The sequence below is a fragment of the Nitratireductor sp. XY-223 genome (assembly GCF_004959855.1).
GTDB lineage: Bacteria > Pseudomonadota > Alphaproteobacteria > Rhizobiales > Rhizobiaceae > Hoeflea_A.
The window spans coordinates 114517-171364 of the sequence record NZ_SPNT01000001.1 but is presented as its reverse complement, the minus strand read 5'-3'; the positions used below and the strand labels follow the sequence as shown (position 1 = coordinate 171364).

The 56848-nt window shown below is 62.7% G+C and carries 54 protein-coding genes and 1 other RNA gene (2 of these 55 running past the window's edge); 28 read left to right on the top strand and 27 right to left on the bottom strand.

The annotated features are described in order from the left end of the window. Positions 1-885: the 5' portion of a PhzF family phenazine biosynthesis protein gene (locus E4M07_RS00755; protein WP_136656378.1), read on the bottom strand. The gene continues 36 nt to the left of window position 1, outside the view; 885 of the gene's 921 nt are visible here — the first part of the coding sequence; its start codon is at positions 883-885; its stop codon lies beyond the left edge, outside the window. 135 nt (positions 886-1020) lie between these two features. Continuing rightward, positions 1021-2130, bottom strand: coding sequence for an endonuclease/exonuclease/phosphatase family protein (locus E4M07_RS00750; RefSeq protein WP_136656377.1), 1110 nt, complete (start codon positions 2128-2130; stop codon positions 1021-1023). A gap of 541 nt (positions 2131-2671) precedes the next feature. Here E4M07_RS00750 and E4M07_RS00745 point away from each other — a divergent pair. The 3 genes from E4M07_RS00745 to E4M07_RS00735 all read left to right on the top strand — a co-directional run bounded on the left by E4M07_RS00745 (position 2672) and on the right by E4M07_RS00735 (position 5082). Next, positions 2672-3112 carry a BA14K family protein gene (locus tag E4M07_RS00745; RefSeq protein ID WP_136656376.1) on the top strand — a complete coding sequence of 147 codons (441 nt, stop codon included), beginning with the start codon at positions 2672-2674 and terminating at the stop codon, positions 3110-3112. A 105-nt stretch (positions 3113-3217) separates the two neighbouring features. After that, positions 3218-4138, top strand: coding sequence for a hypothetical protein (locus E4M07_RS00740; protein WP_136656375.1), 921 nt, complete (start codon positions 3218-3220; stop codon positions 4136-4138). Continuing rightward, positions 4135-5082, top strand: a complete 948-nt coding sequence (locus E4M07_RS00735; RefSeq protein WP_136656374.1) for a hypothetical protein — start codon at positions 4135-4137, stop codon at positions 5080-5082. Before E4M07_RS00740 ends, E4M07_RS00735 begins: the two co-directional genes overlap by 4 nt. A gap of 72 nt (positions 5083-5154) precedes the next feature. Here E4M07_RS00735 and ilvC read toward each other — a convergent pair whose 3' ends face one another. The 3 genes from ilvC to E4M07_RS00720 all read right to left on the bottom strand — a co-directional run bounded on the left by ilvC (position 5155) and on the right by E4M07_RS00720 (position 7742). Continuing rightward, entirely contained in the window at positions 5155-6174 is a 1020-nt protein-coding gene (gene ilvC, locus E4M07_RS00730; protein WP_136656373.1) for a ketol-acid reductoisomerase, read from the bottom strand. A gap of 40 nt (positions 6175-6214) precedes the next feature. Further along, entirely contained in the window at positions 6215-6835 is a 621-nt protein-coding gene (locus E4M07_RS00725; RefSeq protein WP_136656372.1) for a TetR/AcrR family transcriptional regulator, read from the bottom strand. A 142-nt stretch (positions 6836-6977) separates the two neighbouring features. Beyond that, the gene (locus tag E4M07_RS00720) at positions 6978-7742 is read right to left on the bottom strand and encodes a pyridoxine 5'-phosphate synthase (RefSeq protein ID WP_136656371.1); all 765 of its coding nucleotides are present in this window, start codon (positions 7740-7742) and stop codon (positions 6978-6980) included. A 172-nt stretch (positions 7743-7914) separates the two neighbouring features. Here E4M07_RS00720 and E4M07_RS29000 point away from each other — a divergent pair, with 172 nt between their 5' ends. Continuing rightward, a complete protein-coding gene (locus tag E4M07_RS29000; protein WP_169054042.1) occupies positions 7915-8328 on the top strand; it encodes an STAS/SEC14 domain-containing protein in 414 nt (137 codons plus the stop codon). A gap of 26 nt (positions 8329-8354) precedes the next feature. On the opposite strand, the gene E4M07_RS00710 is transcribed toward E4M07_RS29000, so the two are convergent. The 9 genes from E4M07_RS00710 to E4M07_RS00670 all read right to left on the bottom strand — a co-directional run bounded on the left by E4M07_RS00710 (position 8355) and on the right by E4M07_RS00670 (position 16095). Further along, on the bottom strand, positions 8355-9482 hold the full coding sequence (locus tag E4M07_RS00710) for an ATP-dependent RecD-like DNA helicase (protein ID WP_136656369.1): 1128 nt from the start codon (positions 9480-9482) through the stop codon (positions 8355-8357). 48 nt (positions 9483-9530) lie between these two features. Then, positions 9531-10337: a thioesterase family protein gene (locus tag E4M07_RS00705; protein ID WP_169054041.1), complete on the bottom strand. Its 807-nt coding sequence runs from the start codon at positions 10335-10337 to the stop codon at positions 9531-9533. A 47-nt stretch (positions 10338-10384) separates the two neighbouring features. Next, the gene (locus tag E4M07_RS00700) at positions 10385-10747 is read right to left on the bottom strand and encodes a nitrile hydratase accessory protein (RefSeq protein WP_246660330.1); all 363 of its coding nucleotides are present in this window, start codon (positions 10745-10747) and stop codon (positions 10385-10387) included. Beyond that, entirely contained in the window at positions 10734-11393 is a 660-nt protein-coding gene (gene nthB / locus E4M07_RS00695; protein WP_136656366.1) for a nitrile hydratase subunit beta, read from the bottom strand. The genes E4M07_RS00700 and nthB overlap by 14 nt, the downstream gene beginning before the upstream one ends. Next, the gene (nthA, locus tag E4M07_RS00690) at positions 11390-12001 is read right to left on the bottom strand and encodes a nitrile hydratase subunit alpha (RefSeq protein ID WP_136656365.1); all 612 of its coding nucleotides are present in this window, start codon (positions 11999-12001) and stop codon (positions 11390-11392) included. Before nthA ends, nthB begins: the two co-directional genes overlap by 4 nt. 84 nt (positions 12002-12085) lie before the next feature. Next, entirely contained in the window at positions 12086-12679 is a 594-nt protein-coding gene (locus E4M07_RS00685; protein ID WP_136656364.1) for a LysE family translocator, read from the bottom strand. Positions 12680-12783: 104 nt separating this feature from the next. Beyond that, entirely contained in the window at positions 12784-13356 is a 573-nt protein-coding gene (gene ilvN, locus E4M07_RS00680; RefSeq protein WP_136656363.1) for an acetolactate synthase small subunit, read from the bottom strand. After that, a complete protein-coding gene (locus tag E4M07_RS00675) occupies positions 13353-14273 on the bottom strand; it encodes a DMT family transporter (RefSeq protein ID WP_136656362.1) in 921 nt (306 codons plus the stop codon). Before E4M07_RS00675 ends, ilvN begins: the two co-directional genes overlap by 4 nt. A 43-nt stretch (positions 14274-14316) precedes the next feature. Then, on the bottom strand, positions 14317-16095 hold the full coding sequence (locus tag E4M07_RS00670) for an acetolactate synthase 3 large subunit (RefSeq protein ID WP_136656361.1): 1779 nt from the start codon (positions 16093-16095) through the stop codon (positions 14317-14319). A gap of 407 nt (positions 16096-16502) precedes the next feature. Between E4M07_RS00670 and E4M07_RS00665 the strand changes: the two genes are divergently transcribed. Further along, the gene (locus E4M07_RS00665) at positions 16503-18407 is read left to right on the top strand and encodes an ATP-binding protein (RefSeq protein WP_246660329.1); all 1905 of its coding nucleotides are present in this window, start codon (positions 16503-16505) and stop codon (positions 18405-18407) included. Between the two features lie 51 nt (positions 18408-18458). On the opposite strand, the gene miaA is transcribed toward E4M07_RS00665, so the two are convergent. Then, positions 18459-19328 (bottom strand): tRNA (adenosine(37)-N6)-dimethylallyltransferase MiaA, encoded by an 870-nt coding sequence (miaA, locus tag E4M07_RS00660; RefSeq protein WP_136656359.1) that lies wholly within the window; start codon positions 19326-19328, stop codon positions 18459-18461. Between the two features lie 24 nt (positions 19329-19352). Here miaA and serB point away from each other — a divergent pair, with 24 nt between their 5' ends. The 3 genes from serB to E4M07_RS00645 all read left to right on the top strand — a co-directional run bounded on the left by serB (position 19353) and on the right by E4M07_RS00645 (position 22115). Continuing rightward, a complete protein-coding gene (serB, locus tag E4M07_RS00655) occupies positions 19353-20249 on the top strand; it encodes a phosphoserine phosphatase SerB (protein WP_136656358.1) in 897 nt (298 codons plus the stop codon). Further along, on the top strand, positions 20246-20809 hold the full coding sequence (locus E4M07_RS00650) for a GNAT family N-acetyltransferase (RefSeq protein WP_136656357.1): 564 nt from the start codon (positions 20246-20248) through the stop codon (positions 20807-20809). The genes serB and E4M07_RS00650 overlap by 4 nt, the downstream gene beginning before the upstream one ends. Before the next feature lie 355 nt (positions 20810-21164). Further along, positions 21165-22115, top strand: a complete 951-nt coding sequence (locus E4M07_RS00645) for a hypothetical protein (protein WP_136656356.1) — start codon at positions 21165-21167, stop codon at positions 22113-22115. A gap of 26 nt (positions 22116-22141) precedes the next feature. Here E4M07_RS00645 and E4M07_RS00640 read toward each other — a convergent pair whose 3' ends face one another. The 6 genes from E4M07_RS00640 to E4M07_RS00615 all read right to left on the bottom strand — a co-directional run bounded on the left by E4M07_RS00640 (position 22142) and on the right by E4M07_RS00615 (position 27446). Beyond that, entirely contained in the window at positions 22142-23611 is a 1470-nt protein-coding gene (locus E4M07_RS00640; RefSeq protein ID WP_136656355.1) for a DegQ family serine endoprotease, read from the bottom strand. Between the two features lie 106 nt (positions 23612-23717). Beyond that, a complete protein-coding gene (locus tag E4M07_RS00635; RefSeq protein ID WP_136656354.1) occupies positions 23718-23903 on the bottom strand; it encodes a DUF2065 domain-containing protein in 186 nt (61 codons plus the stop codon). 12 nt (positions 23904-23915) lie between these two features. Continuing rightward, positions 23916-24830, bottom strand: a complete 915-nt coding sequence (locus E4M07_RS00630) for a protease modulator HflC (protein WP_136656353.1) — start codon at positions 24828-24830, stop codon at positions 23916-23918. Next, positions 24830-25912, bottom strand: coding sequence for an FtsH protease activity modulator HflK (gene hflK, locus E4M07_RS00625; protein ID WP_136656352.1), 1083 nt, complete (start codon positions 25910-25912; stop codon positions 24830-24832). The genes E4M07_RS00630 and hflK overlap by 1 nt, the downstream gene beginning before the upstream one ends. Positions 25913-26121: 209 nt before the next feature. Continuing rightward, complete coding sequence (locus E4M07_RS00620; protein ID WP_136656351.1) at positions 26122-26655, bottom strand: dihydrofolate reductase; 534 nt, start codon at positions 26653-26655, stop codon at positions 26122-26124. Beyond that, complete coding sequence (locus E4M07_RS00615; protein ID WP_136656350.1) at positions 26652-27446, bottom strand: thymidylate synthase; 795 nt, start codon at positions 27444-27446, stop codon at positions 26652-26654. Before E4M07_RS00615 ends, E4M07_RS00620 begins: the two co-directional genes overlap by 4 nt. Positions 27447-27553: 107 nt before the next feature. On the opposite strand from E4M07_RS00615, the gene ssrA reads away from it, so the two are divergent. The 4 genes from ssrA to E4M07_RS00595 all read left to right on the top strand — a co-directional run bounded on the left by ssrA (position 27554) and on the right by E4M07_RS00595 (position 28993). Beyond that, positions 27554-27916: a transfer-messenger RNA gene (gene ssrA, locus E4M07_RS00610) on the top strand. A gap of 92 nt (positions 27917-28008) precedes the next feature. Beyond that, positions 28009-28572 carry an SspB family protein gene (locus tag E4M07_RS00605; RefSeq protein ID WP_246660328.1) on the top strand — a complete coding sequence of 188 codons (564 nt, stop codon included), beginning with the start codon at positions 28009-28011 and terminating at the stop codon, positions 28570-28572. Then, complete coding sequence (locus E4M07_RS00600) at positions 28572-28778, top strand: DUF4169 family protein (protein WP_136656348.1); 207 nt, start codon at positions 28572-28574, stop codon at positions 28776-28778. Before E4M07_RS00605 ends, E4M07_RS00600 begins: the two co-directional genes overlap by 1 nt. Then, a complete protein-coding gene (locus E4M07_RS00595) occupies positions 28775-28993 on the top strand; it encodes a ribbon-helix-helix domain-containing protein (protein WP_136656347.1) in 219 nt (72 codons plus the stop codon). The genes E4M07_RS00600 and E4M07_RS00595 overlap by 4 nt, the downstream gene beginning before the upstream one ends. A gap of 6 nt (positions 28994-28999) precedes the next feature. Here the strand turns inward: E4M07_RS00595 and E4M07_RS00590 are convergent, their stop codons facing one another. Together E4M07_RS00590 and E4M07_RS00585 are read right to left on the bottom strand one after the other, a co-directional pair. After that, positions 29000-32878, bottom strand: a complete 3879-nt coding sequence (locus tag E4M07_RS00590) for an AsmA-like C-terminal region-containing protein (protein ID WP_281404971.1) — start codon at positions 32876-32878, stop codon at positions 29000-29002. Between the two features lie 161 nt (positions 32879-33039). Next, the gene (locus tag E4M07_RS00585) at positions 33040-34452 is read right to left on the bottom strand and encodes an FAD-linked oxidase C-terminal domain-containing protein (protein WP_136656345.1); all 1413 of its coding nucleotides are present in this window, start codon (positions 34450-34452) and stop codon (positions 33040-33042) included. A gap of 120 nt (positions 34453-34572) precedes the next feature. On the opposite strand from E4M07_RS00585, the gene E4M07_RS00580 reads away from it, so the two are divergent. The 6 genes from E4M07_RS00580 (at position 34573) to E4M07_RS00555 (ending at position 43780) form a co-directional block, all read left to right on the top strand. Beyond that, positions 34573-35052 carry a thioesterase family protein gene (locus E4M07_RS00580; RefSeq protein ID WP_136656344.1) on the top strand — a complete coding sequence of 160 codons (480 nt, stop codon included), beginning with the start codon at positions 34573-34575 and terminating at the stop codon, positions 35050-35052. Between the two features lie 12 nt (positions 35053-35064). Then, entirely contained in the window at positions 35065-36702 is a 1638-nt protein-coding gene (locus E4M07_RS00575; RefSeq protein WP_136656343.1) for a chloride channel protein, read from the top strand. Between the two features lie 111 nt (positions 36703-36813). Beyond that, entirely contained in the window at positions 36814-37866 is a 1053-nt protein-coding gene (locus E4M07_RS00570) for a serine/threonine protein kinase (protein WP_136656342.1), read from the top strand. Between the two features lie 195 nt (positions 37867-38061). Next, positions 38062-40539 carry a UvrD-helicase domain-containing protein gene (locus tag E4M07_RS00565; RefSeq protein ID WP_136656341.1) on the top strand — a complete coding sequence of 826 codons (2478 nt, stop codon included), beginning with the start codon at positions 38062-38064 and terminating at the stop codon, positions 40537-40539. Positions 40540-40690: 151 nt separating this feature from the next. Then, positions 40691-42670 (top strand): bifunctional 2',3'-cyclic-nucleotide 2'-phosphodiesterase/3'-nucleotidase, encoded by a 1980-nt coding sequence (locus E4M07_RS00560; RefSeq protein WP_136656340.1) that lies wholly within the window; start codon positions 40691-40693, stop codon positions 42668-42670. Positions 42671-42799: 129 nt separating this feature from the next. Next, positions 42800-43780 carry an NAD(P)-dependent oxidoreductase gene (locus E4M07_RS00555; RefSeq protein WP_136656339.1) on the top strand — a complete coding sequence of 327 codons (981 nt, stop codon included), beginning with the start codon at positions 42800-42802 and terminating at the stop codon, positions 43778-43780. 12 nt (positions 43781-43792) lie between these two features. Here the strand turns inward: E4M07_RS00555 and E4M07_RS00550 are convergent, their stop codons facing one another. Then, the gene (locus E4M07_RS00550) at positions 43793-44095 is read right to left on the bottom strand and encodes a zf-HC2 domain-containing protein (RefSeq protein ID WP_136656338.1); all 303 of its coding nucleotides are present in this window, start codon (positions 44093-44095) and stop codon (positions 43793-43795) included. After that, a complete protein-coding gene (locus tag E4M07_RS00545) occupies positions 44092-44709 on the bottom strand; it encodes a sigma-70 family RNA polymerase sigma factor (RefSeq protein ID WP_136656337.1) in 618 nt (205 codons plus the stop codon). The genes E4M07_RS00550 and E4M07_RS00545 overlap by 4 nt, the downstream gene beginning before the upstream one ends. 164 nt (positions 44710-44873) lie before the next feature. On the opposite strand from E4M07_RS00545, the gene E4M07_RS00540 reads away from it, so the two are divergent. The 5 genes from E4M07_RS00540 to E4M07_RS00520 are packed head-to-tail and all read left to right on the top strand — an operon-like array spanning position 44874 to position 51344. Beyond that, positions 44874-46130 (top strand): cation:proton antiporter, encoded by a 1257-nt coding sequence (locus tag E4M07_RS00540; protein ID WP_136656336.1) that lies wholly within the window; start codon positions 44874-44876, stop codon positions 46128-46130. A 25-nt stretch (positions 46131-46155) separates the two neighbouring features. Further along, positions 46156-47766: a glutamate synthase-related protein gene (locus E4M07_RS00535; protein ID WP_136656335.1), complete on the top strand. Its 1611-nt coding sequence runs from the start codon at positions 46156-46158 to the stop codon at positions 47764-47766. Positions 47767-47788: 22 nt separating this feature from the next. Further along, positions 47789-49765 carry a thiamine pyrophosphate-dependent enzyme gene (locus E4M07_RS00530; RefSeq protein ID WP_136656334.1) on the top strand — a complete coding sequence of 659 codons (1977 nt, stop codon included), beginning with the start codon at positions 47789-47791 and terminating at the stop codon, positions 49763-49765. 36 nt (positions 49766-49801) lie between these two features. Next, positions 49802-50656, top strand: coding sequence for a hypothetical protein (locus tag E4M07_RS00525; protein WP_136656333.1), 855 nt, complete (start codon positions 49802-49804; stop codon positions 50654-50656). A 4-nt stretch (positions 50657-50660) separates the two neighbouring features. Then, entirely contained in the window at positions 50661-51344 is a 684-nt protein-coding gene (locus tag E4M07_RS00520; RefSeq protein WP_136656332.1) for a hypothetical protein, read from the top strand. Positions 51345-51350: 6 nt separating this feature from the next. Here the strand turns inward: E4M07_RS00520 and E4M07_RS00515 are convergent, their stop codons facing one another. Then, positions 51351-51842: a CreA family protein gene (locus E4M07_RS00515; RefSeq protein WP_136656331.1), complete on the bottom strand. Its 492-nt coding sequence runs from the start codon at positions 51840-51842 to the stop codon at positions 51351-51353. 207 nt (positions 51843-52049) lie between these two features. Here E4M07_RS00515 and ggt point away from each other — a divergent pair, with 207 nt between their 5' ends. The 5 genes from ggt (at position 52050) to E4M07_RS00495 (ending at position 56652) form a co-directional block, all read left to right on the top strand. Beyond that, positions 52050-53822, top strand: a complete 1773-nt coding sequence (gene ggt, locus E4M07_RS00510; RefSeq protein ID WP_136656330.1) for a gamma-glutamyltransferase — start codon at positions 52050-52052, stop codon at positions 53820-53822. A gap of 25 nt (positions 53823-53847) precedes the next feature. After that, positions 53848-54771 carry a DMT family transporter gene (locus tag E4M07_RS00505; RefSeq protein ID WP_169054040.1) on the top strand — a complete coding sequence of 308 codons (924 nt, stop codon included), beginning with the start codon at positions 53848-53850 and terminating at the stop codon, positions 54769-54771. Between the two features lie 67 nt (positions 54772-54838). Then, entirely contained in the window at positions 54839-54997 is a 159-nt protein-coding gene (locus tag E4M07_RS28995) for a hypothetical protein (RefSeq protein WP_169054039.1), read from the top strand. A gap of 127 nt (positions 54998-55124) precedes the next feature. After that, the gene (locus E4M07_RS00500; protein ID WP_136656328.1) at positions 55125-55724 is read left to right on the top strand and encodes an SCO family protein; all 600 of its coding nucleotides are present in this window, start codon (positions 55125-55127) and stop codon (positions 55722-55724) included. 52 nt (positions 55725-55776) lie between these two features. Continuing rightward, positions 55777-56652, top strand: coding sequence for a 50S ribosomal protein L11 methyltransferase (locus E4M07_RS00495; RefSeq protein ID WP_136656327.1), 876 nt, complete (start codon positions 55777-55779; stop codon positions 56650-56652). Between the two features lie 69 nt (positions 56653-56721). Here the strand turns inward: E4M07_RS00495 and E4M07_RS28990 are convergent, their stop codons facing one another. Next, on the bottom strand, positions 56722-56848 hold the 3' portion of the coding sequence (locus tag E4M07_RS28990; protein WP_169054038.1) for a hypothetical protein. Its footprint extends 47 nt past the window's final position; only the last 127 of its 174 coding nucleotides appear in the window; its start codon lies off the right edge, out of view; it ends in the stop codon at positions 56722-56724.

Here is a 56848-nt window from a genome sequence, read left to right as displayed (position 1 = left end):
GGCGTTGCCGCCGATGCGGCCCTGGACGATCTTGCCGCCGTCGACCTCGAGATGCAGGTGGATCTTCGACGGCCGGCCCATCTCTACGCCCTGCTCGATGAGGATCGCGTGGTGGCCGTCGAGCAGCTCGTCGAACTGGTGGATCGCGCCGGAAAAGGCCGCCGCGGCCGAGCCCGTTGCCGGGTCCTCGTTGATGCCGGCATGCGGCGCGAACATGCGAGCGTGGAAATGCGCCTCGTGTGCGACGCCGCCACGGCAGTAGACGAAGGCGTCGGCAAGCTGCCCGTCGGCGATCGGCGCAAGCTGCTCCCACTGGCTCGCCTCGCATCGCGCCTTGGCCGCGACGGAAAGATCGTGCACCGGCACCATCAGGAAGGGAACGCCCGCGTTCCAGAACGAGATGTGGTGGTTCTCGAAGCCGATCTCGTGCGGCTCGAGCTGCAGGGCGGCGGCGACGACGTCCTTGCTGATCTCCACGTCGATGCGCGAGGAGAGCCGCGGCAGGTCGAACTCGGCGAAGCTTGCCTCGCCACGCTGCAGCTTGGCCACCGTGCGCACCGGCCCGACCCGCTCTTCAAGCACGTTCATCAGGTCAATATCGACCTCGTTGCCGCCGGATTTCCGCTCCGCCAGCGCAATCGCCGCACCGACCGTCGGATGGCCGGCGAAGGGAAGCTCGCGGCCCGGCGTGAAGATGCGCAGGGCCGCGCCGTGCGCCGGGTTCTCCGCCGGCAGGATGAACACCGTCTCGGACAGGTTGAACTCGCCGGCAATCTGCTGCATCGCCTCGTCCGACAGGCCCTCCGCCTCAAACACCACCGCCAGCGGGTTCCCGGTCAGCGGATCGGAGGAAAAAACGTCGTAGATGGCGTATTGGCGCGGCATAAGGACACTCCGTCTTGATGCTCCGGGCAGCACAATGGCACAGCTGTTTCGGAGCGGACAATCGAATTTTCGGCCTATCAGGGCCACAATTAATTTTGCGTTGCAGAAATACGCGAATACTGGGTCCGGGTCGCTTCACACCATATCAAGCGTCATGGCAACAGGACAGTGATCGGATGCCTTGGGCCGGTCCCAGCCGGTGCGCGGGTAGCGCTCGGCCGCCTGGCCCTCCGGAAACAGCGTGCGGAACGGCTGGCCGGCGCGGATGATCTCCGGAACGCGGCTGGCATTGCGCTCGGCCAGCGACGGCGACAAAAGCAGGTAGTCGAGCTGGCACAGGTGCCGCTCCTGCGGCCCGCGCGTGTGGAACAGCGTCCAGCGGTCGAGCGCGGGCCGTCGCTGGACGACATTCTCGGCAAAGCCGTCGGCGGTAAAGACGTCGATGGCGCTTGTCTCCTCGACCACCGGCTCGAAAGTATAGCCGTTGAACCGGTCACCCGAAATGAGCACCCGTTCCTGGTAGTCGTTCATGTCGCCGCAGACGATCCAGCGCTTCGACGCGGTCTTGTCCTTTCCGAAGCGGTTCTCGATGAGCCGGCGCACGGCCGCCGCCTCGGCGCTGCGCACCGCCATCGTCGCCGTGCGCCCGTCCATGCCGTTGCGGGGCGAGCCCATCGACTTGAAATGGACGACATAGAGCGTCAGCGGACGCCCGCCGACCTTGACGTCGATTTCCAGGCAGTCCCGCCGGAATACGGAATCGTGCGGCTGGTTCGTTTCGGCGATCGCGTCGTTGAACAGGTCGAGATCCGCATAGGTCAGATGCGCGTGGCTGGTCATGTCCTGGAATTCGATCGGCTGGCCGTCGCGCGTCTCCTCGCGCATCATGACGGCAACATCGATGCCGCGCCCGTCATTGCCGTCGACCATGTATTTGTGAATGTACCCGCGACCGATCATCTTGAAGAGGTAGCCGTATTCGAACGCCTTGAGGGCGTCCAGATTGTCGACCTCCTGCAGGCACAGGATATCGGCGGCGCTGTCGGCGATCGCCAGCGCCGTCAGTTGCCGCGTGTCATCGGTATGGGCGATGGCGCGCGCCTGTTCGAGCTGCCTGTACTCTTCCTTTGTGCGGATCTCGTAAAGCTGCAGGCTGCGGTCCTGTCGCAGTTCGTTGCGGAAGCCGGAAAAATCGAACCGGTTCATCAGGTTCTCGACATTGAATGTGGCGATCCGCAGCGACATCGTGTGCCCGTTATGGCTGGTGGCTTCCGACCGTTCCTGTTTAGACCGTTTCTTGGCTAGCTTGAAGCATTTGATGGCGGAAAATCGGTTCACTCGGCTAGGCGCGTCGCGCAGTGCGATGTGGGGCATCGGGCAAGCGGCGCAACAACGCCGATGGGCCGATTTCCCCACCGTTGAAAGAGGAGAAGATGTTGAAAACCAACATTGAATGGGCCGGGCGATTTTGGCCCCTGGCGTCGTTGGCTTGCACTTGTGGTGGGTTGGCACCACGGCGCGCAACCCGCCTAGCCAGCGACCAAAATCGCCACGGTCAAATGATTCAATCTAGCCAAGAAACGGTCTTGAGCCTCAACACGGGCTTGTCACGCAGGCTTGATGCGACTGCAAGGAAGACCGGCAAGCCACTGAAATCCGGCCAATAAATCGCACGGTCCGTTAAGGATCACTGCAATTGTGATCGTCCGCGGCAACGTGAAACCTTGCCAGCGTGCCAAACATGACAAATAGTTAATGTCACGTTACCGACAACCGGGAGGCAGACATGTCACGATTGTTAAGAGGGCTTGCCGTCGCCATGATTGGCATGGGCGCACTCGCGATGGCTGTTCCGGACGCGGCGGCCGGCAAGAAATACCGCTACAAGAACAACGGTGCAAACTTTGCCGCCGGCGTGTTCACCGGCCTCGTGATCGGCGGCATTGTCGCAAACAGCGCCCGCCATGGCCGATACTACTGCTACAATGCCTATTGCAACGGCCGCTATTACAAGAGGCGCTACTATCCGAAACCCTATTACGGACCGCGCTATTACGGCCGCACCTACGGGCCGGTGCCCTACTACCGGCCGCAGCCGCGCCGCGTTTACGTGTCGCAGCCGCACATCAACTACTGCTATCGCAAGTACCGCTCCTACAGGGCCTATGACAATACGTTCCAGCCCTATCACGGTCCGCGCAAGCAGTGCCGGTCGCCTTACTATTGAGGGCATTGCAACCAACAAATCTGATTCAGTCACGGAGCGGCCGGCCGGCCGCTCTTTTGCATTGGCTCAACCACCCGGCGACACCCAAGGCCATGGTGCCGACCCATGAATAGGAAGTTCATCGTCTCGACGACCATCAACGGGCCGACGGAAGCCATCAGACGGTTCGATGCGCTGGCGGACTGGACGCTGATCGTTGTCGGCGACCATAAAACACCGCCGGACTACCACCTTGAGAGCGGCATTTACCTGTCGCCGGACGATCAGGAGAAATTGGCACCGGAGCTTTCCCGGCTGATCGGCTGGAACTGTATCCAGCGGCGGAACCTGGGCTTCGTGCTGGCGCTGGACGAAGGCGCCGATATCGTGGCCACCGTCGATGACGACAACATCCCTTACGATCACTGGGGGACCGGGCTTCTCGTCGGAAACACGGTCCCCATCAGGACCTACTTGACCGGCGATGGCTGTTTCGACCCCATCGGCGTCACGGAACACGCCCATCTGTGGCATCGCGGCTTCCCGCTCCAATTGCTCGCCGGCCGCGACTATACGCAATACGAGATCAGGGAAATCCGTGTCGATGTACAGGCGGACTTCTGGGACGGGGACCCGGATATCGATGCCGTCTGCCGCATGGAGCACGCACCGGACATTGCATTCGACGAACGCAGCTTCCCGTTCGCCGCCGATGCGACAAGCCCGTTTAACTCGCAGAACACGTTCCTGACAGCCGATGCGCTGAGGCGGTATTTCATGGTGCCCTTTGTCGGCAGGATGGACGACATCTGGGCGGCGTATCACCTGCAGTCGCTCGGCTATCGGGTCGCCTACGCGCGGTCTTCCGTGCGCCAGGAAAGAAACCCGCAGGATCTGACCCGCAACATGGTCGACGAGTTCATCGGCTATGAGCGCAATGCGGAGATGGTCGCCGCCATTGGCGCCGGAACCTATGATTTCCGGGACTTCTGGCCGGAGCAGGCCTGTCAGGCCTACGACGCCTATCTGCGGCGGGTGGATGCATGATTTCCATCATTATCGCCGGTCGAAACGACAATTACGGCGGCAATTTCGAGGAGCGCCTGTTTGCCACCACGCGCTACAATCTCGAGGCGCTGGAAGCGCGCGGGATAGAGGCGGAGCTCGTTTTCGTCGAGTGGAACCCCATACCCGGCAGGCCGCTGCTGTCGGAGGAGATCACGGCGGCCTTTCCCAACGCCCGCTGTATCATTGTCGAGCCGGCCATACACAAGCTTGTCAGCGGAAACCGCAACATCGAGCTGTTCGAGTACCACGCCAAAAATGCCGGTGCGGCGCGGGCGGCCGGGTCCTGGTTGTTGCTGACCAACCCCGACAACTATTTCGGAGACGATATTCTCGACTTTCTCCAGCGCGGCATGTACGACGCCAAGACCCTCTACCGGGCCGGCTGGATCGACGTCGAGGATGAGACCTTTGTCAATGACCCGCAACACAGCGACGCGCACGCTGACGACACCGAACCCTTCTGCTGCGCGTCCGGGGATTTCATCTTCTGCGCACGGTCCCTGTTTGAAGAGGTCGGCGGCTTTCGCGAGGATCTGACCTTCACCAACACCCACAAGGATTCCATCTTCTGCATGTCGGTCTTTGAGCGGACCGGCCGGACGCAAAAGATCGGCCACACCTATCACCTGCACCACGACCGGCCGGGCCAAAAAAAGCGGCGGGTGGAATTCGATTGGGGCCGGGTTGGCCGAACAAGGCAGGAAACATACGGCCTGGTGGACGGCAGCGTCATCGCGACGGCAGACCGGCGCATGACGGTATTGTCGCTGCCGGATCATCTGGCGCGCAAAGCGAAGAACCGCCGGCCGCCCGGTCCGAAGGTACCGAAGGCTTATCGGGCACCGCAACCACCGCTTCTTGTTCGGCAGGCACGGCGCCTGCGGCGGTTCATAAAGCGACGATACCGGAATTCGAAGGCCTGACCGGGCCGTATCGCAACACCCGATGGCCGGGAGGCAGACGGGGCGCCTTGCGCCCCGTCGGCTCGGTGAGGCTTAGTTGCGTTCCTTGTCGACCAGCGCGTTCGACTTGATCCACGGCATCATGCCGCGCAGCTTCTCGCCGACTTCCTCGATCTGGTGGGCGTCGTTGTTGCGGCGGATGCCCTTGAACCGCGCCGCACCGGCCCGGTATTCCTGCATCCACTCCGACGTGAATTTGCCGGTCTGGATATCAGTGAGGACACGCTTCATCTCGGCCTTGGTCTCGTCGGTGATGATGCGCGGACCCGAGACATACTCACCCCACTCGGCGGTGTTGGAAATCGAGTAGTTCATGTTGGCAATGCCGCCTTCGTAGATGAGGTCGACGATCAGCTTGACCTCGTGGAGGCACTCGAAATAGGCCATTTCGGGGGCGTGGCCCGCTTCGACCAGCGTCTCGAAACCGGCGCGGATCAGTTCGACCAGCCCGCCGCAAAGCACGACCTGCTCGCCGAACAGGTCCGTCTCGCACTCTTCCTTGAAGTTCGTCTCGATGATGCCGGAGCGGCCACCGCCGACACCGCACGCGTAGGACAGACCGAGGTCATGCGCGTTCCCGGAGGCGTCCTGGTGTACGGCGATGAGGCACGGAACCCCGCCGCCCTTCTGGTATTCGCCGCGCACCGTGTGGCCCGGTCCCTTCGGCGCAACCATCAGCACGTCGACCGTCGCCTTCGGCTCGATCAGGCCGAAATGGACGTTGAGGCCATGGGCGAAGGCGATCGCCGCGCCGTCGCGGATGTTACCGGCGATGTGCTCGCGGTAGATGTCGGCCTGCAGTTCGTCGGGCGTTGCCATCATCATCAGGTCTGCCCAGGCGGCCGCGTCGGCAACCGACTTGACCTCGAAACCGTCGGCTTCGGCCTTCTTGGCCGTTGCCGAGCCCTCGCGCAGGGCGATGGCAATATCGGGTACGCCCGAATCCTTCAGGTTGAGCGCATGGGCGCGGCCCTGGCTGCCGTAGCCGATTATGGCGACCTTCTTGGATTTGATGAGATTGAGATCGGCATCGCGATCATAGTAGACACGCATGACTGGTTCCTTTCCTAGGCACGTTCATTTCCATTGATTGTCAGGGCGTTTCGGCCCCCGTTCCGTAAAGCGTGAAAAACTGGTCGATGGCGGATTTCGCCTGAGCGCTGATGTCTGCTTCCTCTGGCAACAGAGTGTCGCCGAGAAGCTGGCGCACGTGGAAATCGCGGATCACCAGCCCGTATAGCGTCCTGAACGCCGCATCGCGGCTGTCGAAGCGAATGAAACCGCGTTGTCGCCCCGCCTCGAGCAGCACCCCTGCCCGCTGGCCGATCATGCGCCGGCCGCGTTCCAGCACCAGCCTCCCGAGATGGGCGTCGTCGCGGCTGGCCTGGCCGATGGCGAGGCGGTTGAGCGCCAGCGAAACGTCGCCGGACAGGACCGTCAGCAGGTCGCTGGCGAACTGTTCAAGGTGTTCGCGAAACGCCGCGGCCGTCTCCGGCAACGGCCCCGTCCCCGGCACCCGGACCTTGCTGGCCTGGTAGGTAATGATGGCGGCGAGCAGACCGTCGCGGTCGCCGAACCATTTGTAGAGGCTCTCCTTCGAGCAATTCGCCGCCCGCGCGATGCGGGCCGTCGTCAGCGCGCCGCCGCCGCCCTCGACCAGCAGGCGAAGTGCCGTTTCCAGCACCGCGTTCTGGCGGGGCGTGAACACCGCCAAGCTGTCTTTTTCCGCTTCTGTGAGCACTGTCTGGGCCACGTGTTTCGCTGCGTATCAGATGCGTACCGTACCGTACGGTTCGGCTTTTTATTGCAAAGCGACACTGCCGTCAAGGGGCCAATGGGGGATGGCTGAAGACAGGTTAGATATCGTGCCCGCAGGCGCTCAGGAAGCGTTTGACGGTTTCGGTCATGCCGTATTGCAGCGCGTCCGCGGTGAGGCCGTGCCCGATCGAAACCTCGAGCAGCGCCGGCATATGCTGCTTGAGCGCCGGAAGGTTCGCCACCGTCAGGTCGTGGCCGGCGTTGATGCCAAGCCCGAGCCCTTCGGCGGCTTCGGCGCTGCGCTGCAGATTTTCGAGCTCCACCGCCGCCGCCTTCGGATCATCGTAGCAGCCGCCGTAGGGACCGGTGTAGAACTCCACCCTGTCCGTGCCGGTCTCGGCTGCAGCGGCTAGCGCGTCCCTGTCGCCGTCTGCGTCGGCGAAAAGCGAAACGCGGATACCCTGTTTCTTCAACCGCGCCACGACCGGCTTGAGAAGTTCCCGGTTGCGCCTGAAATCCCAGCCGTGATCCGACGTCGCCTGGGCAGGATCGTCCGGCACCAGCGTTGCCTGGTCGGGCTGGTTGGCCTCGACGAGTTGCAGGAACGCTTCGGTGGGATACCCTTCGATATTGAATTCGGCCTGCGGAAATTCGTCGTCGATCAGGGCGCGGATTTCCGGAAGGTCGCTGCGCCTGATATGCCGCTCGTCCGGGCGCGGATGGACGGTCAGCCCGTGCGCGCCCGCGATGAGCGCCTGCGCGCCCAGCCCGGTTACGCTCGGCCACGGCAGGTCGCGCCGGTTGCGAAGCTGCGCAATGGCATTGAGGTTGACCGACAATTTGGTAACGGCGGGCTCCGTCATGCAGGATTTTCCGAAAAACTGTGTCCGTAAGCCGCAATACCTAACGCACGGCCGTCCGGCAATCACGAACCAATTTAAACAGTTAACGCCAAACCAGTGGAATCGTCCGATTGCATCGGTTGCCGGCCATGCCTACATGGGGAGCGTACTTCATCGCATTTTGGAGGCCGACATGACGTCCCCACTCAAGCATCCCGCCCTGACGCAGCTCAAGACCGAGCGTGACGACGTCTATGCCTTTGAAATCGACGGGCACCTCACGAAAGAGGAAATCGAGCGAGTCTATCAAACCCTCGAGGAGGCGTACGAAAAGCACGACAAGATCAGCCTGTTGATGCGCATCGGCCGCTACGACGGATTCGACTGGGACACGCTGCTCTCCGACACCGCCTATGTCGGCAAGCTCCATGCCTTCAGGCACATTCGGCGCTACGCCCTGGTCGGCGGACCGTCCTGGGCGGCGGGCGCGACCCGGTTCCTCAGCCCGTTGTTCCGCATGGAGGTCAGGCACTTCGAACTCGCGGACGAGACCGAGGCCTGGCAGTGGATCTATGGAAATCCCGAGACCGAACCGGCCAAGGATTAGGGCAGATCTCGAGCCGGGCAACCGGTTCAACGCACGATCGTCAGTTCCTCGGCGGCGCGCGTGATCGCGGTGTAAAGCCAGCGCTCGCGTGAATCGCGGAACGCATAGCTCTCGTCGAACAGCACGATCCTGTCCCATTGGGAACCCTGCGCCTTGTGCACCGTCAGCGCGTAGCCATAGTCGAAATCGTCGTAGCGCCGCCGCGTCTGCCACGGCACCTCGGCGTCCGGATCCTCGAAGGCCTGCTTCAGGAGCTTGATCTTCGCCGCGCCGCGATTCATGTCGTCGTCTTCGGGTTTCACAATCAGGTTGATACCCGGCTTGACGGTCTCGCGCGACGACGTCATGACCTGCCACAGCGAGCCGTTGAGCAGGCCCTTGGCCGGATCGTTGCGCAGGCACACCAGCTTGTCGCCGGCCTGCGGGTATTTCGCGTCGAAACCCTTGAGCTCGCGCAGGCGCTGGTTGTAGCGCCGCCGTGTGCGGTTGATGCCGAGCAGCACCTGGTCGGCGTCGAGGACGAGTTCGGTGGTAACGTCGGACTTGGTGATCACCCGCGCCGTCCCCCAGTCGCCGTAGCCGATGTCGATTCCCTCGCGAACCCGCATCGCCAGATCGATGATCGGATTGTCCCGCGCCTGCCTGTGAATATCGGTCAGGAGGTAGTCCGGCTCATGCTCGGTAAAGAACCCGCCGCCCGACACCGGCGGCAACTGCCCCGGATCGCCCAGCACCAGGATCGGCGTTCCGAAACTCATCAGGTCACGTCCCAGTTCCTCGTCGACCATGGAGCATTCGTCGACGATCACCAGGGACGCCTTGGCGATCGGGCTCTGCCGGTTGAGCGAGAACATGGGTGCGACCGAGGTCTTGCCGGTCTCTTCGTCCTCGACCGTTTCCTCCCCGCGCGGCCGGTAGATCAGCGAGTGGATCGTCTTGGCGTTGCTGGCGCCCTTGCTGCGCAGCACCTGTGCCGCCTTGCCGGTAAATGCCGCGAACTGGACATCGCCGTCCACCTGTTCGGCAAAGTGCCGCGCCAGCGTTGTCTTGCCGGTTCCGGCATAGCCGAACAGCCGGAACAGGGGGCTTTGCCCCTCCCCCAGCCACCGGGCGACGGCTTGCAGCGCTTCATCCTGCTGTCGCGAGAATTCCATGCCTTCAACTGGCAGGATTCGCCCGCTCAGAGCAAGAACAAACTGTGATCATGCTTCGCGGTCGTACCAGACCATCTGCTGCGAAGCGGCAACAAGATTGCCTTGCGTTGAATAGAAGCTGGTGTGCTGATCGAAAAAGCCGCCGACGGAACGTTCGCAGCGCGCATCGGCCAGCAGGTGATCGCCGCCAATCTCCTCCAGTTCCGCCATCGGCGCGTGGAAATAGATCGTCATGGTGATCGTCGAGATGTTGGACGGCCGGCCGGTGGCCAGGAACAGCCGCGGAAACGGACTGTCGCAGAGCGCCGTCAGCGAAACGTGGTCGAGCGGCCGCTGATCGGCCTCGCGCACCCAGGTCAGCGAATGCGCATCGGGTGTTATCTCGCCCATTTTGCCCTTGATCACACGCGTCTCGTAAAGATGCGCCCATTTGACCGGCAGCACCTCGGTGCGGAACCGCTCGACCGCCTGCGGCGGCGGGACATCCGGCATTTTCTGCGTTGAGAACACCAGCGTCTCGCGATGCGGGGCAAGGGTCACCATTGCGCGCGCGCACGGCGTTCCGTCGGGGTTTTCCATGTCAACGCGCCAGAATGCGGCCGTCCGCCCGGCGCGGTCGCAACGGCGTCTCAGGATGATCTCGCCCTCAGCCGGTGCTTTCATGAAATCGATCGTCAATGCGACCGGCTCGAACCGCGCGTCGCTGCGGTCGGCAATCACCGCCTTGATCATCAGCGCCGCGATCCAGCCGCCATAGGGTCCGATCAGGTTCCAGTAGCGCTGGTCCGTTTGGCTTTTGAAGACATCGTCGGAGATGCGTTCGAGGCCGAGCGTTTCGTCGAGCGTGTAGGTCATTTGCGTTCCTGGGTGATAGCTGGATCCCGATCGCCGATACCGGATCTTCAGGAGGTCAGCGGATCGTTTTCGAGGAGAATGGGTTTGCCGTGCGGCGTGGCATGGGCCGCGCGCGACCATGATTCGGCCAGCGCGTCGATGTCGGCGCCTTCCGCGATCTGTTTTTCGCCGATGAGCGTTTCCAGCGCGCGGAGCCAGCAGGCATAATAATCGCTGCCGTCATCCGCAACGCCCGGTCGCTTCAGTTCTGCCGACAGCGCCTGCGCCCACTCGCCCCATTCGAAGAGCCCGCGTTCATGCAGGCCGACCACAAGTGCGAACGCCTGTGCCTGCCAGGGTTCGGCGAAGGGTGACGGGTCGGCGATTTCAGGCGGCAGCGGCCGGTCCGCGCCGCGATCAGGCCCGCTCAAGATAGCTCTCCCATGCATCGATCGAAACGGTCAGCGACGGATCGCCCTGCGGCCCCCAAAGATCGTCGCCGGTAAGGACCACCCGGTAAAGCCATTGCGGGTTCTCGCCCCGGCCGTGGGCGTTGTCGTCCGGAAAGACATAGGCGCCGGCGACCTCCTCGACGACACCCGTCTTGCCCTTGGCATAGCCCGGAACGCGCGTGTGTCCGGATGGGTGGATATTGCGGACCGTCACCCTGTCGCCGACGGCAAAGTGCGGGTCCGCATCGACCGGCCGGTCGCAAGGGCCGCCGCGCGCCAATGTCGCCGGCACATCGGCAGCCACCAGAGGCGGTCTGTCCATCACCGCTTTTTTAAGCGCGTGGCCGGACTGAAGCTCCTCCGCCGTGACACATCCGTGCCGCACGAGGAGCGTTTCGAGCGCCTTGATCCAGATCTCGTAATAGCTCGACGCATAATAGTCGGCCGGATGCAGGCTCTCGCGGGCATGCCTGCTTTCGTCGATGTTCCAGAGCCTGAGTGCACCCGAGCACAATGTGACGCCGAGCACGCGCTTTTCCCAGTCGGCGTGAAAGACCGGTTCGTCCGTTTCCGGCGCGACCGGGCCGAAACCCATTTCTCCGCCGAGATCGTGCGGTCCGTTCATTCCGGTGCCTCCGCAAGACCGGTCCCGATCATTGAATCGCGGCTCACCAGTGCGGCCAGCGCGTCTTCATCGAGACCGTCGGTGCCCGCCGGACGCATCGGCACCACCAGATAGCGCAGTTCAGCGGTCGAATCCCACACCCGGATGTTGACGTCCTTGTCGAGGCGCACGCCGAACTCTTCCAGGACGCCGCGCGGATCCATGACGGCGCGCGAACGGTAAGGCGGCGACTTGTACCAGACCGGCGGCAGTCCGAGCACACTCCACGGATAGCAGGAACACAGGGTGCACACGACGAGATTATGCGTCTGCGGCGTGTTGAAGACCGCGTGCATGTGCTCGCCCTGCCGGCCCGTAAAGCCGAGTGAGGCGATCGCCGCCGTAGCGTCCCTGGCCAGCCAGTCGGCGAATTCCGTGTCGCTCCAGGCCCTGGCCACGACCCGTGCGCCGTTCTGCGGCCCCACCCTGTTTTGGTAGGTATCGACAATGGCGTCGATCGCGGCCGGATCGATCAGGCCCTTTTCGCTCAGGATCGTTTCCAGTGCCCGCACGCGCGCCGTCATGGGATCGAGTTCGTTGTCGTGATCGTGGTCGTGCGAATTGGTCATCCTTGAACTTTATCGCATCTTACGTACAAGTAAATCGCCTGACGCATTTTTGTGAACACCGGCCTGGACCGGATTGTTTCATGGCTAGAGCATCATCGGAAAGAGCGTCGCGACAAGCAGGACGCCCATGGTCACGTTGAACCACTTCAGCCGCTGCGGGCTTGAAAGGGCGCGCCGCAGCACGGTTCCGAAACCCGCCCAAATCGATACGCTTGGAAAATTCACGAGGACGAAGGCCGCGGCGACGAACAGCACCGAAAGATGCGGATCCGCCGGATTGGCGAACAGCACCATGGCCGTCAGCGCCATCATCCAGGCTTTCGGGTTGACCCACTGAAAAGCGGCCGCCTGCGCCAGCGTGATCGGTCGCGAAACGGCCCGGTTCTCGGCGAGCGCCCGGCTTCCGGCGATCCTCCAGGCAAGATAAAGAAGGTAGCAGCCGCCGCCGATTTTCAGCAGAACGTGCAGGGTCGGCCAGCTCTGCAGCAGCGCCCCCAAACCGAATCCCACACCGAGAAGCAGCGAAGCGAAGCCCACCGCTATGCCGCACATATGGGGTATGGTCCGCACAAACCCGAAATTCGCGCCGGATGCCAGAAGCATGAAATTGTTCGGCCCCGGCGTGACCGATGTCACGAACGCAAAGGCAACGAGCGCCAGGAATGTGTCGACGGCCATGGTTTCTCCTCTTCAGGTCAGCAATGCTGACCTGAATTAGCTCCGTGAGCAACATCATGAATGCATGCCACCCATGCGCCATTCAGGCAGGATGGCCCTTCGATCTACATCCCGTCCGGACCGCGATTGAGTGCGGCGACACCGGTGCGGCAGACCTCGATCAGGCCGAGCGGCCGCATGATGGAAATGAACTGCTCGATCTTCGACACCCGGCCGGTGATTTCGAAAATGAAATGTTCGGTATTGGCATCGATTACCTGGGCGCGGAACGCGTCCGCCAGGCGCAGCGCCTCGACCCTGTGATCGCCCTCGCCTTTCACCTTGATCAGCGCGAGTTCCCGCTCCAGCGGCTTTTCATGCCCCTTCTCGCGCGCACGGATGGAAAGATCGACAACCCGGTGCACGGGGACGATCCGCTCAAGCTGGTGCTTGATCTGCTCCAGGACATGCGGCGTGCCGTTGGTGACGATGGTGATGCGCGACAGGTGCGCCTCGTGCTCGGTTTCCGAGACCGTCAGGCTTTCAATGTTATAGCCGCGGCCCGAAAACAGCCCGATGACCCGTGCGAGGACACCGGGTTCGTTGTCCACGAGCACCGAGAGCGTGCGGGTTTCGAGCTGCTCGGTCTCCTTGGCGATGAAATAGGCCGAGCCGGTTGGTTTGTGCTGCGCATTCATGAGGTCTTTTCCTCGACTGTCTGGAATTTTGGCTTCGGGTGCAGGCGCGCGACGGCGACACCCGACAAAATGATGGCAAGGGCGACGAAGGCGTTGAGCGACAGCCGCTCACCGAGTATCGCAGCACCCCAGAGAACCCCGGCGACGGGGACGAGCAGATTGATCTGGCCGAAAAAGCTGGCGCCCTGCCGGCCGATAATACGGAACATGAGCAATGAGGCCGCCGCGGTCGGGAAGATGCCCAAAAGCACCAGGCTGAACCATGCGGCGGCGGAGGGATTTGCACTCGGCAGCGGCTCGAAAAGAAGCGCCACGGGCGCTAGCATGACCAAGGACCAGGCGATGTTGATCGCAAACATCGGCCGCGGCTTGAGATGCAGAAGCCGCTTGGTGATCAGCGCGTTCACGGCATAGGACACGCCCGCCCCCATGATGGCCAGCTGGCGCCAGATATCGGCATCCGTCCGGTCGAAGATATCCGGCCAAAAAAGGACGACCAGCCCGCCAATACCGAGAAAGACACCAAGCAGTTTTGCAAGATTCATTTTCTCGTCTTGGGTGAAAAAATGCGCCAGCACGATCGTCATGAGCGGCATCAGCCCCATGAGAATGGCCGACAGGCCCGCTGTGATTTCCTGCAGACCCCAACTGATCAGCCCGAAGGGCAGCGCCAAGCCGAAAAATGCAGACGCCACGATAACCGCATGATCGGACCTTGATGCGTTGAGCGCCTGGCCGGACCTGATGGCGACAGCAGCGAGGATGACAACGGCAATGCCCTGGCGGATAGCGGTCAGCGTGATGGGCGGCAGTTCCGCAACCGCAACCCGCGTCAGCATGAAGCTGCCGCCCCAGATGACGGCAAGCAGGCACAGCATGCCGTAATCGGCCAAACCCGGATGTCTGCCGCTACTCATCCAACCTCGCGCGAGCGTTCCACCACCCGTACCTCATCTTGCTCTAGACCAGCGCCTTGCCCTTCTTGTCGATCGCGTTGGCCACGGCCTCGTCCGTCGCCTCGTCCGGCAACAGCATTTCATTGTGCGCCTTGCCGGACGGGATCATCGGGAAACAGTTGGCAAGGTTGGCGACGCGACAATCGAAGATCACCGGCTTGTCGACGGAGATCATCTCTGTGATCGCATCATCGAGCTCGCCCGGCTTTTCGGCACGCAGGCCGACGCAGCCATAGGCTTCGGCGAGCTTGACGAAATCCGGCATCGCCTCCGTATAGGAGTGCGACAGCCGGTTGCCGTGCAGCAATTGCTGCCACTGGCGAACCATGCCCATATACTGGTTGTTGAGGATGAAGATCTTGATCGGCGCCTCGTACTGCACCGCCGTCGACATCTCCTGGATGGTCATCTGCACGGATGCGTCGCCGGCGATATCGATGACGAGCGAATCCGGATGGGCGATCTGCACGCCCAGCGCCGCCGGCAGTCCATAGCCCATCGTGCCGAGCCCGCCGGAGGTCATCCACCGGTTCGGCTCCTCGAAACCGTAAAACTGCGCCGCCCACATCTGGTGCTGGCCGACCTCGGTGGTGATATAGGTGTCACGGTCCCTGGTCAGGTCGTAAAGCCGCTGCATGGCGTATTGCGGCATGATGACGTCCTTGTTCGGCGCGTAGGCGAGCGAATTGCGGGCGCGCCACTTGTCGATCTGCTCCCACCAGCCGGCCAGTGCCTTGTTCTCGGCGGGTGCCGACGAGGCGCGCCAAAGCCGCACCATGTCCTCGAGCACATGCCCGCAATCGCCGAGGATCGGGATGTCGACATGGACGTTCTTGTTGATCGAGGACGGATCGATATCGATATGGATCTTCTTCGAGTTGGGCGAGAACGCGTCAAGGCGGCCGGTGATGCGATCGTCGAACCGCGCACCGATACAGACCATGACGTCGCAGTCGTGCATCGCCATATTGGCTTCATAAGTGCCGTGCATGCCGAGCATGCCCATCCAGTTCTTGCCCGACGCCGGATAGGCGCCCAGCCCCATCAGGGTCGAAGTGATCGGGAAATTCGTCAACTGCACGAGCTCGCGAAGCAGGTGGCTGGCCTCCGAGCCGGAATTGATGACACCGCCGCCGGTGTAGATGATCGGTTTCTTGGCCTCGCTCATCAGCTTGACCGCTTCGCGGATGGAATCGAGATCGCCCTGAAGCTTCGGCTGATAGCTCTTGTGCTCGATAACCGGCGACGGCCCGACATACTCGCCCGTCGCGAACTGAACGTCTTTCGGAATATCGACGACGACGGGTCCTGGACGTCCGGTCTGGGCGACGCGGAACGCCTCGTGCAGGACACGCGGCAGGTCGCCGATCTCGCGCACCAGCCAATTGTGCTTCGTGCACGGCCGGGTGATACCGACCGTATCGCATTCCTGGAAGGCGTCCGAGCCGATCAGGGGCGTCGGCACCTGGCCGGAGATGCAGACCAGGGGAATGGAGTCCATCAGAGCGTCCTGGAGCGCTGTGACCACATTGGTCGCACCCGGGCCGGAGGTGACCAGCACGACGCCGACCTTTCCGGTCGAGCGGGCATAGCCCTCCGCCGCATGACCGGCGCCTTGTTCGTGGCGCACGAGGACGTGCACAATATCGTCCTGTTGAAACAGCTCGTCGTAAATCGGCAGAACGGCGCCGCCCGGATATCCGAATATGTCCTCGACACCATTGTCCTTGAGCGCCTGGACGACCATCTCGGCGCCTGTCATTTCCCTGCTACTGCCCGTCATTGTCCTTTTCCGCCTTACTCTCCCGCCTCCCTCGGATAGCGGGCACAAATGCACCAGTTTCCACGGCCATAAAAAAAGGCCCCTGTCGGAGCCTCGTTAAGCGCATGGGTGGCTGCCGCCGGATGGTTACACCATCCTGCCCATGCGCTTCATCACCACAATTAGTCCTGTCCTGATCATGCGCGGGACGTTAGCCGCAAAGAAACCGCGCGTCAATGCCGCGTACCCCGATTCGGCGCCGGGATCCGGCCCGCGGCACTGATTGGCGTCGACAACTCATTAACCTGCAAAGACAACGGGTTGTTAACACAAGTTACTTAAGCTTAACGCACTGGGGCCTGCTCAGATTGGACTTGATGGGTGTTCCGGGCAGTCTCCGCACGCTTAACTGTATGAAACGGGGCAGCATGAACAAGAGACCAGGAGTAGAGGAAAGGCGCGACGTTTCGTTTCCGTCCCGCGTCCTCGGCCATGTTGTAAGGTGCAATGGCGCACGCGCAACCATTTCCGCCCGTGTTCCGATCAACGAACACGCCTTGTCGGCGACACTGTCTGTCGGCCGGCTCATCTCGATCCGGGTGGGCCGAAACCGTGTCGTGGCGCTCGTTTTCAGCATCCAGAGTCCGGGCGAGATCTGGCTTGAAGATGAACCCAACACCATGCATTTCGAGGTCGAGCTCGTTGGCGAGATCCGTGGTGAGGGCGATGAGACAAGTTTCAGCGCAGGTATTTCCGATTATCCGACGCTTGGTGCCGTCGCACACCAGATCCGCACCACCGACCTGGATGCCATCTATTCGATCGACACCGCCAGTCCGGTTACCATCGGCCACTTGACGCAGAACTCGGAAATTCCGTCCTGCATTTCGGCCGATGCCCTTCTCGACCGCCACTTTGCTATCGTCGGAACCACCGGTGTTGGTAAATCGACAGCCGTTTCGCTGCTAGTCAACCGCATCGTCGATGTGTGTCCGGACCTGCGTGTGCTGGTGCTCGATCCGCACAACGAATTCGCGTCGGCCTTCAAGTCGCGGGCCCACCTTATCGAAACGGACACGCTCGACCTGCCGTTCTGGCTGTTCAGGCTCGAGGAGTTCGCGGAGGTGATCTTCCGCGGCCGTCCGACGGTCGCCGAAGAAGTCGACATGTTGCGCGATCTCATCGCGGAAGCGAAACGGAACTTCAAGGGCACGGCCGATGGCCGCCCGGTAACGCGCAAGGTGGATCGTTCCTCGATCACCTCCGACACGCCGGTCCCCTACCGCGTCGCAGATCTGCTGGCGCTGATCGACGAACGCATCGGACAGCTTGACGGGCGCGAGGAAAAACCGTTCTTGCGCAACCTCAAGCAGCGCATTGCCTCGGTGATCAACGATCCGCGCTTTCGCTTCATGTTCTCCACCAACACCATCATCGACAACCTGGCCGATGTAATCAGCGAGATCTTCCGCATCCCGGGCAACGGTCAGCCGATAACGTCGTTCCAGCTCTCCGGCATCCCGTCCGAGGTCGTCAATGCGGTGGCGTCGGTGCTGTGCCGCATGGCGTTCGAAATCGCGCTGTGGAGCAACGGGCAGATGCGCATCCTGGTGCTTTGCGAGGAAGCGCACCGCTACGTTCCGGCAGATGCCAGCCTCGGCTTCTTCCCCACCCGGCAGGCCGTGGCGCGTATCGCCAAGGAGGGCCGCAAATACGGCGTCAGTCTCGGCGTCATAACCCAGCGCCCCGGAGAACTCGATCCGACGATCCTGTCGCAGTGCTCGACGGTCTTCGCCATGCGCCTCGCCAACGACCGCGACCAGGAGATCATCCGCTCTGCGATCTCGAATTCGTCCAGCTCGACGATCAGCTTCCTGTCGTCGATCGGCAACGGCGAGGCCATCGCCTTCGGTGAGGCTGTCGCCGTGCCGATGCGCATGTGTTTCGAGCGCCTTCCGAAACACGAGTTGCCGAAAACCGTCAGCGGCCACGGAGCCAGTGCCATGGCGCGCGGCAGGGACGGCCAGCTCGATGTGCAGCACATCATTCAGAGCATGCGGCACACGGAAGTTCCGCTGGGCACCTCCGGCATGCCGCCGCAGGGCGGCGCGACGCTGCAGCCGCAGCTTGCCGATCTGGCGGATCTGGAAAAGGCGATCAGCGGGCCGGCGGCTCCGCTGTCGGACGCACCCGAGGAATTCGACGAACCGGCGCCGCAACCCTCGTCGCTCGGTTCCGTCCACGGCAACGATCTTCGCGATTCGCTGCTGAAGAAGTCGCCGCACCGCGCGACACTGCTGAAAAAGGCAGAAACGCCGCCTGCCGGCAAGTAACGGTCACACAACCGGTTCGGGCGCCAAAGGCGCCCGTTTCCATTTGCAGGACTAGGTCCGCCGCTCCCAGCCGTCATCGAGCTGGTTTCGAAACCAGGTCATCTGCCGCTTGGCATATTGCCGGGTGGCGATGCTGGCACGCTCGATCGCCTCATCGAGGGTAGCTTCTCCTGAAAGATAGGCGCCGATTTCGCGCACGCCGATCGCCTTCATGACCGGGAGATCGGGAGAAAGGCCGCTGGCGATCAGACGCCTGACCTCATCGATCGCGCCGCTCTCGACCATTGAGACGAACCGGTCGCGAATGCGCTGTCTGAGCACGTCGCGATCCGGCATCAGGACGATACGGCGGGCCTCCCCGGGCTCGATCAGCGCCTCTCCCCGGGCCCGCTGGTGCTGCAGAATGGATTGGCCGGAGGCCTCGAAGACCTCGAGTGCGCGGACAATCCTCTGACTGTCGGTGGGATCGAGCGTAGCAGCGGTCTCCGGATCGACAAGCTGCAATCGCGCATGCAGCGCCTCGGCGCCCTCGTTAAGCAGGCGCTCGCGCCAGTGCCGGCGCACCCCCTCGGGAATGGCCGGCATGTCGGAAAGGCCGCCCGTCAGGGCCCTGAAGTAAAGACCGGTGCCGCCGACGAAGACCTGGAGCCGCCCGGCAACGTCCGGCCGGTCGAGAAGCTGGCCGACGTCGCGGAGCCACTGCCCTGCCGAATAGCTCGTCGATGCCGGGACATGGCCGTAGAGGTGATGCGGAACCCGTTCCAGTTCCGGCTGCGTGGGTCGGGCGGTCAGGATCCTCAGCGTGTCGTAGACCTGCATCGAATCGGCATTGACAATCACGCCGCCGGCCGCCTCGGCCATTTTTACGGCCAGCGCGGACTTGCCGCTTGCTGTCGGTCCGGCTATCAGGACGGCACGCATCGTCTCTCCGGGAATTCACACCACATGCCACTCGTTGCCACGCTTATTACCGATCCGTCAAATCCTGTTCTGTCAAAGGGTCTGGTTTCGCATGCCGCCGCGGGCGTCACCGCAGCCGCACCAAACTGGCTGGCCGAAGGCATTGCATGCGACCTGCCGCTGAAGGACGGCATCGCCCGCGAGGAAGCCCGCGGCATGATTGCTGACGCGCTGGACGATCAGCCCGCCGATATTGTCGTGCAGGACGCGGACGGACGCAGGAAGCGGCTGCTCCTGGCCGACATGGATTCCACCATGATACGGCAGGAATGCGTCGACGAACTGGCTGCGGAAGCCGGATTTTACGATCAGGTCGCGGCCATCACCAGGCGCGCGATGAACGGTGAAATCGCCTTCGAGCCCGCTATGCGGGAACGGGTGGCGCTTCTGGCGGGGCTCGATCTTTCGGTCGTCGACCGCGTGCTGGAACACCGCATAACCCTGACGCCCGGAGGCCGCGAACTGATTGCGACCATGAAGGCAAACGGCGCATATACGGCGCTCGTATCCGGCGGCTTTACGCTGTTCACGGGCCGGGTGGCGGGGCGGCTCGGCTTCGACGAGCACCGCGCCAATGTGCTGAATCACGCCGACGGAAAGCTCGACGGAACGATCGTCGAACCGGTGCTCGGCCAGCAATCGAAAATCGATGCGCTCCAGGAACTGACTGCCAGGCTCAGCCTGTCCGCCGGTGATGTGCTGGCCGTCGGCGACGGCGCCAACGACCTCGGGATGCTGCGCCTCGCCGGCAGCGGCGTCGCACTGCATGCCAAGCCGGTGGTCGCGGCCGAAGCGGATATCCGGGTCGATCACGGCGACCTGACGGCACTTCTTTACATTCAGGGCTACACCCGCAGCGAATTCGTCGGAGCAACGACATGATCGCCGAAACAGAGCGCCTGATCCTCCGCAACTGGCGGCCGTCGGACGAAGACGCGTTCCATCGCCTCAATTCCGACGAGACGGTCATGGCCTTCTTTCCCTTCCGCCGCGATCGGCAGCAGTCCCGGGAGGTCATGGACAGGATCATGCGCGAAATCAACGAGACCGGCTACGGCTTCGGCGCCTTGCAGACGCGCGACGACGAAACGGCAATCGGTTTCATGGGACTGTCTATACCGACGAATCTTGAACCGCATGTGCCCCGAGGCATCATCGAGATCGGCTGGCGACTTGTGCCCGAAGCGTGGGGCAAGGGCTACGTCACAGAGGCGGCGCGTGAATTGCTGAGGATCGGTTTCGAGGAACACGGCCTGGACCAGGTCGTCGCCTTTGCCGTTCCCGAAAATGTCCGGTCAACGGCCGTCATGGATCGGATCGGCATGCGCCACCAACCTTCGCGCGACTTCGATCACCCGTTCGTTCCCGACAGCCATGTCCACCTGCGTCGCCACGCCTATTATGCGGTGACGGCTCCTGAATGGCTGGCACGGCGCGGCTGAGCCACGGCCGGCAGCGCCCGGGACATGCTACCGCATCGGTACGGTGACGAACCGCAGTTCGCCGATCGTGTTGGCGATCATCAGCAGCGCGTTGCGCCGCCCGTCGTCCTTCAGCTTGGCAACAAATAAAGTTCTTCAAATTAGGTTGCCCTCAAAGCATTCAATCTGAACCACTGCAACACCATCACGCCGATTTTCAATCTGGCCAGCAGAATCAGCGCATGATCTCTGGCACGTGGCGCAGATTGCGATCAACTGAAAATGAGCCAAGCTTCGGCCTGTGATTGATTTTGTCGACCGTCGATGCTCGTATAGATTTTAGTGGATCTCAATATCAGAAGAATGGGTAAAGCATATGTTTTACGTGCAGACCTCCCAGACGCTTCGACTTGCAGTTGTATTGGTCTCTTTGGTATCGTTGTTGTTTTCCTTTGTTTACGCGCTCTTCCCATTTTCTTCATCGAGCGTTCAATTTTGGACAGATCAGGGCCCATTTCTCCTTGCCGCTTCGGCAGCATTGGCAGGTTCTTTTGGCTTATTTTGGGCTACATATTTGGCTGGAAGAGTTAGCTCGTTTTCAGAGATAGACGATCGAACTAGGCAGGAAAAACAAAAGCAATTTGACAGCGAAATTGCCACTACCATAAGGGTTGCCAAAGACGCTGGAGTGCCGATTGACTATGACAAAATTGAGGAGATTTACAGGAAGGCACAAAACAAAGACAACGAGGCAAGGGTTGATGCCGCAAAATCTTTCGTAACGTATTTTCATCAACTGAGTGCGGCACTGGAATCAAAAGCCGTTCTGTATGATGAAAAAGCTTCCATCCTTCTGGATAGAGGTACATTGTACGCCCGCATGGGCATTGCCTTTTTTGTCGCTACGATAGTTGCCTGGCAAATAATTTCCTATCTAACGGGATTCCAAAAGCAGTACATTTACGGGATTGTCTCGTGTTCCGTCCTATTTGTATTTGTTGAATTTTTGGCTGCATGGTTTTTGAAACAGTATAGCCAGTTCGTTGATACTTCGACCTATCTAATTAAAATAAAATCCATATTTGACAAATATCTTCTAGCATATCTGTGCGTAAAGGAGATGCCAACGGACCAGAAAAATAGAATGGAACCGTTGATTGCACTGCTTAGCGAGGACATCAGATGGCCCGACACATACCTACTAAAGAACGCTGACGTAAGCTTTGCACGTGAATCTATGGACACAATGAGTCACCTGATGCGAACCATGAAAGATCAAGTCAAAAGTACTGCCAGCACGAATAAGAAACATGAGAGCATCGGCTAGGCCGCAGCCGGCCGCGCCCGGACCTGCTACCGCATTGGTACGGTGACGAACCGCAGTTCGCCGATCGTGTTGGCGATCATCAGCAGCGCGTTGCGCCGCCCGTCGTCCTTCAGCTTCGTGACCCGGTCGGACACTTCCTGGGGCGACTTGACCACCTCCTGCGCCACCTCGACGATCACGTCGCCGGCGACAATGCGTTTTTCCGCAGCGGAAGAGTCTTCATCCACGTTGACGATGACCACGCCCTCGACATTTTCGGAAATCTCGTACTTCTCGCGCAGCGCGCTGTCGAGCTCGGCGAGTTCCATGCCGAGAACTGTGGCGGTTTCGGGCTCATCGCTCTGCTGCGCCTGGGCAATGAGCTGTTCGCCGTCTTCGAGGCGTCCGAGCGTGACCGCAATCGTCTCTTCCTTGCCCTTGCGGATGATAACGACCTCGACTTCCTTGCCGACCGGGCTTTCCGCCACGATCCGCGGCAGGTCGCGCATGTCCTCGACGGCCTGGCCGTCGAAGCGGATGATCACGTCGCCGGGCTGGATAGACCCGTCATCCACCGGTCCGCCCTTGATGATTCCGGCAACCAGGGCGCCCATGGCCTCCTTCATATCGAGGCTTTCGGCGATATCGTCGGTCACCGGCTGGATGCGCACGCCCAGCCAGCCGCGGCGCGTCTCGCCAAACTCGATCAGCTGCGCGACGACCGATTTGACCAGGTCCGACGGCACCGCAAAACCGATACCGATGGATCCGCCCGTCGGCGATATGATCGCCGTGTTGACGCCGATCACCTCACCCGTCTGATTGAAGAGAGGGCCGCCGGAATTGCCGCGGTTGATGGCCGCGTCCGTCTGAATGAAATTGTCATAGGGGCCGGAATTGATGTCGCGGCCGCGGGCCGAGACGATCCCCGTGGTCACGGTTCCGCCAAGACCGAACGGGTTGCCGATCGCCATGACCCAGTCGCCGATGCGAATGGTCTCGGAATTGCCGAACGAGACCGCCGTGAGCGGGGTTTCCGGTTTGACCCGCAGGACTGCGATATCGGTCTTCGGGTCGGCGCCCACCACTTCGGCGGAGAGCTTCGAGCCGTCGGCGAAATTGACCTCGATGTCGTCGGCATCGGCGATCACGTGGTTGTTGGTGACGATCACGCCTTCCTTGTCGATGACAAAACCCGAGCCAAGCGAGTTGACCCGCCGCGAGCGCGGCGCCTGTTCGCCCTCGCGCTCGCCGAAGAATTCATCGAAAAAGTCCTGGAAAGGCGAGCCGTCCGGAATGCGCGGCCGCGGCGTGCGCCGGTTGTTGCTCACCCGTTGCGATGTCGAGATGTTGACGACCGAATCCAGCAATTGCTCCGCCAGGTCGGCGACCGATTCCGGCCCCTGCGCGGCCTGTGCCGGGCGAACACCCAAATCCGCAAACTGGACCGCGGCCACCCCGAGCGCTGTAATCACCGCAATGGCGCGAACCGGTTTCAGGACAGTGTTCAGTGGCATGATATTCTCTCTCCCGACTGCATTTCCCGCGAGGTTTGTCCCGCATAGATATGTCCAATTTGGGCCGCGTCCACTCAAATCTGCGCCAACTGCGCGTGATGGACGGCTAGCCCCTGATCATCCAGACAAAAAACACGCCGATGCCGACCGCCGCAAGCCCGAAACCGCGCAATTGCCGGTCCGAAATGAGAGGCAGTTCTTCGGCCATGCGCCGAATCAACGAAGGGGCCAATGCGTAGATCAGCCCCTCGATGACCAGAAACAAGCCAATCGCCACGACGAGATCGCTCATGGCGTTGGCCGCCTATTGCGGAGCGGCGTTCGCCGAACCTTCCGGAATGGTCCCGGCCGCATCCTGGAAGAAACGGAAGAACTCCGAATTCGGTGAGATCACCATCGTCGTGTCCGTATCGGTCAGCGACTGCCGGTACGCTTCCATGGACCGGTAGAAATCGAAGAACGCCTCATCCTTGGTGAACGCCTCGGCGAAGATGCGGTTGCGCTCGGCATCGCCCTCACCACGGGTGATTTCGGAATCGCGCCGTGCCTCCGATTCGAGTTCCACGACCTGCCTGTCGGCGATCGCCCGGATACGCTGGCCGGCTTCGCGGCCGCGCGCGCGGATCAACTCGGCTTCCGCCAGACGTTCCGCCTTCATGCGGTCATAGGTCTGCTGCGAGACTTCCTTCGTCAGATCGGTGCGGCGTATGCGCACGTCCTCGATCGTCAGCCCCAGCGATTCCGCGTCGGGCCGCAGTTGATCGCGCACTTCCGTCATCATGGCGTTACGCGCATCCGAAAGGGCAGCCTCGAAGCCTCTCAGGCCGTAGACCCGCCTGAGGGCCGAATCGAGACGTGTTCGAAGCCGCGACTCGGCCGCCGTGACATCGCCGGAGACCGTTTCCCGGAAACGCTCGGCATTGGTGATCTTGTAGACCACGAACGCATCGACCTCGTAGAATTTACCGCCGGAGACCTGCACGCGGATATCGTCCAGATCGAAGCGGATCGCACGTTTCTGAATCATCTGCACATTATCGGCCTCAATGAAGCTGAACGGCAGCTTGAAATACAGCCCCGGCTCCGTCTTGACGGAACGGATCTCGCCGAAGCGCAGGACAATCGCCTGCTCGCCCGCCTGGACGACGAAGAAGGAGGAATAGGCGAGGCCCAGCAGAACGACCACGGCAATGACGATGATGGGAAGACGGTTACCCATTAGTTGGTACCTCCCTGTGTTGAGGGTCGGTTCAGCTCGTTCAGCGGCAAGTAGGGAACGACCCCCTGGCCCTGGTTTTGCTCGACAATGAACTTGTTGGACGTCTTGAAGACATCCTCCATGGTTTCCAGGAACAGACGCTTGCGCGTTACGTCCGGCGCCTTCGAGTACTCTTCGTAAATGGCGATGAAGCGCTGTGCCTCACCGGTCGCCTCGTTGACGACGCGATCCTTGTAGGCGGCGGCTTCCTCTCGGATCTGGGCCGCTTCACCGCGCGCCTGGCCGAGTTTCTGGTTGGAATACTGGTTGGCTTCCTCGACGAAGCGGTCTTCGTCCTGCTCGGCGCGCTGCACCTCGTCAAACGCGTCGGCGACTTCCCGCGGCGGCGCCGCGTCCTCGATCGACACGGTGTTGACGGAAATGCCGGCGCCGTATGTGTCCATCGTCGTCTGGATGATCGTCTTCACGCTGTCGGCGATGGCCTGGCGATTGTCGCGGAAGACATCCTGCGCGGGACGCCGGCCGACCACCTCGCGCATGGCGCTTTCGGCCACCTGGCGCAGCGTATCCTCGGGGTTCTCGACATTGAACAGGTAGTCGCGCGGGTTGGTGATCGCGTAAAGCAGCGAGAACTGGACATCGACGATGTTCTGGTCACCCGACAGCATCAGGCCCTGCGTTGCGCCGCGAGCGGAGCTGCCGCCGATATTGATCTGCCGTTCGACGATCTGGACCATCTCGACCTTTTCGATCGGCCACCACAGGAAATGCAGCCCCGGCTGGGAGATTTCTTCCTTGGGCTTACCGAACAGCAGGACGACGCCGCGCTGGTCCGGTTGCACCGTGTAGATCGCCTGGAACGCCCAGAGCAAAAGCAGGCCGGCAATGATGACCGCGATGAAGACTGGGCTGCCGCCGCCACCGCCCGGTAGCGCATTCTTCAGCTGGTCCTGGCTTCGGCGGATGATTTCCTCGAGATCCGGCGGCGCACCGCCGCCTCCCGTGCGACGCGGCCCGCGCGGCCCCTGCCCCCAGGGACCCTGGTTGTTTCCGCCGCTACCATTTTGGTTACTCCAGGGCATTGATTCCTCATCGGTTCGTCAGCACAATTTGTTGAATTTTCGGGATTCTTCCCGGACAAATAGGGCTGATCCTTGCAGTTTTCCTGTCTCGCCGCATCGATTTGCACGACCATGGGACAAGGTCAAGGCATATTCCTGCGCACGCAACTTGGCGTAATTGGGGTTATAGGTACTAAAGAACCGGCTTTCAACGCGGCCGGTCCGCCCGCTCAGGCATCTATGCGTCTGTAATGCCTGTAAATCGTTGCCGCGCTGTCCTTCTCGCCGGCCGCAATCGCCTCCTCCGTTTGCAGCGCCCAAATCTGTGGATCGATTTCTGGAAAACGGGTGTCCCCGGTCGGCTCGCTGTCGACCTGCGTAAAATGGATATTGTGCGCAAACGGCATCGCCTGGCGGTAAATCTCGCCCCCGCCGATGACGCAGATCTCGCTCTGGCCGTTGTCCGCGGCCTGTTTGCGCGCGCTGGCGAGCGCAGCGTCGAGGCTCGCGCAGGTTTCCACGCCCTCGGCTTGAAAGGACGGATCCCGGGTCACGACGATATTGTGCCGGCCGGGCAGCGGCTTGCCGATGGACTGGAAGGTCTTGCGCCCCATCAATACCGGCTTGCCCATGGTGATGGCCTTGAAGCGCTTCAGGTCCGTCGACAGCCGCCAGGGCATCGCACCGTCGCGGCCGATCACGCCGTTGCGCGCCACCGCCACGACCATCGTTATCTCCACGTTTCCGTCCGCCAAATGGCTCATACCGAGACCTTTGCGGCGATGTGGGGATGGGGATCGTACCCCTCGAGCATAAAATCCTCGAACCGGAAGGCGAACAGGTCCCTGATGTCGGGATTGATGCGCATGACCGGAAGCGGCCGCGTATCGCGGCTCAGTTGCAGTTGCGCCTGTTCCATGTGGTCGGCATACAGATGCGCATCGCCCAGCGTCAGCACGAAGTCGCCGGGTTCGAGATCGGTGACCTGCGCAATCATCATCGTCAGCAGCGCGTAGGACGCGATGTTGAAGGGAACGCCCAGGAAGATGTCCGCGGAGCGCTGGTAGAGCTGGCAGGACAGCCGCCCCTCGGCCACGTAAAACTGGAACAGGCAGTGACAGGGCGGCAGCGCCATCTCGTCGACCAGCGCCGGGTTCCAGGCCGATACCATGTGCCTTCGCGAGTTCGGATTGGTCCTGATGGCTTCGACCACATTGCCGATCTGGTCGATTGTCCTGCCGTCGGGAGCCGGCCAGGACCGCCACTGGTAGCCGTAAACGGGGCCGAGCTCGCCGTTTTCGTCGGCCCATTCGTCCCAGATGGAAACGCCGTTCTCCTTCAGCCAGGCGATGTTGGTGTCGCCCCTGAGGAACCACAACAGTTCGATGATGATGGAGCGCAGGTGCAGTTTCTTGGTGGTCAGGACCGGGAAACCGTCGGCCAGGTCAAAGCGCATCTGGTGGCCGAACACCGATCGTGTGCCCGTGCCCGTGCGGTCTCCGCGGTCAACGCCCGTTTCAAGGACCCGCCTTAATAGATCGTGATATTGCTGCATGGCCTGCTCCCGCACCGATTCGCGCCGGACCATCATAAGCCCACCGGTCGGGACACAAAACGGCATTGTCGGCGATAGCCGAACGCGCCCCGGCGCCATTTCCAGCGGCCCTTTTCAAGAACGGCGCAAAGCCTTATATCTAAAGTGCTGTTTCGGCAGCTATGGCAATAAACGGAAGATGCAATAAACCCATCGGACCCGGGGGCAGTACCCGGCGCCTCCACCACAAACGGCTGGATCACAGCTAAGAGCCGGTTGAGTTGGGGGCGACACAGGATCGACGAGGGCGTAAAGATCAACTTTTTGCCCGGCATGGTTCCGCCGTTATCGGGCCGACTCAATAGTTGCAAACGACAACTATGCGGAAGCACGTCTCGCCGCTTAATGCGGTGCGACAGCTTCAATTAAACTCCTGACCGGTCGCACGGTCAGGCGGGGTTCGGAGGCACCTGGCAACAGAAGCCTCCACTTTTCTTTTTATGAAGGATATTTTCAATCGTTATATTGAGCGTCCAATCGAGGATGTGTATCACGGTACTTACACATAAGGCGGAATATGCAAGTGCAGGATCACATAAGATACGACATACTGGCGCAGGAGGCGTTGCGAGGAGTTATTCGCAAAGTACTGTCGGAAGTCGCCGCGACCGGGAGCCTGCCGGGCGAACACCATTTTTTCATCACCTTCTTGACCAACGCCCCGGGCGTGCGGATTTCTCCTTATCTGAAGGAAAAATACGCCGAGCAGATGACCATCGTCATCCAGCACCAGTTCTGGGACCTGAAGGTCACCGAGAGTTACTTCGAGATCGGTCTTTCGTTTTCCGACAAACCGGAGAAACTGCACATACCGTTCGCCGCCATTCGCGGCTTCTATGATCCGTCGGTCAATTTCGAACTCGAGTTCGATACGATGATGGCCGACAACGAGGACCTGCCGGCCGAGACCCTCGGCCTCACGGAAGTCGACGAAGACACCCTCGAGGCGGAGGCCGAGCCGGAAACGGAAGCCGAGGACGCCGTCACCGCCGAAGCGGAGCCGGCAGAAACCGGCGGTGACGAGAAGGACGACGACAAGTCCGGTGCCGATGTCGTCTCGCTGGACGCTTTCCGCAAGAAGAACTGATGTCGGCCGAAGTCGTAAATCTGCGCCGCCACAGAAAACGCAAGGCCCGGCAGGAACGCGAAAAGACCGCCGAACAGAACCGCATTTCCTTCGGGCGGACCAAGGCGGAGAAGACCGAGACGGATCGTATCAATCGTCGGGAACGGGCGCAGCACGACCAAAAGCGGCTCGAGCAGCCGGCGCCGTCAACCCGACCGAAGAAATGATCCGCAAGCGCTCGGTCACAATTCGCGGTCACCGCACGAGCATTTCACTCGAAGACGAGTTCTGGCAGGCGCTGAAGGCCATAGCCACGGCGCGCGGCATCTCCCTGGCCGCGCTCATCGCCGATATCGATGAAAACCGGCGCCCCGACGCCAACCTGTCTTCGGCCATGCGGCTGTGCGTCCTCGACTGGCTCAGATCGGGAAATACGCTTTAGACAAATTCAGTTGTTGAGCGCATCGAAATTGAGTTCCGGCAGCGCGTTGCCGCCGCTTTGCGCGCCGCGCTCCGACGGAACGGGCAGCCGCGTGATGCTGCCGGACGAGCCGCTGCCCTGGGTGGCCCGCTCGTCCGCCTGCCGCACGGCGTCCTCGAGCTGCTGCAGGAAATCGTCCTGGGGCGGACGCGACATCCGGTCGGCGGCGCGCCGGGCGGCCGCGTCGAGCTGCCTTTCCAGCTCTTCCTCCCGGGCCCTCAGCGCAGCTTCCTCGGCCTGCTTTCTTTCATCTTCTTCCGCTTCGAGCCGCGCCAGCCTTTCCTGCTCAAGGCGCGCCTCCTCTTCCGTTTCGAGTTCGCGTGCGCGTTCGCGCTCGATGCGCCGCCGCTCCTGCGCGGCATCGCGATAGGCCTTTTCCTGCTGCTTGGCGAGCAGCGCCTCGCGGCGCATGCGCTGGTTTTCCAGCACGACGGCTTGCAGGATCTCCACCCTCCGGCGCTCGCGCTCAAAAGCGCGCAGCGAAAGGAAATTGGTGAGTTCGGCCACGTCAAGCATCCGGTCCGGTGCCGTGACCGGACCCAGGAAGGCGAGGCTCAGCGCTGGCGCGGCGCCGGTCAACGCGCTGTCCTCCGGGTCGAATTCCACATCGAACCGCGCGTCGACCGCCTCGTCGACAAGATCGATGCGCGCTTCGCCGCGGACCGTGGCACCGGCGTCGGTCATCACGATGTTGGGCATGCGCAGCGTGCCGGCAGCCATGGTGAAGGGCACCGTGACCGCGTCGGCGTAGTAGTTGCCGCTCGACACGATCCGGTCCGTCAGCACTTTGACATTGTCGCCCTCGACCTCGAAGCCTTCATCGTCCGCCGCCGCCAGGATCGGTGCAAGCGACTCGTTTTCAAGGCCCGCAAGTTCGAGCCCGCTGGTTTCGACAATGCCGGAGCCCGACAGCGATGCGACAACTTCCTGAACCGATTTCCCGGCGCCCTCGAATGAAGCGGACACATCGAGTTTCCCGGTTGCGATCGGAAAGCCTCCGCGCTTCCACATCAAGGGGCCGAGTTCGGCATCCGAGAGCTGGAGCTGACCCGACAGAAGCGCCGTGGAGTCGCGGTTGGCGAGCGTCAGGGCGCCCTCGAGCCTGCCGCCAAGCCAGTCGGCCTTCACATCGCGCCACTGAAGCTCGTTGTCCTTCAGCACCAGTTTTCCGGACCAGCTCGTCGCGTCCGGACCGACATAAAGAAGCGCCCTTTGCGCACTGACGTCGAGATCGAATTCCAGGTTGTCTTGCAAAGGCGGCAGAAAGGACGCGGCGGACCACGGCTCGGTTCCGGACAAAGTGGTACCGGGACCGAGCATCAGTTCCGCGAGCCATGCGAGGTCCATTTCCGTCAGCGCCACCGAGCCTGTGATATCGGCAATTTCCGCGCCGCGCGAAAAAGCGACTTCACCGGTAAATTCACTGTCCCCGACATTTCCCTGAAGATCCGTCAGTTGATAGTCGCGGGCCGTGGTTTTCACATCCGCATGGATCTCCGCCGGCATTCCAAATCCAGGATCGATGACATTGATGCCGTTCATGGCAAGATACGGTGTCAGGTCATTGGAGGAGAGCGTCAGCCGGAATTCCCCCTGCAGCGCCCTGTCCTCGTCCTGCCATCCGGTCCCGCGAGCCGAAAGCTGGGTGTCGGGCGCATCGTAGCCGAGGGAAAAGTCGAGCTGTTTTGCCGGAATGCCGTCCAGCCGCACGTCCAGGATCGCCGGTCCGGAAAGATCCACCGGCAGGCTGTCGATGCCGACCTGCGCCAGGAGCCTGCGCGGCGCGCTGCTGCTGACGTCGGCGGTGACGGACAATTGCCCGGTGTCCAGCGGCGCAAAGGCATCCGCGCGTTCGACCAGGACATTGAAACGGCTGCCGCCCGAGCGCCCGCGAATCCGCGACGATAGGGACGTGCGATCACTGCCGAGCGGCGCGAACTGCGCCTGCACGTCGATCGTCGTCTCCCCGAACAGCGCCGCATTGTCACGCAGATGGTCGAGGACCGGGTGCGCGCCGCCAAGCTCGGACATCAGGGCGAACAGCGGCCGGCTGTTTTCCGTCAGGACGCTGAGATCGATGTCTCCGACCGGGGATGTGAAGATGTTCTCGAGCCGCCCGACGCCCGACACCGATGCACCCGCGAGGTCGTTGATCGTCAGCCGGTCGATATCGAGCGTGCCGCCTTTCAGGCGCAGTGCCAGATCCGCGTCGCCGGCGGTGACGCCGGAGGCGAGAAAACGGCCGGCGCTCAGCCTGGCGCTGACATCGTGTCCCGCCAGCCGGCTCTCGTGGTTGTCGCCGACGATCAGCCCGGTAAACGCCCGCAGCGCATCGACATCGACCTCGTCGCCCTCGAGGATGAGCGAAAGCGACGGCCTGCCCTGGATCGGAACGACGCGCTCGAGCCGGCCCTTGAGGATTGCCGCACCGACCGCGATCTCCAATTCGTCGAAGCGTTGCAGCTGTGTCGACAGGTCGACCTTCGCGGACAGGCCGGCCGCTTCGAGGCGCCGGATCGCGGGATCGACGCTGTCGGTCAGCCAGGATGCGAAGCCGGACGGCTGATTGGAGGCGACGATGACCTCGCCGGAAAAGCCGAAATCGGCACCGACACCGAGACGGCCGGCGGCCAGGAACTGGGTCCTGCCCGGCAGTTTCGCCTCCATCCGCCCGATCTTCCAGGCGGTGCCGTCGGGCGTCGCCTCGATGAGCACATCCCGCACCGTCGTGTCGCCGGCAAGGATCGCGGGAAGCGCAACGGAGACCCGTCCCGGCATTTGCGGCACGGGGGCAAGCGACAGCAACCGGCGAAGTCCGGCAAGCCGCTCGCCGAGCGACAGCGACGCGGGCGCCGCCTGGTCGTCGCCCTGGCCGGTGGTCATCCGCGCCAGATTGAGCTGCTGTCCGTCGGCAATCAGCAGGAATTCGGGATTGCGGCCGGTATCGAAGGTGGCTTCGCCGGAAACGATATACGGATCGTTGGGCGGCCCCGTCTCCAGCCGGTAATCCTCGATCCGCAGCCGCTCGTTGTTGAGTTCGAAGACACCTGTGGCGCGCGCGTAGATGGGCCGCCTGCCGGTCTTCGCCGTTGTGCCGTTCTCCGCCTGGACCTTCGCCGGATCGAGCGCACGCACCTCGAACGTGCCCTTGTATTGCGGCTTCAAGTCCTCGACACGAAGGTCGCCCTCGAGGTCGACCGACACGGGCAGCGCCTCCGGCAGCACACGGGCCTTCAGGCGTATCCTGTCTTCCTCGGTCCTCGCCCCGGTCATCAGGGAGAAGCCGCTCCTGTAACCGTCGATCTCGGCGCTGCCCTCCATGTGCCAGGGACCGGCGATCGATTTCGCCGACATCTGCATGTTGAGGTCCTGCAGCCAGTGCTCGCGGCCGTTCTGATCGTCAACGACGAGCGCTTCGCCGCCGCTGACGGTGATGCTCTCGAACGTCAGCGAATCCCCGGGAATGCTCTTCTGGCTACGCAGCGCCCAGTCGAGTTCGCCGGTCGGCGAAAGCCGCACGATCGCTTTCGGATTTTCGATCCGCATGTCGAAAATCCTGACTTCGCCGCTAAGGAACGGTGCAAGCTCGGCGTCCATCGAAAAACGGTCGATCGTCATCATCGGCCGGCCGTCCTGGCTCTCGCCGACAACGACGTTGTCGAAACTCACGGACGGGAACGGCAGGATGCGCGCATCCGCATCGCCCAGCACCTGGACCTTCTGGCCGAGAATCCGGCCGGCTTCGCGCTCGAATTCCTGCCGGTAGCTTGACCAGTCGACAAAATAGGGCCCGATCAGCGCTGCAAACAGCGCCAAGACCAGAAGACCGCCAAAAAAAACGAACAATCGAACCAGGGTTCACAACCTCATGCAGACGCAAGACACGCCGACAGTTTCGATACCCCGAAACCGGTAACAATCCTCTCGAGGACCACGGCGCCCGCCATACTATACGCCTATTTCAGCCGCGTCATGACAATTTGATGGCACCTGCGGCGATTACGGATTCAGGCTGGCGGAAAGATCTTCCCGGGATTCATGATATTGTCGGGATCGAGTGCGGCCTTGATCTGCCGCATCGGTTCGATCGCTCCGTCGAGCTCCTTGACCAGCACCGATTTCTTGCCCTGTCCGATGCCGTGTTCGCCGGTGCAGGTCCCTTCCATCGACAGCGCCCGTTCGGTCAGCCGCTCTATGAAAGCTTCCGCCATGTCGATCTCGTCCCGCCTTTGCCGGTCGATCAGCAGCATGACGTGGAAGTTTCCGTCGCCCACGTGGCCGACGATCGGGGCGATCAACCCGGTTTCCTCGATATCCTCCTGCGTCGCCCGGATACATTCGCCGAGCCGCGAGATCGGCACGCACACATCCGTCGTCACGCCGTCGGCACCGGGCCGCAGTTGCAGCCCCGACCAGTAGGCGTTGTGACGGGCCTTCCACAACCGGTTGCGTTCCTCCTGCTCCGAGGCCCAGAGGAAGTCGCCGCCGCCGAATTCCGCCGCGATCTCGCCGAATTGCTCCGCCTGTTCCGCCGCAAAGGCATCGGTTCCGTGAAACTCGACGAACAATGCCGGGCTCTCCGGATAGTTCAGGCCCGAATAGGCGTTGGTCGCCCGCATCGACAGCGTGTCGAGCAGTTCGATGCGCGCGACCGGAATGCCCATCTGGATGGTCATGATGACCGTGTTGACCGCGTCGTCGACACTCGGAAACGGGCAGACGCCCGCGGTGATCGACTGCGGAATGCCGAATAGGCGCAGGGTGATCGAGGTCACAACCCCGAGCGTTCCCTCCGAACCGACAAAAAGCCGGGTAAGATCGTAGCCGGCGGAGGATTTCCTCGCCCTCGTTCCCGTGCTGATCTCGCGCCCGTCGGCGGTAACCACCGTCAGCGACAGGACATTGTCCTTCATCGTCCCGTAGCGGACCGCGTTGGTTCCGGAAGCCCGCGTCGCGGTCATGCCTCCGATCGAGGCATTGGCGCCCGGGTCGATCGGAAAGAACAGGCCGGTATCGCGCAGATGAACATTGAGATCCTCGCGCGTCACCCCGGGCTCGACCACACAATCGAGATCTTCGGCATTTACCTTGAGGATGCGGTTCATGCGCATCATGTCGATGCAGATGCCGCCGGACGGCGCGTTGACATGTCCCTCCAGCGACGTCCCCGTTCCGAACGGAATGACCGGTACCTTGTGGTCGGCGCAGATCCGCACGATGTCCCTCACCTCTTCGGCGGATTCGGGAAAGACGACCGCGTCGGGAAGCTGGTTCGGAAGATATGTGGTCGTATGCCCGTGCTGCTCGCGCATGGATACGCCGGTGTTGAGCCGCTCCCCGAAACGCTGTTTGAGAACGCCGACCACCGCCGCAATTCCGTCTTCGTTTCTGTCACCGGTGATGACGTCGGACAAGCTCATGGGCCCGTATCTCCATTGCCGTTCAGTACTCGTTCATTCTTTGCGCGCAGGATGCCCCTTGTGGCCGCAGATTGAAAGAGTCATGTTGGCAATTTGTAAAGCGTATTGAGGGAGATCGGCATGGCACGGGCAGCGCCGTTGAGGGCGCCGGCAGCGGAAATCGAGGCCTCCTGGATCGACTACAATGGCCATCTGAACATGGCCTACTACAACGTGCTGTTCGACCGCTGCGCCGACCACGCTTTCGAGGCGATCGGGCTTACCGAGGAATACGTCAAAGAGCGCGGTCTCAGTTTTTACGTCGCGGAGGTGCATGTGTGTTACCTGCGCGAACTGCATCTCGGCGCCCGGGTGACGGCGACATTCCAGCTTCTGGATTTCGACGAAAAACGCCTGCACGCCTACAGCGAGTTGATCCACGATGACGGATGGGTGGCCGCGACCTCGGAGGCCCTTTACCTGCATATCGACGCATCCGGCCCCAAGGTCGCACCGATCCCCGAGCCGATGGCATCGAAGGTCGCCGAAATGCACCGGGCCCATGCCGAACTTGCCTATCCGGAACGGGTCGGTCGCCGGATAAAAATCAACAAGAAGTAAACCGTCAGACCCATGCTTCCCGATTTCATCCGAACCCTGCCAAACCAGATACGTCAATGGGTTACGCCGAATATCAGAAGCTTCGTGGGAGAACGGCAACCAAGGCTGTGGCTGCTTTCGCTGGTCATCGGCGTCGCCGTGACCGTCGCCGCCATCCTGTTTCGCGAGATGATCGGCGCGGTGCAGCTCCTGTGGCTGCGCGACAGCAGCGAGCGGATCATATCGGCGGCCCGCAATACGCCCTGGTACCTGGTCTTTCTCGCGCCGGTCGTCGGCGGCCTGGTCGTCGGCATATTGCTGCAGACGCTGATGCCGCAGCGGCGTACCCTTTCGGTTGCCGACGTCATCGAGGCGCGGGCGCTGACCGGCCGCAAGCTCGGACTGCGCGACGGTCTGAATTCGGCCCTCATCACCGTGATCTCCCTCGGTTCGGGCGCCAGCGCCGGCCGCGAGGGACCGGTGATCCATCTCGGCGCGACCATCGCCAACCACACGGCGCGGCGAACCGGCCTTCCCGAGTGGTCGAAGCGCACCCTGCTCGGCGCCGGTGTCGCGGCGGCGATCTCGGCGAGTTTCAACGCCCCGCTTGCCGGCGTGCTGTTCGCGCATGAGGTCATCCTCGGCCATTTCGCGCTGCGCGCCTTCGTTCCCATCGTCATCGCCTCGAGCGGCGCCGCCGTCATCTCGCGCGGCTGGTTCGGCGAATCCGCCGCTTTCGTCGTGCCGGAATACCACGTCACCTCCTATTGGGAATTTCCGGCCTTTGCCCTGCTCGGCCTCGTCTCGGCAATCGTGGCCATCACCTTCCAGTTCTCGCTGTTTTCCGCCGACTTCCTGGCCCGCAAGGTCACCATGCCGCTATGGCTGCGGCCGGTTCTCGGCGGCATCGCGATCGGCGGAATGGGCGTTTTCCTGCCACATATTCTGGGCGTCGGATACGAGGCGACGGACCTTGCCCTTTGGGGCCGGCTGCCGCTCATCATGATGCTGGTCCTCATCGTTGCAAAGACACTGGCGACCGCCATCACGCTTGCCTCGCGGTTCGGCGGCGGCATCTTTTCGCCGGCGCTTTACCTGGGTGCGATGACCGGCGGTGCCTACGGCATCGTCGCCGCCACCGTGTTTCCCGACCTGGCCTCCAGCCAGGCGCTCTATTCGATCCTGGGCATGGGCGCCGTCGCCGGCGCGGTGCTCGGTGCGCCGATCTCGACGACGCTGATCGTCTTCGAGCTGACCGGCGGCTATGAGCTCTCGATCGCACTCTTGCTGACCGTTGCCATCGCCCACGGCCTGACGCAGGCGATCCACGGCCATTCCTATTTCCAGTGGCAGCTTGAAATGCGCGGCCTCTTCGTCCAGGCCGGCCCACACAGGGCGATGATGACCAGCACCCGGGTCATGGACTTCATGACCACGGTCAAACCCGACGATCCGCCCGAGACCTACGACCCCGAGCGGGGCATACCAAGCCTGCGGCCCACCGACACACTTGAAAAGGCGCTGCGCACCTTCGATTCCGGCGGACATCCGCGCTTGCCGGTGGTCGACGAGGTCGAGGGCAAGACCGTCGTGGGCTGGGCGGAACAGGTCAAGGCCCTTGCCTATTTCAACAAGCGGCTGATCGACGCGTCGGAGGAGGAACACTGCTAGGCGGTGCGGGAAATCGGAATATTCCGACTTAAATCTCGGATTTGAAAGCCGCTTTGCGTTGCACCGCCAGCATTGATCGCTTAGAGCATTGCGGAATCTTGTGAGGTTCTGATGGCGGAATTTGTATCGGATACGGTGTTCAAGCGCGATGTGTTCTCCGAAACCCGCGCCGGCCACTTCGCCGACCGGCCGGACATTCGGGTGGCGCGCCGCATCGTCACCGCCTCGCCGCTCTGGTCGCGGCCGCTCGCCTGGTTCCTGGCCAAGCGGGAAATCCGGGCGCTGCGCGCCGTTTCCGGCATAAAGGGCACGCCCGACATCATCGAGGTCGACGCGGACGGTCTGTTCCGATCGTGGACAGACGGCACGCCCTTGCATCTCGCGCGCCCGCAATCACCGGTCTGGTACCGCGACGCGCGCCGCCTGCTGCGTGACATGCGGCGCCGCGGCATCACCCACAACGACCTGGCGAAGCCGCAGAACTGGCTGATGCTGGCGGACGGCACGGCGGCGGTGATCGATTTCCAGCTTGCCTCCTGCCACGGCCGCAAGGGCCGGATGTTTCGCATCATGGCCTATGAGGACCTGCGCCATTGCATCAAGCAGAAGCGGTCCTTCGCGCCGCACCTGATGACGGCGACCGAGCGTCGCATCCTGGCGCGCAAATCGCTGCCGTCGCGGATCTGGATGGCCACCGGCAAGAAGATCTACAACCTTGTCACCCGCGGGCTGTTCTCCTGGTCCGACGGCGAAGGCACCGGCGACCGTATCGACCGGGAAGGCCCGTCGATCAGGAAGGTGCTGGAGGAAGACGCCGCGATCTCGTCCGTCGCCCTGGCGCTCTATCCGTTGCCGCGAAAAGGCGTCGGCATCTACGCCTTCGTCGAGACGGGACTGACCGAGCTCGACCTGCCGAAGCTCAATGAAGCTGTTGCCGCAGTCAACGCGGACGCCCAGATCGATCTGGCACAACCGGTGGCAAAGCTGCCGCGCCGCGCCGACGGCGGCATCCGTGACGACCTGCTGCGCCTCATCGCCATGAACCAGATCACCGAGCTCGACGACGTGCTCAAGCGCGAGCCGGATCTTGCATCCGTCGTGCGCCCGATCATCGACGGGCGCCTCAACTGGACGGACAGGCGCCTCTCGCGACTGGAGAAGTGAGACCGGTCAGCCGGGACGCCCGGGTTCGGCATCGAGATATGCGCGTATGCTTTCCAGCAGGATTCGATCATGTCCGGCGCCGATATTGTCCGCGCCAGTTCCAGCAGCGACAGAATCGAACGATTCAGGAACAAAACCGCTCGCGCAGCGCATTGGTTGCTGGCCTTTCGCACCCGAATCACTACATTGGAGGGGATGGTCAAACCGGATGAGGACATACCGTTTTTCGGTGACGGCGATGGCACGGACCCGCCCGCACCCGCGGGCGGCGGCATCGCCGCGCGCGCCATGGCGGCGCGCAACCGGCAGGCCGGTCCTGCCTCCTATCTGGACGGCCTCAATCCGGAACAGGTGCGCGCGGTCGAAACCGTTGACGGTCCGGTGCTTGTACTGGCCGGCGCCGGCACCGGAAAGACGCGGGTGCTGACCACCCGCATCGCCCACATACTGGCGACCGGCAAGGCCTATCCCAGCCAGATTCTTGCCGTCACTTTCACCAACAAGGCGGCGCGCGAGATGAAGGAACGCATCGGCGTCCTGGTCGGCGGCGCGGTCGAGGGCATGCCCTGGCTCGGCACCTTCCACTCGATCGGCGTGCGCCTGTTGCGCCGCCACGCCGAGCTCGTCGGCCTGCGGTCGGACTTCACCATCCTCGACACGGACGACCAGATCCGGCTGATCAAGCAGCTCATCCAGGCCGAGGGCCTCGACGACAAGCGCTGGCCCGCCCGCCAGTTCGCCATGATGATCGACGGGTGGAAGAACAAGGGCTTCGGGCCTGCGGACATTCCCGAGGGCGATGCCCGCTCATTCGCCAACGGCAAGGGGCGCGAGCTCTTCGAGGCCTACCAGAATCGTCTCAAGACCCTCAATGCCAGCGATTTCGGTGACCTTCTGTGCCATCCGATCCGCATCTTCACGAAGCATCCGGATGTACTGAAGGAGTACCACAACAAGTTCCGCTACATCCTCGTCGACGAATACCAGGACACCAACACCGCGCAGTACATGTGGCTGCGGCTGCTCGCCCAGGGCTCGCACAATGTCTGCTGCGTCGGCGACGACGACCAGTCGATCTATGGCTGGCGCGGCGCCGAGGTCGACAACATCCTGCGTTTCGAGAAGGACTTTCCGGGCGCGGTGGTCATCCGCCTGGAACGCAATTACCGCTCGACGGCGCACATACTGGGTGCCGCATCGCATCTGATATCCCACAACGAGGGCCGGCTCGGAAAAACCCTTTTCACCGACCAGGCGGATGATGACCACGAAAAGGTCATGGTGCACGCCGCCTGGGATTCGGAAGAGGAAGCCCGCGCCGTCGGCGAGGAGATCGAGCAGCTTCAGCGGCGCGACCACAGGCTCAACGACATGGCGATACTGGTGCGCGCCTCCTTCCAGATGCGCGAATTCGAGGACCGGTTCGTCACCCTCGGCCTTAATTACCGGGTCATCGGGGGCCCGCGCTTCTACGAGCGCCTCGAGATCCGCGACGCCATGGCCTATTTCCGCGTCGTGTGCCAGCCGGCCGACGACCTCGCCTTCGAGCGCATAGTCAACACGCCCAAGCGCGGCCTCGGCGAGGCCGCCGTGCGCCAGTTGCACGACTATGCGCGCGCCCGCGGCCTGCCGCTGTTGAAGGCGGCCTCCGACCTCGTCATGACCGAGGAGATGAAGCCCCGGCCGCGCAAGGCGCTCACCGACGTCGTGGAGAACTTCCAGCGCTGGTCGTCGCTGCTGGAGAATACGCCGCACACCGAACTTGCCGAGCAGATCCTGGAAGACAGCGGCTACACCACGATGTGGCAGAACGACAAGTCGGCGGACGCGCCCGGGCGGCTCGACAACCTCAAGGAACTGATCCGTTCCATGGAGGATTTCGAATCCATGCGCGGTTTCCTCGAACATGTCAGCCTGGTCATGGACGCCGAGCAGAACGAGGACCTCGACGCCGTCTCGATCATGACCCTGCATTCGGCCAAGGGCCTCGAGTTCGAGACGATCTTCCTGCCTGGCTGGGAGGAAGGCCTGTTTCCGCATCAGCGCGCCCTCGACGAGGGCGGCCGGTCCGGGCTGGAAGAGGAGCGGCGCCTCGCCTATGTCGGCCTGACCCGCGCCAAGATCAACTGCCACATCTGGTTCGTCTCCAACCGCCGTATCCACGGCCTGTGGCAATCGACCATTCCCTCGCGGTTCCTTGACGAATTGCCGTCCGATCACGCCGATGTCGCCGAGCCCGAAACGTCCTATGGCGGCTATGGCGCTGCCGCGGCCGGCGGCGGCTATGGCGTGTCCCGCTTCGATGAGGCCGAACCCTTCTCCGGCAGTTACAACACGCCCGGCTGGCGCCGCGCCCAGGCCAACCGGAACGAGGCGACCCGGCAGAACTGGGGCACCCGCTCCGGCCACGCGGTCGAGCGCATCGGCTACGGCGAAACCGATTCCGGATACGGCGCCGGTCGCGGCTCCGTCAAGGCCAGGACCATCGAGGGCGAGCTCGTTGCCCGCTCCGTCTCCGAGGAGCCGTCGGCCTTCTCCGTCGGCGACCGGGTGTTTCACTTAAAGTTCGGCAACGGCAACATCGCATCCATCGACGGCAACAAGCTGACCATCGATTTCGACAAGGCCGGCCAGAAGCGCGTGCTCGACAATTACGTCGAAAAGACGAAGTGACCCGGCAGACACCGTCACAAATTTGCAGTGATTGTGGACGCATATAATCCAGGGGACTACACTGTCCCATTCGACAACTTCTAATTCGGGCGAATCCGGCACTGCCACCCCGCGGTAGGCTGCTTCCGGATTGCCGCAAGGGAGCACATTCATGACAATCCGATCCTTCGACCAGCTCAACCGCCGCCAGTTCCTCGCCGGAACCGCGGCCGTCGGCTCGCTCGCGCTTCTTCATCCCTTCTCGGCCTTCGCCTCCGGAAACCAGGCGCACCTGCGCCTGATGGAAACGACCGACCTGCATGTCCACGTCTTTCCCTATGACTATTATGGCGACCGTCCGTCAGACGCCGTCGGCCTTTCCCGCACAGCAACGCTGATCCGCAAGTTCCGCGACGAGGCCACGAACTCGCTGCTCGTCGACAACGGCGATTTCCTTCAGGGCAACCCGATGGGCGACTACATCGCCTACGAGCGCGGCATGAAGGAAGGCGACATGCACCCGATCGTCCAGGCCATGAACACACTTGGCTTCGACGCGTCGACCCTCGGCAACCACGAGTTCAACTACGGCCTCGACTTCCTGTTCAAGACCCTCAACGGCGCCAAGTTCCCGGTCGTCTCCGCCAATGTGACCAAGGGCATGCTCGCCGCCAATCCCCGCGACGACGAACTGTTCCTGAAGCCCTATGTCATCGTCGACAAGACGATCAAGGACGGCGACGGCAACCCGCACCCGATCCGCATCGGCCTGATCGGCTTCGTGCCGCCGCAGATCATGAACTGGGACCGCCGGCACCTGGAGGGCAAGGCCAATGCCCGCGACATCATCGACTCCGCCATGGCCTGGGTCCCGGAAATGAAGGAAGCCGGCGCCGACATCGTTGTCGCCCTGTCGCATTCGGGCATCGACGCCAATGACCGCAGCGACGGCATGGAAAACGCGTCGTTGCACCTCGGCAATGTCGAAGGCATCGATGCGATCCTCACCGGCCACCATCACCTGGTCTTCCCGGGTCCGAAATATGCCGACATGCCGGGCGTTGACGCCGAAAAAGGCACGTTGTTCGGCAAGCCGGCCGCCATGGGCGGTTTCTGGGGCTCGCATCTCGGCATCGTCGACCTGATGCTGGAGCGCGACGGCAACGCGTGGAAGGTCGTCGGCTTCACCACCTCCGCGCCGTCCATCTTCGAGCGTGACGGCCGCAAGATCATCCCGCTGGTCGAGGATCAGCAGGATGTTCTCGATTCCGTTTCCAAGGAGCACGACGAGACGCTTTCCTACGTGCGCCGGGCGGTCGGCAAGACCTCCGCGCCGCTGCACTCCTATTTCGCGCTCGTCGCCGACGATCCGTCCGTGCAGATCGTCAGCCAGGCGCAGACCTGGTACATCGACCAGATGATGAAAGGCACCGAATGGGAGGGCCTTCCGATCCTCTCGGCGGCGGCCCCGTTCAAGGCCGGCGGCCGCGGCGGCCCGGATTACTACACCGACGTCGCGCCGGGCGATGTCGCCATCAAGAACGTTTCCGACCTTTACCTTTACCCGAACACCGTGCGGGCCGTCGCGATCACCGGCGCGCAAGTCAAGGACTGGCTGGAACGCTCCGCCGGCATCTTCAACCAGGTCGAGCCCGGCAAGAAGGACCAGGCGCTCATCAACAACGCGTTCCCGTCCTATAATTTCGATGTCATCGACGGCGTCACCTACAGGATCGACCTCACGCAGCCGTCGAAATACGATCCGAAGGGCGAACTGCTCGATGCCGATGCAAACCGCATCGTCGATTTGAGGTATAACGGAGAACCCATTGATCCGGATCAGAAATTCGTCGTTGCAACCAACAACTACCGCGCCGGCGGCGGCGGCAATTTCCCGGACATCAACGACGATGTGGTCATTTTCATCGCGCCCGACACCAACCGCGACGTGATTGTCCGCTACATCGTCGACAAGGGCACGATCAACCCGTCCGCCGACAGCAACTGGTCCTTCAAGCCAATCGACGGCGCAACGGTCATCTTCGAGACCGGACCGAAGGCCAAGGACTTCATGAAGGACGTGCGCGACGTCAACATCGAGGCCGCCGGCGAAGGCGCGGAAGGCTTCGCCAAGTACCGCATCACCATGTAGGCGCAACGGTCCCGGCCTGACTGCAATCGCGAAGGCGCCGCCCTTTCGGGCGGCGCCTTTGTTTGTGGTGCGCAGCCGGAGATTTCGGCTAAATAGACGGGAACCAGCGAATCGGGTGGCGAACCGAAAATGACGATCCTTGTTACCGGCAGCGCCGGGCATCTCGGCGAAGCGATCATGCGGCTTCTGCGCGGCGGCGGCCGACAGGCCGTCGGTCTCGACATTGCGCCCTCCTCGCACACCGATTTCGTCGGCTCGATTGCCGACCGGTCATTCGTCAGGGAAGCGATGCGCGGCGTTGACGCGGTCATCCACGCGGCGACGCTGCACAAGCCGCATGTCGCGACCCATGGCCGCCAGGAATTCGTCGACACCAACGTGACCGGCGCGCTCAACCTGCTGGAGGAGGCTGTTGAAGCGAAGGTCTCGTCCTTCGTTTTCACCAGCACGACAAGCGTCTTCGGCGACGCGCTGATCCCGCCGCCCGGCGAACCTGCGGCATGGATTACCGAGGAGGTCGCGCCGCAGCCGAAGAACATCTACGGCATCACCAAGCTGTCGGCGGAAAATCTGGGCCGGCTGTTCGCCCGCAAATACGACCTGCCGGTGACCGTGCTGCGCACCTCGCGCTTCTTTCCCGAGGAAGACGACCGCAGGGCCGTCCGCGAGGCCTTCGCCGATGAGAACGTCAAGGCCAACGAATTCCTGTTCCGCCGTGTCGATATCGAAGACGCCGCGATGGCCCATCTGAACGCGCTCGACCGGCGCTCCGAGGGGTTCGACCTCTTCATCATCAGCGCGACGACGCCGTTCACGATCGACGACCTGGCGGCGCTGCGCACCGATCCGTTCGCGGTCCTGCGCCGCAAACTGCCGGACCTTTACGCCGAATATGACCGGCGCGGCTGGAAGATGTTCCCCGAAATCGACCGGGTTTACGTCAACGCCAGGGCGCGTCGCGAACTTGGCTGGCGGCCGATCTACGACCATGGCCTCCTGCTCTCGCGCCTTAAGTCCGGAGAGCCCGTGCTGGGCCCGATGGCGCAGGCGGTCGGTGCGAAGGGGTATCATGAGGAAGTCTTCAGCGAAGGCCCCTACCCGGTCGACTGAAGGCAGCGATGATTATTGATTGCGTGCGTCGAGCACGGCTTTCACGAGGTCGTCGGGCACCGGCGGCAGCGTCTCCTCCGGCGCTTTGCCGCCGGCCTTCGCAAGTTCGAGCGACGCCCGGTAAGCGGCCAGATACTCCCGGCACTCGCGGCAGAGCTTCAGGTGCATCTCGAAGACGAATCTCTGACGGGCGCTAAGCTCGTCCTCCAGGTAGGCCAGGATAAAATCCTCGAACGCCTCGCAGGTGATCATCAGCGGCAGCTTGAACATCATGCCGTGGATGCGTCGCATCAGCGTGGGTGCGGCTCTGCTCATACCGCCTGTCCTCTTACCAGTGGTTCCAGCAGCCGCTTCAACGCGGCCCGGGCGCGGTGCAGGCGCACCTTGACGTTCGCCTCGCTGATGCCGAGTAGCTGCGAAACCTCCTGCGTCGTCAGTTCTTCGATGTCGCGCAGGACCAGAATGATACGGTAATTGTCCGGCAATAGGTCTATTTTCCCGCTTACCTGCGCCCGGATATCCGACCGCACCAGCAGCGTTTCCGGGGTTTCCATGGTCATCCACCGGTCCTCGATCCGGCAGCCGTTATTGTCGAATACCGGCTGGAGTTCGTCAATTGCGACGGTCCGCGACCGATTGGCCTTGCGCATCAGCATCAGGCTCTCATTGACGACGATCCGGTGCACCCACGTCTTGAGCGCGGAGCGACCGTCGAAGCCTCCGATATTGTCGAACACCTTGGCAAATGCGTTCTGGACCGCGTCCTCGGCATGGTGCGTATCGCGCACGATGCGTGTCGCGACGGACAGCATCCAGGGTCCGTGCTTGCGTACGAAATCCTCCGTCGCCGGCCGGTCGCCGGCCGCGATACTCGCGATCGCCGCTTCGTCGTCCGGCTCCATCGCCGTTGGTCTGCCGCCTGATCGCACGCGCCCGTCCCGTTCGCCGCCCAGCCTGTAATATTTCTAAATTCCGGCGATGCGCTGTAACCTTATTGAGCGCCCCTGCATCTGACAATAAGCCGCCAAGGCAGCGCACCAGGATACCGCAGGGTGGACCGGCAGCGTCACAACGAGCAAAACGCGATTGGGTAATGATGGGCTTACTGCTTCTTGCCATGTTTACCGTGGCCTATTCCATGGTGGCCAAACGGCTCTCGTCGACTGTATTGACGGCGCCGATGCTCTTTGTCGGCTTTGGCGCGCTGCTGGCGGAAGCCGGGTTCATGTCGCCGCACGGTGCGGAAGAAACGCTGCATCTTGTCGCCGAGATCGCGCTGATTGTGCTGCTGTTCCTCGACGCCGCGCAGATCGATCTCGCCACCCTGCGCAGGCGCCACATCTGGCCGGTGCGCATGCTGGTCCTCGGGCTGCCGCTTTCGCTTGTCCTTGGCACCCTGCTGGCTCTTCCCTTCCTTCCCGGGTGGCCGATCGTCGCCGTCGCGCTGGTCGCGGCGATCCTCGCCCCCACCGATGCGGCGCTCGGTCAGGCCGTGGTGACCAATCCGGATGTGCCGGAGCGTCCGAGGCGGGCCCTGACCGTGGAAAGCGGCCTCAATGACGGCCTCGCGCTTCCCGCGGTGTTGCTCTTCGCAAGCCTCGCCGCGGAAGCGATGGACCGGACCAACACGGACTGGCTCGTTTTCGGCGCCAAACAGATCCTGCTCGGACCGCTCGCCGGCATTGTCACCGGGTTGCTCGGCGGCACCATATTGCTGTGGGCTAAGCGGAAAAACGCAACCGCGGACACCTTCGAGGGCGTCGGTGCCATTGCTTTGGCCGGCGGCACCTATCTCGCAGCAACCGAAATCGGCGGCAACGGTTTCATCGCCGCATTCGTCGCCGGCCTGTGTTTCGGCAATGTCGTCAAGGGACGCTGCAAGTTCGTGTACGAATTCACTGAAAGCGAAGGGCAATTGCTCACTTGGGGCGCCTTCTTCCTGCTCGGCCTCGCCCTGGTGCCCGAGGCGGTGCGCCATCTCGATATGCCGATGCTGGCAATCATCCTTCTGAGCCTGTTCGTCACCCGCCCGCTCGCCATCTGGATCTCGCTGATCGGCACCGATGCCTCGCCGGTCACCCGGCTGTTCTTCGGCTGGTTCGGCCCGCGCGGACTGGCGACCGCCCTCTTTGCGCTTCTGGTCGTCTCGCGGATCGACCATCCGGTGGCCGAGCCGGTGCTCATGCTCGCCGTCAACGCCGTGTGGATCAGCGCCCTCCTGCACGGCCTCACCGCCGCGCCGGGCGCCCGCTGGTACGCCGCCAAGGTCGGCGCCATGGGGCCGTGCGCCGAAACGCAGCCGGTCGATGCCTCGGCGAAGCCGCTGAAAACCGGCCGTATTGAAACCTGAAGATGCTCAACGATGGGGAACCGACATGAATAAGCTGGCGATCATCGCCCTTGACGACCTGGAAAACCGAAAGCCCGAACACGCGCTGGTCGGCGAGGTCGATCTCGTCGTCGTGCGTTTCGACGACGACGTCTCGGTATTTTATGGCCGGTGCCTGCACCGCGGCGCCCTCATGGCCGACGGTTTCGTGCGCGGACGCAACCTCATATGCGGCGTTCACAACTGGGATTACCGGCTCGATTCCGGCGTTTCGGCCTATGCCAACGAGGAGGCGCTGCCGAAATTCTCCAGCTGGATAGAGGACGGCCAGGTGCTTGTCGACGAAGACGAGATCCTCGCCTGGGCGAAGGACAATCCCCAGCCCTTCAACCGCAAGGCCTATCTCGGCATCTACGCGGACACCGGTCACGGCACCGAGGAGGAACCCCATAACCGGCTCATCCAGGGCTACGCGCGGTCCGGGCTCAAGAACACCGGCCATCACGGCCAGGTCGAGGCGATGGGCGTGCCGCGCACGCAGCTGCCGGGCTGGGACGACATCCAGATCCTGACGGCACAACTCCACCGTATGCCGCTGCTCGACGAGGATCCCGTCGGCACGGACGTGACCATCGGGCCGAACGCGCAGAAGCCCCTGCGGCTGAAGATCCCGCTTTTTGTCTCGGACATGAGTTTCGGCGCGCTTTCCGAGCCGGCCAAGGTAGCGCTGGCGCGCGGCGCGGAACTGGCCGGAACCGGCATCTGCTCGGGTGAAGGCGGGATGCTGCCGGAGGAGCAGGCGGAAAATTCCCGTTATTTCTACGAACTCGCCTCCGGGCGCTTCGGCTTCGCGTGGGACAGGCTGGAAAAGGTCCAGGCCTTCCATTTCAAGGGCGGCCAGGGCGCCAAGACCGGCACCGGCGGCCACCTGCCCGGCCCCAAGGTCAAGGGCAAGATCGCCGAGGTGCGCGGTCTGAAGGAGGGCGAAGCCGCGATCTCGCCGCCGCGTTTCCCCGACTGGACGGAAACGGGTCAGATCAAGGATTTTGCCGATGAGGTCCGCGACCGCACCGGCGGCATACCGATCGGCTACAAGCTGTCGGCGCAGCATATCGAGAAGGACATCGACGCCGCCCTCGACATCGATGTCGACTACATCATCCTCGATGGCCGCGGCGGCGGCACCGGCGCGGCGCCGATCATCTTCCGCGACAACATTTCGGTGCCGACCATCCCGGCCCTCGCCCGCGCCCGGCGGCACCTTGATTCGAGCGGCCGCCCGGATATCACACTGGTGATCACCGGCGGCCTCAGGAAGCCGGCCGATTTCATCAAGGCGCTGGCCCTCGGCGCCGATGCCGTCGCACTCTCCAACGCGCCCATGCAGGCGATCGGCTGCATCGCCATGCGCGCCTGTCACACCAACAACTGCCCGGTGGGCATCGCGACGCAAAAACCGCACCTGGTGAGTCGGTTGATCGTCGAAAAGTCCGCCGAACGGTTGACCAATTTCTTCAGCGCATCAGTTGAACTGATGCAGGTCATGGCCCGCGCCTGCGGTCACGACCATCTGTCGAAATTCTGCATCGACGACCTGACCACCTGGAAGAAGGACATGGCCGACCTGTCCGGCGTCGCCTACGGCGGCGTTTCCTAGAGCAATAATATTGGAGCGACATATGACAGCCGACAATCTGGAATGGGTCCGCGTAGGGCATGTCGAGGATCTGCCGGAAGGGCGGGTCAAGACGGTGACGGCGCGGGACATATCGCTGTGCCTCTCGCACTTTGAGGGCCAGTGGGCGGCGATGGACAATCATTGTCCGCACCAGGGTGGCCCGCTGGGCGAGGGATCCATCGAGGTCGGCGTTGAAGGCAAGTGCTGGATCCGCTGCCCCTGGCACGGCTGGGACTTCGACCCGCTGACCGGCGCGCCGCCCGGTGGCCACAAGGACACCGGCCAGCAGCTCTATCCGGTCGAAATCCGCGACGACGAGGTCTTCATCGGCCTGGAACCCGAGCCGGAGCGGGAGCGCACGGTGACCGACGCGATGACCGAGACCATGATAAACTGGGGCGTGCGCAGCGTCTTCGGCATGGTCGGCCATTCCAATCTCGGACTTGCCGATTCCATCCGCATCGCGGCCAGGGACGGCAAGCTGAGCTACTATGGCATCCGCCACGAGGGCGCCGCCGCGTTCGCGGCCTCCGCCTACGGCAAGCTCACCGGTCAGCCGGCCGCCTGCGTCACCATTGCCGGGCCCGGCGCAACCAATCTCCTGACCGGCATGTGGGACGCCAAGGTCGATCGCGCGCCGGTGCTGGCGCTCACAGGTCAGGTGCAGACCCAGGTGTTCGGCCCCGGCGCCTTTCAGGACATCGACCTGAAATCCGCATTCGAGGCCGTTTCCCGTTTCTCCCAGACGGTGCTTTCCACCTCCAAGCACACCGAGCTGATGTCGCTCGCCTGCAAGAATGCCATCGTCGAGCGCGACGTCGCGCACCTGATCTTCCCGGACGATGTGCAGACCCAGCCCAGCAAGGCAAAGCCGCGGAGCCCCAAGGGTCGCCTCGGCGACACGGCGATCAAGCCTTCGGACGCTGACGTCGAGGCGGCGGCGGAAATGATCGACGCCGCCAGGCGGCCGATCATCATCATGGGTCATGGCGCCGTGCACGCCCGCGACGCGGTGATTGCGTTTGCCGAGATGCTCGGCGCGCCGGTGCTGACCACATTCAAGGCCAAGGGGCTGATCGCCGACACGCATCCCAATGCCGCCGGCGTTCTCGGCCGCTCCGGAACGCCCATTGCAAGCTGGTTCGTCGCCACCTCGGACCTGGTGATCACGCTCGGCACCTCGTTCTCCAATCACACGGGCATCGAGCCGTCCAAGCGCATCATCCAGGTGGATTTCGAGCGCATGCAGCTCGGCAAGTTCCACCGGGTCACCCTGCCCGTGTGGGGCGAAATCGGCGAATTCTGCAAGATCATGCTGCAAACGGTTGAAAAATCCCCCGACGCCGAAGACCAGATAGCCGAACTTGCCGAACGCTGGTCGATGTGGCGCACCGAGAAACAGTCCAGGCTCGCCGAGGAGAAGGGCCACGGCATCCACTCCTTTGCGGTTTTCGATGCATTGACCAACCTGTGTCCGGCCGACGCGATCATCGCGGTGGATGTCGGCAACAACACCTATTCCTTCGGGCGCTATTTCGAGACCTGCGGACAGCGCGTGCTCATGTCGGGCTATCTCGGCTCCATCGGCTTCGGTCTTCCCGCCGCCATCGGCGCCTGGGCCGCCACGCAGGACATTGAAGCCTATGAGGGCCGCAAGGTCGTCTCGATTTCCGGCGACGGCGGCTTCGGCCAATACGCGATGGAGTTCACCACCGCCGTCAAGTACGGGATGGATATCACCCATATCCTGCTCAACAACGGTCAGCTCGGCAAGATTTCCAAGGAGCAGCAGGCCGGGCACTGGCCGGTCTGGGAGACCCAGCTTACCAACCCGTCATTCGCGGCATTCGCCCGCCTGTGCGGAGGCCACGGGACGCGCGTCACCGAGACCGAAGCCCTTGAAAAGGCCATATCCGAGGCGCTTGATCACAAAGGCCCCTCGCTCGTCGAGATCATGACCGATCCCGAGCTGGTCTGATCGCGGACCGGAGACCTGTTTTATGGGAGATATTCAATGACTTCAGCAGCCGACCTGCTTTCCCAGACCGCACCCGGCTCGATTGCCGGCGCCCGCAGCATGGCTCACAACGCAGCGCAGATCGCTGCCCTTGCGGCACTCGCCAATCTGGCCGCAAGGCCCGATTATAGCCACACGGCATTGCACTGGAACGCGGCAAGCGGCGCCTTCGAGACGAACCCGATCGACAGTTCCGACGGACCGGTCATCATCCGCATACCCCTGTCACCGCTTTCCATGCGCCTGGTTCGCGGCGGCGAGGCGATCGACACGCTGGAACTCGACGGCGTTTCCGAGGCCGATTGCCTGGCCTGGCTGGACGAGGGCCTGACCGAGCGGGGCCTGAAGGCGGCCTCCTCCGTCAAACATCCGTTCAAGCTGCCCAAGGATGTCGTCGCCGTCACGGCGTTCAAGACGGACGGGCTGGAACCCGGCCTCCTGGCACTCGGCCGCTGGTACGATCTCGCCAGCCGGCAACTGCTCAATTTCGCATCGAAACACGCGGCGATCACCCCCGGCCCCAGCCCGGTCTATTGCTGGCCGCACCATTTCGACATCGCCACCTATGTCGGCCTCGATGCGGACGGATCGGAAAACGCCCGCGGTGTCGGCGTCGGCATGTCGCCGGGGGACAAAAGCTACGGCGAACCCTATTTCTACATCAATCCGTGGCCGCATCTCGACGCCGGCGACCTGCCGCCTTTGCCGGCGCCCGGCCACTGGCACACGGACGGCTTTGTCGGCGCCATCGCGACCGCGACGGAGGTGCTCACCCTGGACGACCGGGACGGCGGGCTCGCCGATTTCATCGACGGCGCGTTCGCACTCGGCCGCGACAGGCCGGGAGCCTAGGCCCATGGGCGCCGCGCTTACGATCGCCATCCTGCTGGCTTTGTCGGTCACCTTGGTGCGCATCGGCGCTGTCGCCATGCGGCTGACCGGCCTGCCGGAGAATATCGCCCGGTTTCAATGCGTCTCCGCCCTCACCGGGACCGGCTTCACCACCCACGAGGCCGAGATGATCGTCAACTACCCGATCCGCCGCCGCATCGTGGTGGTTCTCATGGTGCTCGGTAATCTCGGGCTGATCTCGATCGCATCGACCTTCATCGTCGCCTTTGTGCACACCGGGCCCGACATGCAGCACATCGCGGTCCAGGCAACGATCCTCGCCGTCGCCATCCTGGTGACATTCCTCGTGCTCAGCAACCAGACCCTCGACCGCGGCATGTGCGCGCTGATCGGTCATGTGCTGTTGCGCACCACGTCGCTGGGCGAGACCGGCTATCACCGCGTCCTCCAGCTCGGCAAGGATCTCAGCATCGTCGAGCACGACTACTTCGGGCCGGAAACATCGCCGGACAGGCTGGACCTGCGGGGCGAGACCCTCCTCGCCGTGCGTCCGGCCGGCTCGTGGCAGACGACGGCCGCCGCGCAGGTGAAGACGGTCAAGCCGGGCGATACCCTCATCCTTTGCGGGAACGAGGCCACGCACGAGACCCTCGCCGATGCGTTCAGCGCCGATGAAAAAGCCCGGTGACCGCAGCTAGGGCTTGCCCTCGCTCCAGGTCACATCCTGCCCGAAAAGCGGAACCGTCGACAGCGACATCTTGGCCGATCCGTCCTGGACCTGCCGCGAATGCGACAGGTAGATGAGCGTATCGTTCTTCTTGTCGTAGATCCGCTTGATGACAAGTTTCTTCCAGACAATGGAACGGCGCTGCTTGAAGATCTCCTCGCCGCCCTCGTCCAGTTCGATATCGCCGATCACCACGGGCCCGGTCTGGCGGCAGGCGATCGACGAGTTGGACGGATCCTCGAACCAGTTGCCCTTCTGCAGCCGGTCGATCACGCCGCGCTCGAAATAGGCGACGTGACATGTCACACCCGAGACCTGTGGATCTTCGACCGCGTCGATGATGATATCGTTGCCGAGCCAGTCGACACCGATTTCGCCGACCTGTTCGGTGTGCGCCGCACCGGCGCCGGCCACTGCCAGGGCGACAAACGCACTTGCACACAATTTCAGATAGCGCATGGAAGGCTCCCGTTTTTCCTGCTGCTTCATATAGGAATGCCCGAACAGGGATTGCGAGGTCTTGGGCAAAACGACCGGCGATTTTTGCGGTGTCGATCAATTTTCTCTCCGCCCGTCACCAAATTACGCCGCCGGGCTGGACGCCCCACAAGCTGCGATCCATAGTCTGTGGTCTGGCCATCGACGCCAAGGACATCGGAGGAAGCCATGCGGACAGCAATCAGGAATGCCACCAAAGCAACCATTTTCTCCGCCCTGCTGGTGTTTGCGGGATGGGCCCATGGCCAGCAGGCGGCGGACAGTGTCGCGCCGGAAATCGCAACGGGCATTTCCGACCGGAAGGCGGTCAGTGCCGAGCGTTTCATGGTCGCGGCTGCCAATCCGCACGCCACTCGGGCCGGAAGGGAAGTTCTTGCCTCCGGTGGAAATGCGATCGATGCGATGGTCGCGGTGCAGCTGGTGCTTGGCCTCGTCGAGCCGCAGTCGTCAGGCATCGGCGGCGGCGCGTTCCTGGTCTACTTCGACACCGCCTCCGGTCGATTGACCACCTACGACGGGCGCGAAACGGCACCGAAGGCGGCGACGCCGACCCTGTTCCTCGATTCGAACGGCGAGCCGCTGAAATTCTTCGATGCCGTTGTCGGCGGCCGCTCGGTCGGAACGCCCGGAACACTGAAACTGCTCTACGAAACCCATAAATTGCACGGCAAGCTCGGATGGTCCAACCTGGTTCAGCCCGCCATCGACCTTGCCGAGAACGGGTTTGAAGTGTCCGACCGCCTCTTTGCCATGCTGACGGCCGATGCCGAGCGGCTCGGACTGCATGAGGAGACGCGCGCGCATTTCCTCGGCGACGACGGCAACCCGCACCCGGTCGGCCATGTCCTGACGAACGCCGCCTATGCACAGACGCTCCGGCTGATCGCCGCAGAGGGCGCCGATGCTTTCTACCGGGGACCCATCGCCGACGCCATTGTGGAAACGGTGCGCAGCGGCAATCCGGACAATCCTGGCGTTCTGGCGCTTGAGGACCTGGCGGCCTACGAGATCAAGGAGCGGGAGCCGGTCTGCCTGCCCTATCGCGGCTACGATGTGTGCGGCATGGGACCGCCCTCCTCCGGCGCACTGACGGTCGGGCAGATCCTCGGCATCCTCGAGCCCTTCGACATGGCATCGCAAAGCCCCGCGGCTGTAGACACCTGGCGCCTGATCGGCGACGCCTCCCGGCTCGCCTTCGCCGACCGCGGACGTTACATGGCCGACAGCGACTTCGTGCCGATGCCGACGCGCGGGCTCATCGACCGCGCCTATCTCGACGAGCGCGCGCACCTGATCGAGCCCGGCGCCGTGCTGCAGCCGGACGAAGTCAGGCCCGGCTCGCCCCGCTGGGACCACGCGCTCCTGTGGGCGGACGACGAGAGCCTGGAGCTGCCGTCCACCAGCCATTTCTCGATCGTCGACGCTGACGGCAACGTGGTCTCGATGACCACCACTATCGAAAACGGCTTCGGCTCGCGCCTGATGACCAACGGCTTCCTTTTGAACAACGAACTGACCGACTTTTCCTTCCGCACCCACCGGGACGGCGTTCCGATCGCTAACCGGGTCGAACCGGGGAAAAGGCCGCGCTCGTCGATGTCGCCGACCATCGTCATGAAGGACGGCAGGCCCTACATGGCCATCGGATCGCCCGGCGGCAGCCGCATCATCGGTTACGTCGCCCAGGCGATCATCGCCCATATCGACTGGGGCATGGATGTGCAGGCGGCCATAAACATGCCGCACCTCGTGAACCGTTTCGGCAGCTACGACGTGGAAAAGGGAACCGAGGCGGAGAAGCTGGCCGGACCGCTGGAGGCGCTTGGCTACAAGGTCAATATCCGCGATCTCAATTCGGGCCTGCACGCCATCGTCATTGCGCCGGACGGGCTGCATGGCGGCGCCGATCCGCGGCGCGAGGGAACGGTCGAGGGCATGTAGAACGTCCCGGCCGGATCAAGTCCGCGTGTTGCGCGCAATCCTCTCGACGCTGCTTCGCCCCAATGTGGCGCTGGCCACGGGCCTCGTCGTTCTTTCGGGCCTCAGCTTCGGCACCATGCCGTTCTTCACCAAGCGGCTGGCCGATTCCGGCATGCCGGCCTACGCGATCGAGATTTACCGCTACGGCCTGACGGCTTTGATTCTGTTTCCCGTGCTCCTGGCCAACATAAGAGAAAAGGCAGCGATCGCCTGGGGCCTTTCGGCCGGCTTTGTCATGGGCTTCGGCTGGTTCGGCTATGTCTGGGCACTGGAAGAGGCGCCGGTGGCCAGCGTCAGCCTGCTCTATATGAGCTATCCGGCCTTCACCGTGCTCATGGGCTGGGGTTTTTTTGGAGACAAACCACCGAAAGCCGCCGCATTTGCAGCCGTTCTGGTGCTCCTGGGAAGCGCCCTCGCGCTCTCGCCCTCGCAATTCCAAGCCGGTCACGTTCCGGTCCTGCTGGCTTCCCTGAGCGCCCCGCTGGGTTTCGGTTTCATGATCAATGTGCTGATACACAAGGTCGGGCACCTGCCGCCGCTCGCCCGCATCGCCAGTATCGCGCTTGGTGCCGTTCTGGGCCTGTCGCCCCTGGCGATCTTCTCGGATCCCCAACTCATGGTGCCGCAGACCGAGAACGGCTGGTGGCTGGTCGCCGGGATTGCACTGATCACGGCGCTGCTGCCGCAGCTTCTGTTTTACACCTATGCACCGCATATAGGGGCCGCGCGAACCTCCATGGCCGCCAGCGTCGAGTTGCCCACGAACTTCATTGTCGGCTGGATCGCGTTCTCCGAGGCCATCGGCGGCGGGCTATGGGCGGCTTGCCTGCTGATACTCGCCGCGATCCTCATAACCCCGGCCAATCCGCATCCCAAACATGCCAGGACCGATGCTCCACCGGACCGGTAGATCAATTCCATGCCGGCAGGCACTGCCCACGCTTGGATGCGTTCGGCTTGCGCCCTATAATGGCCGTATGAACACGTCGACCCTGAGCGCCAACAGACTGTTGATCGCCGGCATCGCATTCGTTGCGGCCGCGACTGCAACCGGTATGGCCTTTGCAGGCTGGCTCAATCACGGCGCGGAGATCTTCATGACCTATGCGTCCGCGGGCCTTGCCTGGTGCTTCTAGGCGTTCCGGCGGCACGCATCACATTTTGTCATGTGTCAAATTGGCCCGGTGACTTCACCGTTGCCTGTCTCTAAAACTTGTCGGCACCAGAAGCGAAATCTTGTCCCTTTCGCGCACGGAGACACCAATGGCAGCCGTTAGAACTGTTCTGATCGTCCTCATCGCGATACTCGGCCTCGCCTTCGCCTGGCTGGCCTTCGAATGGTCGCGCTCCGACACCGCATTTGCCGAAAATCCCTATGGCGTGGCATTCGAGCTCGTCGATCAGAACGGCGCGCCGATCACCGAGGCGGCATTCCGGGAAAAACCCACGGCGATCTTCTTCGGATTCACCCATTGCCCGGAAATCTGCCCGACGACGCTCTTCGAGATGGACGGCTGGCTGCGCACGGTCGATCCGGACGGTGACAGGATCAACGCCTATTTCGTAACGGTCGATCCGGAGCGCGACAACCACGATATTCTCGGCCAGTACATCTCCAACGTCACGGAGCGGGTCGTCGGCATCACCGGCGAGCCGGAAAAGGTCCGGGCCATGGCGAAGGGCTACAATGTCTATTTCAAGAAAGTGCCGATCGATCAGGGCGAACCGGACGGCGAGTACACCATGGATCACTACGCATCTGTGTTCCTGCTGAACAACGGCGGCCGCTTCAAGGGCACGATCGCCTATGGCGAAAACAGCGATATCGCCATCAAGAAGCTCGAAAACCTCATCAAAGGCTGAGCGGCCGCAACCGTCGCCCCAAGGTGCGAGCGATGCCCCGCGAACGCGAGACATGAAACAGATTCGCCTCTTCTTCACCGCGAGCCAGGAGGGTTGCGCGACAGCCCTCGAACTGCTGAGCGCGCGTTTCGAGGACAAGGGCTATCCGGTCTCGACAATGGAGATCGACGAGGACAAGGACCTATGGGAGGCTTCGCTCTATGGCCCGGCCGTCGAACGGGCGCAACTGCTCCACGACATGCGCGAGTGCCTCGAGCCCCTGTTTCCGCAGACCGAGATCGAAACGGAACAACTCCCCGATATCGACTGGGTTGCCTATTCCCTTGAAGGACTGCAACCCGTCCGCGCCGGCCGGTTCCTCGTTCACGGATCGCACGACCGCGACAGGGTCCGGACCGGCGACCTGGCCATCGAGATCGACGCGGGCCGGGCGTTCGGCACCGGTCATCACGGCACCACCGAGGGCTGCCTTGAGATGATCGGAGCGCTGGCGCGGCAGCGGCATTTCGGCAATGTGCTCGATCTTGGTACGGGCAGCGGTGTCCTGGCGATCGCCGTCGCCAAACTGGGGCATGCATCGATTCTCGCGACGGACATCGATCCGGTCGCAGTGGACGTCGCCAGGCAGAACACCCGCAAAAACGGATGCGTATCGCGCATCGCACTGGAGGCCGCCCCGGGATTTCATTCCACCGTCTTTTCGCGGTTCGGCCCGTTCGATCTGATCGTCGCCAACATCCTCGCAAGGCCGCTCATGCGCATGGCGCCGGCGGTCAGCCGCAATCTCGCCGCCGGAGGACAGGTTGTCCTGTCGGGCATTTTGTCGGATCAGCGCCGCAAGGTGCTTGCCGCCTACAACGCCCAGGGACTTTTCCACCGCAAGACCCTGTGGCGGGACGGCTGGGTGACGCTGCATCTGGGACGTTAGCATTCAAACCAAAACGGCGCCCCGTAAGGCGCCGCATGGACCGGGACAGTTCCCGTTGGAAAACGCGGATTAGAGTTCGAACGACGTTCGGCCGTTCTTCTTAACGTCTTCCCGGTTGAACCCCATGGAGTTGAGTGTCGCATCATCCTGGGTCAGGAGGTAGCTGCGGATCAGTCCGCGTGCCTTTTCCTGGCGG

Bases quoted from the DNA above. Each gene is read 5' to 3' on its own strand.
- E4M07_RS00750 (WP_136656377.1), bottom strand. From the start codon at position 2,130: ATGTCGCTGCGGATCGCCACATTCAATGTCGAGAACCTGATGAACCGG.
- E4M07_RS00745 (WP_136656376.1), top strand. From the start codon at position 2,672: ATGTCACGATTGTTAAGAGGGCTTGCCGTCGCCATGATTGGCATGGGC.
- E4M07_RS00740 (WP_136656375.1), top strand. From the start codon at position 3,218: ATGAATAGGAAGTTCATCGTCTCGACGACCATCAACGGGCCGACGGAA.
- E4M07_RS00735 (WP_136656374.1), top strand. From the start codon at position 4,135: ATGATTTCCATCATTATCGCCGGTCGAAACGACAATTACGGCGGCAAT.
- ilvC (WP_136656373.1), bottom strand. From the start codon at position 6,174: ATGCGTGTCTACTATGATCGCGATGCCGATCTCAATCTCATCAAATCC.
- E4M07_RS00720 (WP_136656371.1), bottom strand. From the start codon at position 7,742: ATGACGGAGCCCGCCGTTACCAAATTGTCGGTCAACCTCAATGCCATT.
- E4M07_RS29000 (WP_169054042.1), top strand. From the start codon at position 7,915: ATGACGTCCCCACTCAAGCATCCCGCCCTGACGCAGCTCAAGACCGAG.
- E4M07_RS00710 (WP_136656369.1), bottom strand. From the start codon at position 9,482: ATGGAATTCTCGCGACAGCAGGATGAAGCGCTGCAAGCCGTCGCCCGG.
- E4M07_RS00705 (WP_169054041.1), bottom strand. From the start codon at position 10,337: ATGACCTACACGCTCGACGAAACGCTCGGCCTCGAACGCATCTCCGAC.
- nthB (WP_136656366.1), bottom strand. From the start codon at position 11,393: ATGAACGGACCGCACGATCTCGGCGGAGAAATGGGTTTCGGCCCGGTC.
- nthA (WP_136656365.1), bottom strand. From the start codon at position 12,001: ATGACCAATTCGCACGACCACGATCACGACAACGAACTCGATCCCATG.
- E4M07_RS00685 (WP_136656364.1), bottom strand. From the start codon at position 12,679: ATGGCCGTCGACACATTCCTGGCGCTCGTTGCCTTTGCGTTCGTGACA.
- ilvN (WP_136656363.1), bottom strand. From the start codon at position 13,356: ATGAATGCGCAGCACAAACCAACCGGCTCGGCCTATTTCATCGCCAAG.
- E4M07_RS00675 (WP_136656362.1), bottom strand. From the start codon at position 14,273: ATGAGTAGCGGCAGACATCCGGGTTTGGCCGATTACGGCATGCTGTGC.
- E4M07_RS00670 (WP_136656361.1), bottom strand. From the start codon at position 16,095: ATGACGGGCAGTAGCAGGGAAATGACAGGCGCCGAGATGGTCGTCCAG.
- E4M07_RS00665 (WP_246660329.1), top strand. From the start codon at position 16,503: ATGAACAAGAGACCAGGAGTAGAGGAAAGGCGCGACGTTTCGTTTCCG.
- miaA (WP_136656359.1), bottom strand. From the start codon at position 19,328: ATGCGTGCCGTCCTGATAGCCGGACCGACAGCAAGCGGCAAGTCCGCG.
- serB (WP_136656358.1), top strand. From the start codon at position 19,353: ATGCCACTCGTTGCCACGCTTATTACCGATCCGTCAAATCCTGTTCTG.
- E4M07_RS00650 (WP_136656357.1), top strand. From the start codon at position 20,246: ATGATCGCCGAAACAGAGCGCCTGATCCTCCGCAACTGGCGGCCGTCG.
- E4M07_RS00645 (WP_136656356.1), top strand. From the start codon at position 21,165: ATGTTTTACGTGCAGACCTCCCAGACGCTTCGACTTGCAGTTGTATTG.
- E4M07_RS00640 (WP_136656355.1), bottom strand. From the start codon at position 23,611: ATGCCACTGAACACTGTCCTGAAACCGGTTCGCGCCATTGCGGTGATT.
- E4M07_RS00635 (WP_136656354.1), bottom strand. From the start codon at position 23,903: ATGAGCGATCTCGTCGTGGCGATTGGCTTGTTTCTGGTCATCGAGGGG.
- E4M07_RS00630 (WP_136656353.1), bottom strand. From the start codon at position 24,830: ATGGGTAACCGTCTTCCCATCATCGTCATTGCCGTGGTCGTTCTGCTG.
- hflK (WP_136656352.1), bottom strand. From the start codon at position 25,912: ATGCCCTGGAGTAACCAAAATGGTAGCGGCGGAAACAACCAGGGTCCC.
- E4M07_RS00620 (WP_136656351.1), bottom strand. From the start codon at position 26,655: ATGAGCCATTTGGCGGACGGAAACGTGGAGATAACGATGGTCGTGGCG.
- E4M07_RS00615 (WP_136656350.1), bottom strand. From the start codon at position 27,446: ATGCAGCAATATCACGATCTATTAAGGCGGGTCCTTGAAACGGGCGTT.
- E4M07_RS00600 (WP_136656348.1), top strand. From the start codon at position 28,572: ATGTCGGCCGAAGTCGTAAATCTGCGCCGCCACAGAAAACGCAAGGCC.
- E4M07_RS00595 (WP_136656347.1), top strand. From the start codon at position 28,775: ATGATCCGCAAGCGCTCGGTCACAATTCGCGGTCACCGCACGAGCATT.
- E4M07_RS00585 (WP_136656345.1), bottom strand. From the start codon at position 34,452: ATGAGCTTGTCCGACGTCATCACCGGTGACAGAAACGAAGACGGAATT.
- E4M07_RS00580 (WP_136656344.1), top strand. From the start codon at position 34,573: ATGGCACGGGCAGCGCCGTTGAGGGCGCCGGCAGCGGAAATCGAGGCC.
- E4M07_RS00575 (WP_136656343.1), top strand. From the start codon at position 35,065: ATGCTTCCCGATTTCATCCGAACCCTGCCAAACCAGATACGTCAATGG.
- E4M07_RS00570 (WP_136656342.1), top strand. From the start codon at position 36,814: ATGGCGGAATTTGTATCGGATACGGTGTTCAAGCGCGATGTGTTCTCC.
- E4M07_RS00565 (WP_136656341.1), top strand. From the start codon at position 38,062: ATGGTCAAACCGGATGAGGACATACCGTTTTTCGGTGACGGCGATGGC.
- E4M07_RS00560 (WP_136656340.1), top strand. From the start codon at position 40,691: ATGACAATCCGATCCTTCGACCAGCTCAACCGCCGCCAGTTCCTCGCC.
- E4M07_RS00555 (WP_136656339.1), top strand. From the start codon at position 42,800: ATGACGATCCTTGTTACCGGCAGCGCCGGGCATCTCGGCGAAGCGATC.
- E4M07_RS00550 (WP_136656338.1), bottom strand. From the start codon at position 44,095: ATGAGCAGAGCCGCACCCACGCTGATGCGACGCATCCACGGCATGATG.
- E4M07_RS00540 (WP_136656336.1), top strand. From the start codon at position 44,874: ATGATGGGCTTACTGCTTCTTGCCATGTTTACCGTGGCCTATTCCATG.
- E4M07_RS00535 (WP_136656335.1), top strand. From the start codon at position 46,156: ATGAATAAGCTGGCGATCATCGCCCTTGACGACCTGGAAAACCGAAAG.
- E4M07_RS00530 (WP_136656334.1), top strand. From the start codon at position 47,789: ATGACAGCCGACAATCTGGAATGGGTCCGCGTAGGGCATGTCGAGGAT.
- E4M07_RS00525 (WP_136656333.1), top strand. From the start codon at position 49,802: ATGACTTCAGCAGCCGACCTGCTTTCCCAGACCGCACCCGGCTCGATT.
- E4M07_RS00520 (WP_136656332.1), top strand. From the start codon at position 50,661: ATGGGCGCCGCGCTTACGATCGCCATCCTGCTGGCTTTGTCGGTCACC.
- E4M07_RS00515 (WP_136656331.1), bottom strand. From the start codon at position 51,842: ATGCGCTATCTGAAATTGTGTGCAAGTGCGTTTGTCGCCCTGGCAGTG.
- ggt (WP_136656330.1), top strand. From the start codon at position 52,050: ATGCGGACAGCAATCAGGAATGCCACCAAAGCAACCATTTTCTCCGCC.
- E4M07_RS28995 (WP_169054039.1), top strand. From the start codon at position 54,839: ATGAACACGTCGACCCTGAGCGCCAACAGACTGTTGATCGCCGGCATC.
- E4M07_RS00500 (WP_136656328.1), top strand. From the start codon at position 55,125: ATGGCAGCCGTTAGAACTGTTCTGATCGTCCTCATCGCGATACTCGGC.
- E4M07_RS00495 (WP_136656327.1), top strand. From the start codon at position 55,777: ATGAAACAGATTCGCCTCTTCTTCACCGCGAGCCAGGAGGGTTGCGCG.